Annotated in this window: 55 protein-coding genes and 1 tRNA gene (1 of these 56 running past the window's edge); 30 read left to right on the forward strand and 26 right to left on the reverse strand. The window is 50.6% G+C overall.

From position 1 onward, the window contains the following. The 4 genes from TDIS_RS00005 to TDIS_RS00020 all read left to right on the forward strand — a co-directional run. A partial coding sequence (locus TDIS_RS00005) for a 23S rRNA (pseudouridine(1915)-N(3))-methyltransferase RlmH (RefSeq protein WP_068668019.1) occupies positions 1-474 on the forward strand: 474 nt, incomplete at its 5' end. A 67-nt stretch (positions 475-541) separates the two neighbouring features. After that, positions 542-1,006 (forward strand): hypothetical protein, encoded by a 465-nt coding sequence (locus tag TDIS_RS00010; protein ID WP_068668021.1) that lies wholly within the window; start codon positions 542-544, stop codon positions 1,004-1,006. Further along, positions 1,006-2,202: a bifunctional phosphopantothenoylcysteine decarboxylase/phosphopantothenate--cysteine ligase CoaBC gene (coaBC, locus tag TDIS_RS00015; RefSeq protein ID WP_068668023.1), complete on the forward strand. Its 1,197-nt coding sequence runs from the start codon at positions 1,006-1,008 to the stop codon at positions 2,200-2,202. Before TDIS_RS00010 ends, coaBC begins: the two co-directional genes overlap by 1 nt. Then, a complete protein-coding gene (locus TDIS_RS00020) occupies positions 2,180-3,214 on the forward strand; it encodes a M24 family metallopeptidase (protein ID WP_161939441.1) in 1,035 nt (344 codons plus the stop codon). Before coaBC ends, TDIS_RS00020 begins: the two co-directional genes overlap by 23 nt. Here the strand turns inward: TDIS_RS00020 and TDIS_RS00025 are convergent. Then, on the reverse strand, positions 3,204-4,124 hold the full coding sequence (locus tag TDIS_RS00025) for an HDOD domain-containing protein (protein ID WP_068668027.1): 921 nt from the start codon (positions 4,122-4,124) through the stop codon (positions 3,204-3,206). The two genes, TDIS_RS00020 and TDIS_RS00025, sit on opposite strands and share 11 nt — an antisense overlap. Before the next feature lie 76 nt (positions 4,125-4,200). On the opposite strand from TDIS_RS00025, the gene TDIS_RS00030 reads away from it, so the two are divergent. Beyond that, positions 4,201-4,884, forward strand: a complete 684-nt coding sequence (locus TDIS_RS00030) for an HPP family protein (RefSeq protein ID WP_068668029.1) — start codon at positions 4,201-4,203, stop codon at positions 4,882-4,884. Between the two features lie 5 nt (positions 4,885-4,889). On the opposite strand, the gene dnaK is transcribed toward TDIS_RS00030, so the two are convergent. Genes dnaK through hrcA form a run of 3 tightly spaced genes read right to left on the reverse strand, consistent with a single transcriptional unit; the run spans position 4,890 to position 8,571 of the window. Beyond that, a complete protein-coding gene (gene dnaK, locus TDIS_RS00035) occupies positions 4,890-6,830 on the reverse strand; it encodes a molecular chaperone DnaK (RefSeq protein ID WP_068668031.1) in 1,941 nt (646 codons plus the stop codon). 22 nt (positions 6,831-6,852) lie between these two features. Continuing rightward, positions 6,853-7,446 (reverse strand): nucleotide exchange factor GrpE, encoded by a 594-nt coding sequence (gene grpE / locus TDIS_RS00040; protein ID WP_068668033.1) that lies wholly within the window; start codon positions 7,444-7,446, stop codon positions 6,853-6,855. A gap of 45 nt (positions 7,447-7,491) precedes the next feature. Continuing rightward, positions 7,492-8,571, reverse strand: coding sequence for a heat-inducible transcriptional repressor HrcA (gene hrcA, locus TDIS_RS00045; RefSeq protein ID WP_084270861.1), 1,080 nt, complete (start codon positions 8,569-8,571; stop codon positions 7,492-7,494). 86 nt (positions 8,572-8,657) lie between these two features. Between hrcA and htpX the strand changes: the two genes are divergently transcribed. From htpX to TDIS_RS00060, 3 genes are read left to right on the forward strand one after another with little or no spacing between them, the layout of a single operon-like run. After that, positions 8,658-9,527, forward strand: a complete 870-nt coding sequence (htpX, locus tag TDIS_RS00050; RefSeq protein ID WP_068668037.1) for a zinc metalloprotease HtpX — start codon at positions 8,658-8,660, stop codon at positions 9,525-9,527. Continuing rightward, positions 9,524-10,522 carry a M48 family metallopeptidase gene (locus TDIS_RS00055; protein WP_068668039.1) on the forward strand — a complete coding sequence of 333 codons (999 nt, stop codon included), beginning with the start codon at positions 9,524-9,526 and terminating at the stop codon, positions 10,520-10,522. Before htpX ends, TDIS_RS00055 begins: the two co-directional genes overlap by 4 nt. Beyond that, complete coding sequence (locus TDIS_RS00060; protein WP_068668041.1) at positions 10,519-12,252, forward strand: ABC transporter ATP-binding protein; 1,734 nt, start codon at positions 10,519-10,521, stop codon at positions 12,250-12,252. Before TDIS_RS00055 ends, TDIS_RS00060 begins: the two co-directional genes overlap by 4 nt. Here the strand turns inward: TDIS_RS00060 and TDIS_RS00065 are convergent. From TDIS_RS00065 to TDIS_RS00125, 13 genes are all read right to left on the reverse strand, one after another. Further along, positions 12,225-12,974, reverse strand: coding sequence for an RsmE family RNA methyltransferase (locus tag TDIS_RS00065; RefSeq protein ID WP_068668043.1), 750 nt, complete (start codon positions 12,972-12,974; stop codon positions 12,225-12,227). The two genes, TDIS_RS00060 and TDIS_RS00065, sit on opposite strands and share 28 nt — an antisense overlap. Beyond that, positions 12,971-13,711: a DUF364 domain-containing protein gene (locus TDIS_RS00070; RefSeq protein ID WP_068668046.1), complete on the reverse strand. Its 741-nt coding sequence runs from the start codon at positions 13,709-13,711 to the stop codon at positions 12,971-12,973. The genes TDIS_RS00065 and TDIS_RS00070 overlap by 4 nt, the downstream gene beginning before the upstream one ends. Then, a complete protein-coding gene (locus TDIS_RS00075) occupies positions 13,708-14,754 on the reverse strand; it encodes an Mrp/NBP35 family ATP-binding protein (RefSeq protein WP_068668049.1) in 1,047 nt (348 codons plus the stop codon). The genes TDIS_RS00070 and TDIS_RS00075 overlap by 4 nt, the downstream gene beginning before the upstream one ends. Positions 14,755-14,756: 2 nt before the next feature. Continuing rightward, the gene (gene dapB, locus TDIS_RS00080) at positions 14,757-15,569 is read right to left on the reverse strand and encodes a 4-hydroxy-tetrahydrodipicolinate reductase (protein ID WP_068668051.1); all 813 of its coding nucleotides are present in this window, start codon (positions 15,567-15,569) and stop codon (positions 14,757-14,759) included. Continuing rightward, positions 15,563-16,339: a DUF4412 domain-containing protein gene (locus TDIS_RS00085; RefSeq protein WP_068668054.1), complete on the reverse strand. Its 777-nt coding sequence runs from the start codon at positions 16,337-16,339 to the stop codon at positions 15,563-15,565. Before TDIS_RS00085 ends, dapB begins: the two co-directional genes overlap by 7 nt. Positions 16,340-16,374: 35 nt before the next feature. Next, positions 16,375-17,307 (reverse strand): 4-hydroxy-tetrahydrodipicolinate synthase, encoded by a 933-nt coding sequence (gene dapA, locus TDIS_RS00090; protein WP_084270862.1) that lies wholly within the window; start codon positions 17,305-17,307, stop codon positions 16,375-16,377. A gap of 62 nt (positions 17,308-17,369) precedes the next feature. Continuing rightward, positions 17,370-18,194, reverse strand: coding sequence for a diaminopimelate epimerase (gene dapF, locus TDIS_RS00095; RefSeq protein WP_068668056.1), 825 nt, complete (start codon positions 18,192-18,194; stop codon positions 17,370-17,372). Continuing rightward, a complete protein-coding gene (aroB, locus tag TDIS_RS00100; protein ID WP_068668058.1) occupies positions 18,191-19,267 on the reverse strand; it encodes a 3-dehydroquinate synthase in 1,077 nt (358 codons plus the stop codon). The genes dapF and aroB overlap by 4 nt, the downstream gene beginning before the upstream one ends. Continuing rightward, complete coding sequence (gene trpA, locus TDIS_RS00105) at positions 19,264-20,079, reverse strand: tryptophan synthase subunit alpha (protein WP_068668060.1); 816 nt, start codon at positions 20,077-20,079, stop codon at positions 19,264-19,266. Before trpA ends, aroB begins: the two co-directional genes overlap by 4 nt. Further along, the gene (trpB, locus tag TDIS_RS00110; RefSeq protein WP_068668061.1) at positions 20,076-21,272 is read right to left on the reverse strand and encodes a tryptophan synthase subunit beta; all 1,197 of its coding nucleotides are present in this window, start codon (positions 21,270-21,272) and stop codon (positions 20,076-20,078) included. Before trpB ends, trpA begins: the two co-directional genes overlap by 4 nt. A 42-nt stretch (positions 21,273-21,314) precedes the next feature. Further along, a complete protein-coding gene (locus TDIS_RS00115; protein WP_068668063.1) occupies positions 21,315-21,989 on the reverse strand; it encodes a DUF1614 domain-containing protein in 675 nt (224 codons plus the stop codon). Next, positions 21,989-22,309 (reverse strand): hypothetical protein, encoded by a 321-nt coding sequence (locus TDIS_RS00120; RefSeq protein WP_068668065.1) that lies wholly within the window; start codon positions 22,307-22,309, stop codon positions 21,989-21,991. The genes TDIS_RS00115 and TDIS_RS00120 overlap by 1 nt, the downstream gene beginning before the upstream one ends. Next, positions 22,306-24,000, reverse strand: coding sequence for a proline--tRNA ligase (locus TDIS_RS00125; protein ID WP_068668067.1), 1,695 nt, complete (start codon positions 23,998-24,000; stop codon positions 22,306-22,308). The genes TDIS_RS00120 and TDIS_RS00125 overlap by 4 nt, the downstream gene beginning before the upstream one ends. 63 nt (positions 24,001-24,063) lie before the next feature. On the opposite strand from TDIS_RS00125, the gene pdxA reads away from it, so the two are divergent. Next, positions 24,064-25,080: a 4-hydroxythreonine-4-phosphate dehydrogenase PdxA gene (pdxA, locus tag TDIS_RS00130; protein WP_068668069.1), complete on the forward strand. Its 1,017-nt coding sequence runs from the start codon at positions 24,064-24,066 to the stop codon at positions 25,078-25,080. Here the strand turns inward: pdxA and TDIS_RS00135 are convergent. From TDIS_RS00135 to aspS, 4 genes are read right to left on the reverse strand one after another with little or no spacing between them, the layout of a single operon-like run. Continuing rightward, positions 24,989-26,290, reverse strand: coding sequence for a glycosyltransferase (locus TDIS_RS00135; RefSeq protein WP_068668071.1), 1,302 nt, complete (start codon positions 26,288-26,290; stop codon positions 24,989-24,991). The two genes, pdxA and TDIS_RS00135, sit on opposite strands and share 92 nt — an antisense overlap. After that, complete coding sequence (locus TDIS_RS00140) at positions 26,262-26,945, reverse strand: DUF5752 family protein (RefSeq protein WP_208595652.1); 684 nt, start codon at positions 26,943-26,945, stop codon at positions 26,262-26,264. Before TDIS_RS00140 ends, TDIS_RS00135 begins: the two co-directional genes overlap by 29 nt. Before the next feature lie 17 nt (positions 26,946-26,962). Continuing rightward, entirely contained in the window at positions 26,963-29,140 is a 2,178-nt protein-coding gene (locus TDIS_RS00145) for a bifunctional alpha,alpha-trehalose-phosphate synthase (UDP-forming)/trehalose-phosphatase (protein WP_068668074.1), read from the reverse strand. Then, the gene (aspS, locus tag TDIS_RS00150) at positions 29,141-30,907 is read right to left on the reverse strand and encodes an aspartate--tRNA ligase (protein ID WP_068668076.1); all 1,767 of its coding nucleotides are present in this window, start codon (positions 30,905-30,907) and stop codon (positions 29,141-29,143) included. 114 nt (positions 30,908-31,021) lie between these two features. Between aspS and pyrR the strand changes: the two genes are divergently transcribed. The 8 genes from pyrR to TDIS_RS00190 all read left to right on the forward strand — a co-directional run bounded on the left by pyrR (position 31,022) and on the right by TDIS_RS00190 (position 36,649). Next, the gene (gene pyrR / locus TDIS_RS00155; RefSeq protein WP_068668079.1) at positions 31,022-31,555 is read left to right on the forward strand and encodes a bifunctional pyr operon transcriptional regulator/uracil phosphoribosyltransferase PyrR; all 534 of its coding nucleotides are present in this window, start codon (positions 31,022-31,024) and stop codon (positions 31,553-31,555) included. A gap of 100 nt (positions 31,556-31,655) precedes the next feature. Next, a complete protein-coding gene (gene thiC, locus TDIS_RS00160) occupies positions 31,656-32,957 on the forward strand; it encodes a phosphomethylpyrimidine synthase ThiC (protein WP_153303722.1) in 1,302 nt (433 codons plus the stop codon). 89 nt (positions 32,958-33,046) lie between these two features. Beyond that, positions 33,047-33,637: a TetR/AcrR family transcriptional regulator gene (locus TDIS_RS00165; protein ID WP_068668084.1), complete on the forward strand. Its 591-nt coding sequence runs from the start codon at positions 33,047-33,049 to the stop codon at positions 33,635-33,637. Continuing rightward, positions 33,634-34,008: a hypothetical protein gene (locus TDIS_RS00170; protein WP_068668086.1), complete on the forward strand. Its 375-nt coding sequence runs from the start codon at positions 33,634-33,636 to the stop codon at positions 34,006-34,008. The genes TDIS_RS00165 and TDIS_RS00170 overlap by 4 nt, the downstream gene beginning before the upstream one ends. Positions 34,009-34,020: 12 nt before the next feature. Further along, positions 34,021-34,404 carry a hypothetical protein gene (locus TDIS_RS00175; RefSeq protein ID WP_068668088.1) on the forward strand — a complete coding sequence of 128 codons (384 nt, stop codon included), beginning with the start codon at positions 34,021-34,023 and terminating at the stop codon, positions 34,402-34,404. A gap of 100 nt (positions 34,405-34,504) precedes the next feature. After that, positions 34,505-35,293 carry an inositol monophosphatase family protein gene (locus tag TDIS_RS00180; RefSeq protein WP_068668090.1) on the forward strand — a complete coding sequence of 263 codons (789 nt, stop codon included), beginning with the start codon at positions 34,505-34,507 and terminating at the stop codon, positions 35,291-35,293. Continuing rightward, complete coding sequence (locus TDIS_RS00185) at positions 35,290-35,784, forward strand: NUDIX domain-containing protein (RefSeq protein ID WP_068668092.1); 495 nt, start codon at positions 35,290-35,292, stop codon at positions 35,782-35,784. Before TDIS_RS00180 ends, TDIS_RS00185 begins: the two co-directional genes overlap by 4 nt. Continuing rightward, positions 35,726-36,649 carry a GGDEF domain-containing response regulator gene (locus TDIS_RS00190; RefSeq protein WP_068668094.1) on the forward strand — a complete coding sequence of 308 codons (924 nt, stop codon included), beginning with the start codon at positions 35,726-35,728 and terminating at the stop codon, positions 36,647-36,649. Before TDIS_RS00185 ends, TDIS_RS00190 begins: the two co-directional genes overlap by 59 nt. Here TDIS_RS00190 and TDIS_RS00195 read toward each other — a convergent pair. Genes TDIS_RS00195 through hisB form a run of 4 tightly spaced genes read right to left on the reverse strand, consistent with a single transcriptional unit; the run spans position 36,646 to position 40,603 of the window. Continuing rightward, positions 36,646-38,637, reverse strand: coding sequence for a ribonuclease catalytic domain-containing protein (locus tag TDIS_RS00195; RefSeq protein WP_068668097.1), 1,992 nt, complete (start codon positions 38,635-38,637; stop codon positions 36,646-36,648). The two genes, TDIS_RS00190 and TDIS_RS00195, sit on opposite strands and share 4 nt — an antisense overlap. Positions 38,638-38,643: 6 nt before the next feature. Beyond that, on the reverse strand, positions 38,644-39,369 hold the full coding sequence (gene hisA / locus TDIS_RS00200; protein ID WP_068668099.1) for a 1-(5-phosphoribosyl)-5-[(5-phosphoribosylamino)methylideneamino]imidazole-4-carboxamide isomerase: 726 nt from the start codon (positions 39,367-39,369) through the stop codon (positions 38,644-38,646). Continuing rightward, positions 39,369-40,016, reverse strand: a complete 648-nt coding sequence (locus tag TDIS_RS00205) for a hypothetical protein (RefSeq protein WP_068668101.1) — start codon at positions 40,014-40,016, stop codon at positions 39,369-39,371. Before TDIS_RS00205 ends, hisA begins: the two co-directional genes overlap by 1 nt. 11 nt (positions 40,017-40,027) lie before the next feature. Then, positions 40,028-40,603: an imidazoleglycerol-phosphate dehydratase HisB gene (gene hisB / locus TDIS_RS00210; RefSeq protein ID WP_068668103.1), complete on the reverse strand. Its 576-nt coding sequence runs from the start codon at positions 40,601-40,603 to the stop codon at positions 40,028-40,030. Between the two features lie 112 nt (positions 40,604-40,715). Here hisB and TDIS_RS00215 point away from each other — a divergent pair. Further along, positions 40,716-40,802 (forward strand) — tRNA-Leu (locus tag TDIS_RS00215). Positions 40,803-40,960: 158 nt separating this feature from the next. Here the strand turns inward: TDIS_RS00215 and TDIS_RS00220 are convergent. Continuing rightward, entirely contained in the window at positions 40,961-42,289 is a 1,329-nt protein-coding gene (locus tag TDIS_RS00220; protein WP_084270863.1) for a tyrosine-type recombinase/integrase, read from the reverse strand. A 204-nt stretch (positions 42,290-42,493) separates the two neighbouring features. Between TDIS_RS00220 and TDIS_RS00230 the strand changes: the two genes are divergently transcribed. The 12 genes from TDIS_RS00230 to TDIS_RS00285 all read left to right on the forward strand — a co-directional run. Next, positions 42,494-43,576 carry a DNA adenine methylase gene (locus tag TDIS_RS00230; RefSeq protein WP_161939442.1) on the forward strand — a complete coding sequence of 361 codons (1,083 nt, stop codon included), beginning with the start codon at positions 42,494-42,496 and terminating at the stop codon, positions 43,574-43,576. A 712-nt stretch (positions 43,577-44,288) separates the two neighbouring features. Next, entirely contained in the window at positions 44,289-45,368 is a 1,080-nt protein-coding gene (locus TDIS_RS00235) for an AAA family ATPase (RefSeq protein WP_161939443.1), read from the forward strand. 422 nt (positions 45,369-45,790) lie between these two features. After that, the gene (locus TDIS_RS00240) at positions 45,791-46,234 is read left to right on the forward strand and encodes an ATP-binding protein (protein WP_161939444.1); all 444 of its coding nucleotides are present in this window, start codon (positions 45,791-45,793) and stop codon (positions 46,232-46,234) included. Between the two features lie 122 nt (positions 46,235-46,356). Beyond that, a complete protein-coding gene (locus tag TDIS_RS11510) occupies positions 46,357-46,572 on the forward strand; it encodes a nucleotidyltransferase family protein (RefSeq protein ID WP_425263974.1) in 216 nt (71 codons plus the stop codon). 142 nt (positions 46,573-46,714) lie between these two features. After that, positions 46,715-49,393, forward strand: a complete 2,679-nt coding sequence (gene hsdR / locus TDIS_RS00250; RefSeq protein WP_068668114.1) for an EcoAI/FtnUII family type I restriction enzme subunit R — start codon at positions 46,715-46,717, stop codon at positions 49,391-49,393. Beyond that, positions 49,390-50,877, forward strand: a complete 1,488-nt coding sequence (locus TDIS_RS00255) for a type I restriction-modification system subunit M (protein ID WP_068668116.1) — start codon at positions 49,390-49,392, stop codon at positions 50,875-50,877. The genes hsdR and TDIS_RS00255 overlap by 4 nt, the downstream gene beginning before the upstream one ends. A 14-nt stretch (positions 50,878-50,891) precedes the next feature. After that, a complete protein-coding gene (locus TDIS_RS00260) occupies positions 50,892-51,131 on the forward strand; it encodes a type II toxin-antitoxin system HicB family antitoxin (protein ID WP_068668119.1) in 240 nt (79 codons plus the stop codon). Then, positions 51,128-51,364: a type II toxin-antitoxin system HicA family toxin gene (locus TDIS_RS11515; protein WP_068668121.1), complete on the forward strand. Its 237-nt coding sequence runs from the start codon at positions 51,128-51,130 to the stop codon at positions 51,362-51,364. The genes TDIS_RS00260 and TDIS_RS11515 overlap by 4 nt, the downstream gene beginning before the upstream one ends. Positions 51,365-51,378: 14 nt before the next feature. Beyond that, positions 51,379-52,224 (forward strand): hypothetical protein, encoded by an 846-nt coding sequence (locus tag TDIS_RS00270; protein WP_068668123.1) that lies wholly within the window; start codon positions 51,379-51,381, stop codon positions 52,222-52,224. Between the two features lie 53 nt (positions 52,225-52,277). Then, entirely contained in the window at positions 52,278-53,390 is a 1,113-nt protein-coding gene (locus tag TDIS_RS00275) for a restriction endonuclease subunit S (RefSeq protein WP_161939445.1), read from the forward strand. Further along, positions 53,390-54,052 (forward strand): hypothetical protein, encoded by a 663-nt coding sequence (locus tag TDIS_RS00280; RefSeq protein ID WP_068668127.1) that lies wholly within the window; start codon positions 53,390-53,392, stop codon positions 54,050-54,052. Before TDIS_RS00275 ends, TDIS_RS00280 begins: the two co-directional genes overlap by 1 nt. Then, positions 54,039-56,468 carry the 5' portion of a hypothetical protein gene (locus TDIS_RS00285; protein WP_068668129.1) on the forward strand. It continues 387 nt past the right edge of the window, so 2,430 of the gene's 2,817 nt are visible here — the first part of the coding sequence; the start codon lies at positions 54,039-54,041; its stop codon lies off the right edge, out of view. The genes TDIS_RS00280 and TDIS_RS00285 overlap by 14 nt, the downstream gene beginning before the upstream one ends.

The following is a 56,468-nucleotide window of genomic DNA, read 5'->3' on the forward strand; positions in this document are numbered from 1 at the left end:
ATGCGTTTCCCGGTTCGTCTCCTACTTATGGCCCCTGGGCCCCTTAAATTCCCTTTCGTATCTCAGGGTATAGACTTTTACCGAGTCCGTGTCAAACCTTTCCTACAATTCGAGACCCTCTTTCCCAAAGTAAAGGCCACCGGTTCTCCGGAAGCTCGAAAACAAAAAGAAGCCGAGACCTTGATGAAGCATATTCCCTCCGGGAGCTACGTCATAACCCTCGATGAAAAGGGCCAGATCTTGAACTCTCCTCAGCTTTCTGAATTTTTAGGGCAACTATTTACACAAAGGAGAGAAATCGTAGTCGTTGCCGGAGGCCCGGATGGTCTGGCCGATAAAATTCTCAGGGGAGCCGACTTCCGACTCTCCCTCTCCGCCCTCACCCTCAATCACGAGATAGCCCTGTTAGTCTTCTGCGAGGCCCTCTACCGCAGCCTCACTATTCTCTCTGGCAGTCCCTATCACCGACCTTAAAAAGGATTGCAGAAAGCTCCAATTGAGGCTAAGAAAGAAATAGAGTCTGTTTTTGCGGGAGGTAAATATGCTAAAAAAGACCCTTGGAAGTGTCCTTTTAGGTCTCGTCCTTATACTTTCTGGTTGTGCCGCTCAGAGTCAGGGGTCCGGGGGCAAAGTTTCGTCACTCCCTAAGCCCCGTCCCATTTTAAAACATACTGATTTTCCAAATCTGGTCCTCCCAAGCGGCCTGGAAATCGTAAAAGAGAAGACCCTAGTGGTCAAAACCGCTACCTTTGTGGGTGGGGTCATCACGCTCAGAGGACGGGTAACCCAAGAGTCCGTGGTAACCTTTTTTGAAAAGCAGCTCATAGCCCGAGGTTGGGAGGAAGTCGGAAGCATCCGGTATAAAAACACCCTTCTAGCCTTTCGCAGACCTAACGGAAGTTGTTTCGTCTACATTCGAGAAACCGGGCTGGGTAACACCGAGGTCAAGATCTGGGCTAGTGAGGTCCTGTCTCCCACGTCTTCTCCAGAAACGGTCTATCCCTAATGTTTTCTGGACGCAGGGTACTCCTCGGGGTTTGTGGGGGTATCGCGGCCTATAAGGCCGCGGAGCTGGCAAGACTCTTTAAGAAAAAAGGCGCTCAGGTCAAAACCGTACTTACCACTGGAGCCGAGGCCTTTGTAACGCCCTTGCTTTTTGAAGCCCTGACTCGGGACCGGACCTTCACCCAAGCCGATTTTCTATCCCCTCAAGGGGGGTTCATCCCTCATACGGATCTCGCTACCTGGGCGGAAGTCATCGTAGTAGCTCCAGCCACAGCTTCCTTCCTCTCCAAGCTCTCGCGGGGGGAACCATCCGATCTCCTTACGGCCATCATCATGGCCTCCCAGGCTCCCGTGCTCCTGGCCCCAGCCATGAACACCAACATGTGGCTCCACCCGGCCACGCAGGAAAACGTAAGGCGCCTACGTGAGTTCGGTTACCGAATAGTGGCCCCCGAAACCGGTGAGCTGGCCTGCGGTCTACAAGGACCGGGGAGATTACCTTCTCCAGAAGAATTACTGTTGGAAGTGGGTTATCTTCTTTGTGAAAAACCCCTTGCCGACCGAAAGGTACTCATCACCGGAGGGCCTACCCGAGAGTACATGGATGCCGTACGCTTTATCTCTAACCCCTCCTCTGGTCGAATGAGCGTGGCCTTAGCCCAGACCGCCTATCTTCTAGGAGCCGAAGTTCACCTTGTTCATGGACCGCTGGCAGTACGCCCACCAAAGCCCGTAAAGACCTATCCGATAGTCTCCGCGGAGGAGATGCTCGCGGCGGCTGAAAGGATCTTCCCAGAGGTAGATCTAGCCATCTTTTGCGCAGCGGTCTGTGACTTTAAACCGGAAAAGTCCTTGCCTGGAAAGGTCAAAAAAGAGACCTTCCCGCAAGAGATAAAGTTGGTCCCTACCCCGGACATAGCCACCATTCTTTCGGCCCAAAAGAGATCCGGTCAGATCACGGTTGGTTTTGCCCTAGAGGAAAGGGAGAGACTCATGGAGTCCGCCCGCAGGAAGCTCGAGACCAAAAATCTGGACTTTCTCATAGCCAACGACCTTTCGGCCTTCGAGGCCGAAGAATCGGAAATCTTTCTCTTCTCTAGAGAGCGAAAGGAGCCCCTTGTCTTTAAGGCCTCCAAAGAAACTCTCGCCCTAAAGATCTTTGCAGAGGTCTGTGGTGTACGAGATCAGACTAAATAAAATCAAGCAATGGCTCAAGCGTCACAAATTCGATGGCATACTCATATCCTCTCCTGAAAACCGTCGTTATCTTTCCGGTTATACGCCTCAAGATGTAAGCATTACGGAATCCGCGGGCTTTTTACTTATCACCACTTCCGAGGCCTTTATCCTCACCGACCCGAGGTACCAGGAAGAGGCCCAAAATCTTTCCCTCTTTGAACCGGTGATCTACCGAAAGGGACTGGCCAGAGCCCTTTCCAGTCTAGCCGAAAGATTGAAAATTAAAGGCCTACTTTATGAAGAAAACTACCTTTCTTGCGGAAGACTCAAGGCTCTGAAGAAGGTTTTGCCCAAGGTAGAGTTTTCTGGAGTCTCGGGAGTAATTGAGAAATGGCGCGAGGTCAAAGATCAGGAAGAAATGAGACTCCTAGAAAAAGCGCGAGAGTTAGCCCTTGAGATCTTTCGTATCCTTTCTAAGGAAATTCAACCGGGGCGGACGGAAAAGGAAATTGCTTGGCGTATCACGGAACTCTCTCATCGCTTGGGAGAAGGGCCGTCCTTTCCTCCCATTGTGGCCAGCGGACCAAACGCCGCCCGCCCCCATGCGGAACCGGAAGACAAGCCCTTACGCTCTGGGGAGGTAGTGATCGTAGACTTGGGAGTGAAGTATCGTGGCTATTGTTCAGACCTTACCCGGACCTTTTTCCTAGGCCGAGTACCAGAGAGGCTTCGGGAGGCCCATCATCTAGTAAAGGAGGCCCAGAGACTGGCTCAGCCCCACATGAAACCCGGTCTCAAAATAAGGGAGGCCGATCGCAAGGTAAGGGCCTTTTTCCAAAAAGCCGGCGTTCTCCAAAACTACCTCCACTCCTTAGGACACGGCTTAGGACTGGCAGTCCACGAAGCCCCGGCAGTCTCCTTCCGCAGCCGCCGAAAATTCAAGGTCGGACAGGTGGTCACCCTTGAGCCCGGGCTGTATTTTCCCGGACTCGGGGGGGTGCGGGAGGAGGAAATGGTCTTCATCCGTTGAGGTTTCTCACCACTTCTACCGGGGGTTTGATATCCAAACCCAAACAGGCCGCGAACTCCTCGAAGGACTCAAGAACCTCTTCCGCAATGGCGGCCACCTCCTCGAGAGAAAGACCTAGCAAGGGAGCGTTTTCCATTATAGGCTTCACGTTTTCTGGACGCGATACTGAAGGCAAAAGCGAAGCCAGAGCCACAACTCCCACTGGGCTTTTGAGAAAACCTACCTCGGAGATCTCCACCAAAGGTTTTACGTGCAGACCTACGCAGCAGACCAGAACATCAGGTAACTTCCAATTCTTTAACACCCAGGCCCCGGCCTGTGCGTGATTCCAGGAAAGTACTTCTTTTTCGACCTCGTGGAGGGCCAGACTGCGATCCGACTGCCACCTCTCGTAAACCTTGCGATAGCCTTCGTACCAGTTGGTAAGGAGAACCGGCAGGGCCACATCCTCAAGTAGGGCCCCGGCAAAGGCTTCCTCGGCCTCAAGCGATAGTCTTTGAGCTACCTCACGGGCGAAAAGGGCCCGGAAGAGGGAATCTTCCCAGAAGATCTTCAGATCAAAGCCCTCCACTTCGGGGTCCTCTAAGGCCCGAACCACCCCGTAAGAAAGGACCAGCGTCTCGATTTCCTTGAGTCCCAGCAGGGATGCGGCTTCACTTATACGACTAATCTTACGCTGCAAGCCGTAATAAGCCGAATTTGCTAGCTTTAGGACCTGACTCGAAAGAGCCGGATCCTTTTCGATCAGAGGGGCTATCTCTATAGGGGAGACTTCCGGATCGGAGAGTTTCTCAAGGATGCGCGTGATAATTTGGGGCAAAGGAGGCGGAGAAAAGTCTTTAAAAATCTTCTCAAAATCTCCGGTAAGGAGGACAGCATACTGCTGCACTTTCTTAAACCAACCGAGCATTCTTCCCCTCTAATAGAGCTTTTGCTAAGATAATTGCTAAGATAATAGCAAATTTCCTAAATTCTGCACCAGCAAAATGCGAGATTTTCTTTGGGAAATAAGCAAGATCTTCCGACTACGTTTCTTTTATTTGGTTACCAGAGGACATATCAAACGACTCACAGCCATTTACGTCCTGATCACCAGTTTTCTGAGCCTAATGATTCTGGGAGGCATAGCCTTCTTTTTATCCTGGCCTTTGATCTTTCCTTCCCTAGGACCAACTGCTTTTTTGATCTTCTATGCCCCGGCCCGGGCCATGTCCTGGCCCAGGAATTGCCTCCTAGGGCATCTTACGGGTATGCTCTGTGGTTTTTTGATCTACTTTATTTTCTACTGTTTTTCTCCAGAAGAAGCCGTGCAATCGGAGTTCGGTTTAACCAAAACCCTCTTTGTGAGCGGAGCCGTCGGGATAACCGCCCTCGCCATGGTGCTTGCCGACATCCTACATCCCCCAGCGGCTTCCACGGCCATGCTCTCGGCTGGAGGTTATTTCAAGGATCCCATCGAAGTCCTCGGCTTCGTTCTGGCTTTAGTCTTCATCGTTATGGAAGGTATAGTAATACATCGGCTTTCTGGAATCATTTATCCTCTTTGGAAGGGAGAAAAGTCAGAGGAACAACCTTTTATCCGCACCAAAATAGGCGAGGTGGGCGAGGCCCCGCCTTCAGATGATCCTTATACCAACCTCGCCCACCGACTGGTCAACAGACGGGAATAATAGAACTACTTCATCTCTTCAAAATCGGCATCGATAATGTCGTCGCCTTCCTTCTTTTCAGACCCGCTTCCAGCAGCACCGGTCCCACCTGAGGCCTGAGCCCCTCCGGTGCCCTGAGCCCCAGCCTGTTTGTAAACCATCTCCGCCAGCCGATAGGAGACCCGGGTGAGTTCGTCGCTGGCCCGTCTTATAGCCTCCACGTCCGTACCCTCTAAGGCCTTGCGAAGCTCGGAAATCTTCTCTTCCACCTCCTTCCGCAGATCTTCGGGGACCTTGTCGCCCAAGTCCTTCAGAGATTTCTCGGTAGAGTAGATCAAGCTGTCGGCCTGATTGCGCACCTCGGCGAGTTCCTTCCGCTTCCGATCCTCTTCGGCGTGAGCTTCGGCCTCCTTGATCATGCGCTGGATCTCTTCTTCGCTGAGACCAGAAGAGGGCTTGACTACCACGGATTGTTCTTTTCCGGTTCCCAGATCCTTGGCAGTCACATGGAGGATACCGTCGGCATCAATGTCGAAGGTAACTTCGATTTGGGGCACACCGCGCGGAGCCGGAGGAATACCTACCAGCTCAAAACGGGCGATACTTTTGTTGTCCGCCGCCATGGGACGTTCACCCTGAAGGACGTGAATGGTCACCGAGGTCTGGTTGTCGGCCGCGGTGGTAAAGATCTGACTCTTGCGAGTAGGAATGGTCGTACCGCGGGGAATGATCACCGTAAAGACCCCACCCAAGGTCTCGATCCCGAGAGAAAGCGGGGTCACGTCAAGCAGCAGGATATCTTTGACCTCACCCTTGAGCACGCCAGCCTGAATGGCCGCCCCCATAGCCACAACTTCATCCGGGTTTACCCCCTTCACCGGATCCTTTCCAAAGATCTCCTTGACCTTCTCCTGAACCTTGGGCATCCTGGTCATCCCGCCCACCAGGATGACCTCGTCTATCTCCTGAGGGGTGATACCCGCGTCTTTCATGGCGATGCGACAAGGTTCCTCCAGACGATTGATGAGATCCTCCACCAAGGCTTCAAGCTTAGCCCGGGTAAGCTTCATTACTAAGTGTTTAGGCCCGGAAGCGTCAGCGGTAATAAAGGGGAGGTTAATCTCAGTCTCCGTCACAGTGGACAGTTCAATTTTAGCCTTCTCTGCGGCCTCTTTAAGACGCTGAAGGGCCATCCGATCCTCACGTAGGTCTATGCCATGCTCCTTCTTGAACTCCTCGGCGATGTAGTCCACTATCCGCATATCAAAGTCTTCTCCACCAAGGAAGGTGTCACCAGAAGTGGCCTTGACCTCGAAAACACCTTCGCCGATTTCAAGGATAGAGATATCAAAAGTTCCGCCTCCCAGGTCGAAGACCGCCACTGTACCCTCTTTCTTTTTGTCCAGCCCGTAAGCCAGACAAGCCGCCGTAGGCTCGTTTATGATCCGAAGCACGTTGAGACCGGCGATGCGACCGGCGTCCTTAGTGGCCTGACGTTGGGTATCGTCAAAATAAGCGGGCACCGTAATGACCACATCCTTGACGGGCTGTCCCAGATATTCTTCGAGGTCCTCCTTGATCTTCCGCAGGATCATGGCCGAGACTTCCGGCGGACTATAACGCTTGCCGCGGATCTCCACATGGGCGTCCCCGTTAGGGGCCTTCACGATCTTGTAGGGAACCTTTTTCATCCACTCCTGCACCACGGAATCCTCGTATTTGCGCCCCATAAGGCGCTTGATACCGAAGATGGTGTTTTCGGCATTGGTGATGGCCTGTCTTTTGGCCACCATACCCACCAAAATCTCTCCGTTCTCCTGAAAGGCCACCACCGAAGGGGTTACCCGGCTGCCTTCCCGGTTGGGAATAACCTCAGGTTCACCACCTTTGAGGATGGCTACACAGGAATTGGTAGTTCCAAGGTCGATCCCCACTATAGGACCGGTAGCTTTTTCCTTCTCTGCCATCTTCCTTTACCTCCTCCTGGATTTATTCTTTACCTTCGTCCTGTTTCTTGTTTTTGGCCACCGCCACCAAGGCCGGCCTTATAATCCGGTCGTGGAGGCGGTAGCCCTTCTGATAAACCCTCACCACAGTACCTTCTGGATGTTCTTCCGTCTCTTCCACGTGCAAGGCCTCATGGTGATGAGGGTTAAAAGGCTCTCCAAGAGCGGTCTCAAATTGCGAGAGGCCAAACTTTTCCATGGCATTGAGGAGTCCCTTCAAAGTCAGGGCCACGCCTTCAATGAGGCCCTTAGGATCCTGCGACTTCTCGGCGGCCTCAAGGGCTCGTTCGAGGTTGTCTATTGAGGGCAAAAGCTCTTTGAAGAGCTGTTCCAAGGCATATTTTGAAAACTCTTCTTTTTCCCGCTTAAAAGACTTCTTGAGATTCTCCACCTCGGCCGCATAACGCAGAGCCCTTTCCTGCCAAAGTTTACATTCTTCTTTGAGTTGTTGATATTCTTCTTCAGTAATGGTTACCCTTTTAGGTTCTTCTTTTGCCCTTTCTCCTTCTTGCGCTTCAAGATTTTCCTGAGATTTCTCAGGCTCCTTTTCTTCAGAAAGCTCACGCACCTCTACCATTTAAGCCTCTCCTTTTGCCAGAATTAATCTTTCCTCGCCAAGAATTTAAGTCCGGGGGGAAAGCTTGTCCAGGGTCCGGGAAAGATGTTGGGTGGTATACTCTACCAGGGGAATGAGACGGGCATAGGCCATTCGCATTGGACCTATAATAGCCACCCCACCCACGGGAGTATCTCGCCAACTGTAAGAAGCCACGATGGCCCCACATTGTTTGAAGGGACATTGAGGGCTGGGCGCACCGATCAGAACCTGCGGGGTTCGGGCCTCAAGACAACGATCTATCAATTGGAGAAGAAGACTCTTTTCCTCGAAGGTTTTAAGTATCTCCTTAAGTCTTTCCAAATCTTGAAATTCTGGAAGATCAAGAAGTCTGTTAATACCCTCTACAAAGGGCTCCTCCGGACTTTCGCAGAGGGCCAGCAGGAGATCCTCAAGAAGGGCCTTTTCATTTTGTAGTTCGGAAAACAAGACCTCCCTTACTTCCTTCAAGGTAAGCCCAGGAAGCCTATCGTTCAGCAGGGCCGAAAGCCTTTCCAGTGTTTCTATCGAAAAATCCCGAAGAGTCTTTATGAGGCGATGAATGACCATTCCCGAAGCACTGACCGCCACCGTGAGGATCAGGCGCTCCGAAAGACGTACGAAATCGATCTTTATAAGCTTTTCATACTCCAGTTTGGGAGCAGTAACGATAACTGGAAACCCAGAAAGGTCAGACAATAGATGACTGACGCTTTTGAGCAAGGTCTCCCAGCTTTCAGCAATCTCTTCTTGGGAGAGATTCCTCTCAATGGTCTCAAGGGTCTCTTCCGGCAAAGGTTCTGGATCCAAAAGGTGCTCCACATAATAACGAAAGCCTTCCTCTGTAGGGATACGACCAGCGGAGGTATGAGGTTGACTAAGAAGCCCAAGTTCTTCGAGATCTGCCATCACGTTACGTATGGTGGCTGGCGAAAGAGGGGGAAGAAACTTTTTGGCCACTGTCCGTGAGCCTACCGGAGCCGCAGTCTCAATATACTTCTCCGTAACCAGGGCCAGAACTCGCTCATGCCGCTCCGAAAGGCTATAAGCCTCCTTCATGGTATATAAAAGTAGCTTCCTGCCAGGTTTCCTGTCAAGCGTCGCCATCAGTTCCTAGGACTCTGGTAGCCGGGCCAAAAGACCTTATAATTATGTGTTGAAAAATTTCTGAAAGAAGGGAGGTGTTCTCTCCTATGTTGAACAACACCTTGCGAACCTTTGTTTTACTAGCGGCGTTAACCGTTCTTTTCATCATCGTAGGCGACCTTATAGGAGGGAAATCCGGAGCTACTTTGGCCTTGGTGATAGCCCTTTTTATGAACCTCTCGGCCTATTGGTTTTCGGACAAGCTGGCCTTGGCCATGAGTGGGGCTCGTCCGGTCTCGGAACACGAAGACCCGGAGCTCCACGCCCTGGTGGCAAAGCTCGCCCGCAAGGCCGGCCTACCCAAACCCCGCGTCTATATCATTCCCGCGGAAACCCCCAACGCCTTTGCCACCGGGCGTAATCCCCAGAATGCCGCCGTAGCGGTTACGGCTGGTATCCGGAGGCTCCTGACCAGAGAGGAGCTTGAGGGCGTTCTGGCGCATGAGCTGGCCCACATTAAAAACCGGGACATTTTGATCTCTTCCATCGCGGCGGTAATTGCAGGGGCCATCTCTTATTTGGCCTATATGGGACAGTGGACCCTATTTTTCGGGGGTCTCGGAGAAGATGATGAAGATCGTAGCCATCCCTTGGGCTTGCTGGCGGCCCTAGTAGCCATTATTTTAGCCCCTATCGCGGCCTCTCTTATTCAGCTTGCCATCAGTCGCAGCCGAGAATATCTCGCAGATGCCACCGGGGCCCGGATTTGCCGATGCCCGCTTTCTCTTGCTCGGGCTCTTGAAAAACTCGAGGCCTGGAACCGACAGCTCCCCCTTAACGTTAATCCCGCTCAAGCCCAAATGTTCATCGTCAATCCGCTTTCCGGTGAAACCCTCATGAGATTGTTTTCCACTCACCCCCCTATCGAAGATCGTATTGCCAAATTAATCGAAATGGCTGAAAGGGAAAGATTTTGAGCCGTTTAAAACTACTACTTCTAGTTCTGGGGCTCTTTTTAATCACTTCCTGCGCCGTCCAAACCGGCCCTCCGGTAAGTCCGGAGGAGATCCGTCGATCTCAGGCCGAAATCTGGGAAATTAAACTTCAGGAATATTTCACCTGTGAGGAACGTGTAGGCCGACTCCTAATCCGTATCCTCCCACAAACCGAGCAGGAAAAACCTTATCCCTGGTTCCTAGTAAAGGGGGTAGACCTCGCGAGGACGCCGGAAGAAGTAGATCAGGCCCTTTCGGAAATCTTCAACGAAAACCTTCCGGAAAAAGGAATCCTGGTAACCTTTGTACACCCCTATTACCAGAACCAAGGTCTTCAACGAGGGATGCTTATCCGCAAGCTACTCTCCCAGGAAATAAGTCTAGAGCATCCCATAAAACTAGAGCTTACCACAGGGCAAAGATTGAATTTAAAATCCCTGGTCATCCAGACCCGGCCCGTAGACTTCCGCATTGTGGACAGCCCTCAGCCCAACGCTTGGGTTACACCCGACTACCGCCTGCACGTCACCACGGCCCTATGTCGGGTACTTACGAACGACAACGAACTGGCGGCGGTGGTAGGCCACGAGCTGGCGCATCTCAAACGAGGGCACCTTAAAAAGCAGATGGCCCTTATGACCTTGAGGGATCTATTGGGAATAGGTATTTATGCCCTCGCCGGTCAGACTGCAAGAGATGTCTATCAGTTAGGCACCAACTTCGCCCTTCTCAAATTTTCTCGGGATCAGGAAAGGGAAGCCGACTTCTATGGCCTTTGGTATATCTATCGGGCAGGTTTCAATCTCGAACAAGCGGCCCAGGTCTGGATTCATTTGGCCGCTGTCCTCCCCCCTGGACCGCCGAACATACTTTCCACCCATCCCTCAAGCGCAGAACGCCTGGCCCGTATCCGAAAGATCGTAAAAGCCATCCAAGCCGGCCAAAGCTTTGAAGCCATAAAGGATAAAATCCAGTGAAAAAAAACAAAAGTTCTTTTTTAGTAAAAACTATTTTATTCTTTAGGCCTTACTGGTATTACGTATTGCTTTCCCTTATCTTTGCCTTTTTGGCCTCTCTCACTTCGGGAGGCATTGCTTGGATGGTAAAACCTGTCATGGATCAAGTCTTCATCCAGAAAAACTATCTATATTTAAAACTGTTACCCGTGGGGGTGTTCTTCTTTTTCTCGTTGCGAGGGGTAGCTTCTTTACTTCAGGCCTATTTCATGCGGACGGCTTCTTTGAAAATGGTAAATGATATGAGAGTAAACCTCTATCGTAAGATCCTTCATCTTCCTCTGGCGTTGGTAAGCCGCGAAGGCACAGGTCAACACCTCTCCAGGGTCTTAAATGACACTCTGGTGTTGGAACCCATTTTAAGTAACGTCTTAACGGTTTTTTTGCTCGAAGGATTCAGCATAATCATCCTCATAGGGGTAGCCTTTTCCCGCAGTATTAAGCTCACCGTTTTTTCGTTAATTTTAATGCCTTTTATTGCTTACGGAGCTCGCAAACTGGGAAGTCGCGTTCGTAGTGCCCGTAAAAAAGCCCAGAGAACTATAGGAGAGCTCTCGCATCGATTAACCGAAACTTTTACCGGCATTCGAGAAGTAAAAATATTTGGCCGCGAAACCGGAGTCCTTCGATTATTCCGAAGAGAAATTGACCGGTATGCCCGTTTTTTACTCAAAATCACCAAGTACCGAGAAGGTTCAAAGAGCTTGGTGGACCTTATGACGGGGCTTGGAGGGGCGATGATTATTGCCTACGGGGGCTCCCTTATCATGAAAGGTGAACTTACACCGGGGGCCTTCTTTTCGGTATTGACTGCCATTCTCATGCTCTTCACCCCGATACGCAAAATGGCCCGGGCTTACACCGGACTCTCAGATGCTCAAGCCGCCTGGGAAAGAATTGAAGAGATACTTACCCTCCCCGAAGAAAAAGGAGGAACACTTAAAGCCCATCCTCCTAAAAGGCATATCTTTCTCGAAAGCGTCTCTTTTCGTTACCCTGAAGCCGAAAGTTTGGCCCTCAAAGATATCTCCCTTGAGATTCCAGTAGGACGGGTCACGGCCCTAGTAGGACCAAGCGGAGCGGGAAAATCCACCTTGGCCGCTCTTATCCCCCGCTTTTATGATCCCACTGAAGGTCGCGTCCTACTTGACGGAACGGACTTGAGAGAATTCGATCTCGAATCCCTGAGGGCCCTCATCGGTATCGTTTCCCAAGAGATAGTCATCTTTAACGCCACTGTGGCCGAAAATATCGCCTTCGGCGATCCGGAAGCCTCACCAGAAGCTATCCAAGAAGCTGCCAGGCTCGCCAATGCCCACGAATTCATAGAAAAACTGCCTCAGGGCTATCACACCCTCCTTGGCGAAGGCGGCGTTTCCCTCTCTGGAGGCCAGAAACAACGTTTGGCTATCGCCCGGGCTATTCTGCGTAACCCTCCTATCCTGATCCTGGACGAAGCCACCAGCCATCTGGACCCCCTTTCCGAAAAACTGATCCAAGATGCCCTTTACCGCCTGATGCAAGGGAGAACCACCATTGTCATCGCCCACAGGTTATCCACCATAAAGGGGGCCCATAAGATCGTAGTACTAGACAAAGGCCAGATCGTAGCCGAAGGGCCGCACGATAAACTCATTGAAGAATGCAAGCTCTACCGAGAGCTTTATAGCGTATTTGAGGGGCGGCCTTGAACTCTTAGGACCTGGTAACGCCACACGGAAAGCAAAAAAAGGACCGCGGTCTCGGCACGCAGGATGTAAGGTCCGAGATCTAAAGCCTCAAAATCAAATTTCTCAAATAGCCTCACCTCTTCTTCAGAAAATCCACCTTCCGGCCCCACGGCCAGTGCAAGTCTTTCCGGAAAAATCTCAAAAGATTCGAAAACCTCAGCTAAAGGTATTCCCCCTCTCTCATAAGCAAAATATCGGTAAGAGGCCTCTAATCGAACAAGGCTTTCCTGAAGTTTCCGTGGCGCTTCGATTTCCGGAAGCCATAGACGTCCGCTTTGTTTGAGGGCCTGGATGGCTCGCTTTTGAAGACGTGTTTTTATTTTTTCAACGGGCTTGACCACCGTATAGCGGCTTAAAACGGGTATAATCCTAGTGGCTGCAAGTTCGGTAGCCTTTTCCACCAAGAACTCCGAGCGACCTCCCTTAAGAAGGGGCATCAGGAGCTCAAGGCGAAAATCTGGCTTTGGTTCCGCACGATGAAGATTCTCCGGGAACACCCAAACCTGTGTTTTTGCAACCTCCAGCACCCTGGCCTCCCATTCCTGGCCCTGACCGTTCAAAAGGAAGATCCTTTTTTCGGGCCCTAGGCGTAGTACATCCCGCAAATGGTGGCCTTCTTCGGAAGAAAGAAGACAAGGCTCGCCTGGCACAATTTCAGGTGCAAAGAACCTGGGGAGGCTCATACCCGGAGATTGACCTTCTCAAGCCCCTCTTTCAAGGCCGGGAATCCTTTAGCCTCAGCCACCAGGCGAAAGATCCTTTCTTTCTGACGAACCCTCACCCCGGAAAGGAGGGTCACCGGTGTGAACCTGAAAACTTCCGGAGCAAGCGGGGTACTGGCCCCAAGAAGCACGACCTCCCGGGCCCTTTTGATTTGACCCAAAATATCCTCTAAAGTACGGTTAATGAGGGTTACAGAGGTAATAAAAACCAAACTTGCCCGTGGTAGATATTCCGGCATTTCGGCCTCAGAAAGCAGTCCCGGCCCATGTCGTTCGCCCTTCTCAAATATCCATAGCGCCTTTACTCGCCCCGAAAGTTTCCGGGCCAAGGGCTCAAAGTAGCCTACCATGGCTACTTCGTCCTCGGGCTTAGGAGAAATCACCGAAAGGGTGTCCCCATAGAGAAAGGAAAGCTCGCGATTATTGAGAAGGGCATTGACCGTAGCCAAAGCAATAGTGGTCTCTAAGGAATGAGAAGAAAGAAGCCCCCTCAAGACCAAATCTGCCGGTTTTCCCCAAAAGGTAAGTTCCTTCGGGAGGATTTCACAGCAACCGGACTCAAAAAGGGTATAAGCCAGACCGACTTGACCTCCGGAGATCTCCACCGCAGTATAACCGAGACCGATGCAAAGCCTCTCAATAACCTTGCCCCTTGCAAGCGGCAGGGTCACCTCTAGTAGACGGTCATAAAGGGTCATTTCTTGAAAACGCTTTCTATAACCTTGTCGGCGAGCTCAAGAAACGCTTTTGCGGCTTCGGTCTCGGAATGGAGCACCACCGGCTCCTTTAAACGATTGACCTCCGGGGCAAGAGGAATGCGTATCAGAAGTGGCACTCGCAGTTCCCTTGATAGTCTCTCGCCTCCCCCCTCACCAAAAACCGAAACCTCCCGTCCCTCAAGCCGCAGGTAGGCCATGTTCTCCACCAAGCCCAGTACCGGCACCTTCAGGTCCTCAAACATCTTGGCACAACGTCTCACGTCCGCCACCGAGAGCTCCTGAGGCGTGGTGACCATGATTACCCCTTTGGGCTGATAAGTCTGACACACCGAAAGGGGGGCGTCTCCGGTGCCCGGGGGAAGGTCCACCAGCAGGAAATCAAGCGGCCCCCATTCCACCACCTCTGCGAGTTCGCGTAAGGCCTTTCCTACCAGCGGCCCTCGCCAGACAAAGGGCTGGCCCGGAGGAGCCAGAAAGGCGAAACTCATTACCTTGACCCCATGCCGCACAAGAGGCTGAATCTTCCCAGCCACGACCTCCGGGCGTTCTGCCTCATCAAATCCCATGAGAAGAGGAACGTTAGGACCGTAAAGATCGGCATCCATGATCCCGGTCTTAAACCCCTTGAGGTTCAGGGCCACCGCCAGGTTCACGCTCACGGTACTCTTGCCCACCCCGCCCTTGCCGCTGGCTACCGCCAGCACAAACCGCACGTCCCGGATACCAAGATGTTCCTTCTTGGGCTTGGCTCCGAAGATCCGGGCCCGTTCCTCCGGTGTCATGACCGAAAGTTCGACCTCTACTTCTGAAACCTCCGGAAGCGTGGAGACCGCCCTCTTCACCTCGTCGGCGATCTGTTTTTTAAGAGGACAACCTCCGGTGGTAAGGGCCACCTCTACCTTGACCAGCTCGCCTTCGACCTTTACCTCCCGGATCATCCCCAAGGAGACCAGATCCCGATTGAGTTCGGGATCCTTTACCGTCCGGAGGATTTCTAAGACTTTCTCTTTGGTGACCGCCATCTTTAGACCTCTTTCAGACCCAGGACGTCATGCATATCATAGACTCCGGGGGCCTTGTCCGCTACCCAGATGGCAGCCCTCACAGCTCCTCGGGCGAAGGTGTCGCGGCTGGCGGCCCGGTGGGTAAGCTCAATTCTTTCCCCCGGCCCGGCAAAAAGTACGGTGTGCTCCCCTACAATCTCTCCGGCCCGGATGGTCTGGATGCCGATCTCTTTCTTAGGACGTTCACCAATGATCCCCTCCCGGCAGAAACGGAAAGTAGAGTCGTCCCAGCCCAGAGTCTTAGCGATGACATTGGCCAAAGCGATGGCCGTACCGCTGGGAGCATCCTTCTTCATGCGATGGTGGGCCTCTACGATCTCGATATCAAAATCCTCTCCGAGAATGCGGGTGGCGACCTCTACCAGTTTGTAAAGCAGATTGATACCGAGGCTCATATTGTAGGCCTGCACCAAGGGGAAGTTTTTCCGGGCCAACTCATGAACCTCGGAAAGCTCCTCCTTGGCAAAACCCGTGGTCCCGATCACCATGGCCTTGCCGTAACGGGCATTTATACGCGCGTGCTCCAGAGAAGCGGTGTGAAAGGTGAAGTCGATGATTACGTCGCCCTTTTCGATCACCTTTTCCAGCCCGTCCTCCACCACCACGCCGGTCTTTTCGGAAAGTCCAAGGATTTCGGCCACATCTTTGCCCACCGCTGGACTCTTGGGATGCTCGAAGGCCCCTACCAACTCAATACCTTCGGTCTTTAAAATATTGCGTATGATGGTGGTCCCCATGCGTCCGGCTGCACCGGCCACAATGGCTCTTACCATGGCATACCTCCTCCCTGTGGTATATTTCCGGGATAGCCTCCGCCGTAAGAGGACATCTTCTTGAACCCCGCAGGCACGGAAAAATAACTCCGCGGGAGTTCCTTCTTTTCCACTTTGGTGACTTCCTGAACGCGTTGACCTTGGTAATAGATCTCTTTTAAAGGATACCCCAGTTCCTGCTCCTTGGTCAGCCAGCTCATAGACTCGGCCCCTTGCGGACTGAATCCCCCCTGCCATTCCGATGGGACCATGGCCTTGACCATTTCAGCAAACTTCTTGAGATCACAACTTTTGGCCATATCCTGGGCCAGTTTTTTGGAAACCCAGATTTCTCGCACAGGTCTTCCGTTCTCAAAAACGATGACCTGCTCAGCCAAATAACCTGCAATAGTCTGTTTCTGGCCCGTCTTCTTGTAAGTAACCTGGGGCCTGGCCGGCTCGGCCTCCGTGGCCGCCTGGCCACCACCGAAAAATTTTCCAAAACGTTTGGCAAAGGCTCCCATAGATTGCTGCATTTGTCTTAGACGTTCCCGGCTCTCGGCGGCTGTGGTCTCGTAATAGGTCTTTTCTGTCACCATAACGGTGTAGCTCACCTGCCGATTGGCATCCATGATGACGTAATAACGATCAGTTCCAGTCCGAGACCAACCATCCTGACAAACCCAATAATATGTATCCCCATCAGAGGTCCGACCCTGGATGACCATCCCGGCCATACCCGAAGCCGAAAAAACCATCAAAGCCCAAAATAAAATCACAATCCGTTTCATATTCCCCTCTTAATTGAGTGTCCCCCTTAGGGCTCTCAAACCAGGTTGTATTCCGCAAGCACCCCTTTGAGTTTTTCCACGTTGGCCTCGCTCATGGGAGCCAGAGGCAACCTCACTTCCGGGCTCTCTATCTTGCCCATAAGCCAGAGGGCGGTCTTGGCCGGTACGGGATTGGTCTCGATAAACATGGCCTTGAAAAGCGGATAAAGTTTGAAGTGCAGTTTCCGAGCCTTATCCCAGTTCCCTTTGAGACAAGCCTCCATGAGCTGGGCCATCTCCTTGGGCACCACATTGGCCGCTACCGAGATCACTCCATGTCCCCCGAGGGCCATGAGGCTGAAGGCCGTAAAGTCGTCCCCAGAAAAGACCCGGAAACGATTACCACAGAGGCGGAAGATCTCCGTGGCCTGTTTCATGCACCCTGTGGCCTCCTTGATCCCGATGATGTTTTTGATCTTGGAGAGTCGCGCCACAGTCTCCGGAGCCAAGCTCACGGAGGTTCGTCCCGGGACATTGTAAAGAATAATAGGAATTTTCACGGCCTTGGCCACGGCCTCATAGTGACGATAGAGGCCTTCCTGCGTGGGTTTATTATAGTATGGCGTTACCATAAGGACTGCATCCGCCCCCATCTCCTTGGCCATTTTAGTGAGCTCTATGGAGACCTCGGTGTTGTTGGTACCCGTTCCGGCTATGACCGGCACCTTACCTTTGGCCTCCTCAAGGGCGATCTCAAAAAGACGAGCCTTTTCCTCCTTGCTAAGGGTGGCGGACTCTCCCGTGGTACCCACCACCACCAACCCGTGGGTCTTTTCCTTAAGATGCCATTTTACAAGGGCCCGGAAACCGTCCTCGTCCACCTTGCCGTCCTTAAAGGGGGTGATGATAGCCACCAAGGAACCCTTGATATCCTGGGCATCAAAACCTTTAGTCTTAGTGGTTTTGCACCTTTTCGTTCCACACGGCATTGGAAAACCTCCTTTTTCACGGAAGTTTTAAGTTCTTAAATAACTTAAAATTTTTGAAAAAACTAGTCCAAAAGGGCCTCAGGATAAAGGTAGCCCCTGTAGATTTTCCGGGCCTCGCCTTCCAGGGAGACCCGCTCCCCCTCAAGATGGATTATGAGAACCTCTCCGCCCCGAGTCTTTACCGGCACCGGAGATCGAACCAATCCCAAACGTTCCGCAATCAAAGCGGCAGCCGAAGCCCCGGTACCACAGGCTAGGGTTTCATCCTCTACTCCTCGTTCGTAGGTCCGAATGGAAAGTCTTCCCTCCGGCTCGACCTTTACAAAGTTCACATTGGTCCCCGCGGGCAAAAACATTTCATGGTAACGAATTTTCCGCCCCAATTCTCTCACCGGGACACCTTCCAGGTCTTCTACCAAGATGACCGTATGTGGAACCCCGGTATTTACAAAATGGGCCTCCAGGCTCTTCTCCTCAAGGGGAAGCTCCAAACCAAGTTTCAAATCTTTAGGGGTGGTGAGCTCCACTTTGACCCGAGAGCCAGAAACCTCGGCCCGGATCTCACCGGCCAGGGTCTCAAAGACCAGAGGGCTCTTCGCCAGGCCTTCTTCTACTGCAAACCGGGCCGCACACCGCCCACCATTGCCACACATTTCGGCCTCGGAACCATCGGCGTTGTAAAAACGCCAGGCAAAGGCGTTACCAACCTTTTTGGGGGGTTCAATTAGAATCAGACCGTCGGCCCCCACCGAAAGCCGCCGCCGACAGAGCTTCCAGGCCAGCTCAGGGCCTTCATGAGCCGCTATCCGGCCTGCGAAATTGTTTATCAGGATGAAATCATTTCCCGAGGCCTGCATCTTGAGGAAGTATAAAACCTCCTCTCTCATAACTTCTCCAATACTTCCATAATCTTTTCAACCGGAGGATTCTCGTAAAAGGCGAACTCCCCAATCCGTTTGAGGAGCACCATTGTCAGGCGACCGTGCCAGACCTTTTTGTCGGAAGCAAGAAACCGAAGGAGCTTTTCGGCAGAGACCTCCTTCGGAAAACGCACCGGAAGACCAAGCCTTTCAAGCAAAGCCTCTATTCTTTCGGCTACCGGTTCTTCGGCCACGCCTAGGGCCTCGGAGAGTCTGGCCGCGGCCACCATGCCCACGGAAACGGCCTCTCCGTGCAGAATCTCATAGTCCAGCGCCGCCTCCAGGGCGTGCCCCAGGGTATGTCCAAAATTGAGCACCCGACGCAGACCCGCTTCCCGCTCGTCCTGTGAGACCACCTCGGCCTTGATACGGCAACTCTCACAAATGATATGTTCCAGGGTGTCGGGATCGTAAAGGAAAAGGAGCTGGCTTCGGTTTTCCAAAAACTCAAAGAGCCTGCGATCCCAGATACAGCCGTATTTAACCACCTCGGCCAGACCGTTTCGGAACTGTTCCCAGGGCAAACTGGCAAGAACGCCGTAATCAATATAAACCCGTTTGGGCTGGTAAAAGGTCCCGAGAAGGTTCTTCCCCTCAGGAAGATCCACCCCGGTCTTTCCGCCCACGGAACTGTCTACCTGGGCAAGGAGAGTGGTGGGCACCTGGATATAGGGCACCCCTCGCATGTAAATGGAAGCCAAGAACCCGGCCATATCCCCCACCACACCGCCACCCACCCCAAGCACCACACACTTACGGTCAAAACCGGCCCTTACCATGGAACGTGCAAGCTCCACCACCGTTTCCATCCGCTTGGAGGCCTCCCCGGCCGGAAAAGAGAAGACTTTCGTCTCGAAACCGGCTTCCTCTAAAATCCGGGCCAGGTCCTCGGTTATAAGTTCTTTTACGGTCTCATCCGTGATAAGGGCGAGTTTCCTAGTATTTATAACCCTAGGGAGATCTTCTGGGAGTTCGGTGAGAAGACCGCCTTCGATAAGGATCTCATAGGGCTCCGCGGTTTCAACCCGGAGAGTTTTCATCTTCTTTCAGCCGCCGAAACCAGGTTCTGCAGGAAGTTTTTTATGGTCCGTGGGGACTTCCGGCCCTCCTTCTCAACTATCTTTACCAGGGCGCTACCCACCACGATGGCCTCCGCGTGCGGGGCCAGCATCCGCACCTGTTCCGGTTTAGCGATCCCAAAGCCCACTGCCACCGGTACCGGCGAAACTTCTCTTGCCAGATCTAGCCTCAGGACCAGGTCCTCGGGAAGGCGATCCCGCGCTCCAGTGATCCCGGCTACCGAAACATAATAAAGAAACCCGGTTGAAGCCTCAGCAATCCTCCGAAGTCTCTCAGGAGGAGTGGTGGGTGCTGCGAGCATTATGCTGGCAAGGCCCCGTCTTTTGCTCTCCCTGAGCCAAGGACGGGCCTCCTCAAGCGGAAGATCCGGAATAATAGCCCCACAAAGTCCGGCAGCTTGGGCTTCCTCAACAAATCTTTTAAGGCCGTAACGGTAAAAGGGATTGTAATAGCCCATAATCACAATGGGCAGGGGGTAACCCTCATCGTAGAGGCTGGCCACAAATTCAAGATAGGCCTCAAGACTCGGCTGGTGGCGAAGAGCCCGTTGGGTGGCGGCCTGGATGGTAGGCCCATCGGCCAGAGGATCGGAAAAGGGAAAACCGAGTTCTACCACGCTAGCCCCAGCCTCGGCCAACGCCCACAAAAGGCCTCGGGTGGTTTCAATATCCGGATCCCAGGCACAGATATAGGGTATCAGAGCCGCCCGCCCCTCTTGGTTGGCCGTCTCAATGGCTTTCCTTACCTTTTGCGCCCCGGAAGTCTTATTCATTTCTCGGATCGGCTATCGAGATATTCCTTGACCGCGGCCACGTCCTTGTCCCCACGGCCGGAAAGGTTCACTACTACGATACTCCCTTTTGGAAGCCTATCAGCGATTTTCACAATATAGGCCACGGCATGAGCGCTCTCGAGGGCCGGGATGATGCCCTCGGTCTCCGAAAGGAGCCGGAAGGCTGAAAGGGCTTCCTCATCATCCACCGCTACATAATCCGCACGGCCAACCTCCTTGAGGAAGGCGTGCTCCGGCCCCACCCCAGGATAATCCAAGCCCGGGGCTATGGAATGCGCCCCCTTGATTTGGCCCACCTTATCCTGAAGGAGATAGGTCATCATGCCGTGAAGCACTCCGGGCTCTCCCACCGAGAGAGTGGCAGAATGTTTATCCGAATCAAGACCCTCTCCTGCGGCCTCCACACCCACCAGTTTCACTACTTGATCCCGCACAAAGGGATAAAACATACCCATGGCGTTAGAGCCCCCGCCCACACAGGCAATCACCATGTCGGGTAGCCGTCCTTCAAGTTTGAGGATCTGGCGCCGCGTCTCCCGTCCGATGACGCTTTGAAAATCCCGGACCATCATGGGGTAAGGATGCGGACCCACCACGGAACCGATGACGTAAAAAGTGGTCTCCACGTTGGTTACCCAGTCCCGGATGGCCTCGTTGATGGCATCCTTGAGGGTCTGGGTTCCGGAATACACCGGAACCACTTTGGCTCCTAAAAGTTCCATACGGAAGACGTTCATGGCCTGGCGCACGGTGTCCTTAGCCCCCATATAAACCACACACTCCAATCCTAAGAGGGCTGCGGCCGTGGCCGTGGCCACCCCGTGCTGACCGGCACCGGTCTCGGCGATAATACGGCGTTTGCCCATGCGTTTGGCGAGGAGTACCTGCCCTAAAGTGTTGTTTATCTTGTGGGCTCCGGTATGGAGGAGATCCTCGCGTTTGAGATAAATCTTGAGATGCCCGCCCAGGGCCTCAGAAAGTCTCTTAGCAGGATAAAGTGGCGTAGGCCGTCCGGCGTATTCCCGGAGATACCAGTTGAGCTCCTTACGGAAGGCAGAATCCCTCTTCAACCTGCGATAGGCCTCCTCAAGCTCGTGGAGAGCCGGCATGAGGGTCTCGGGGACGAAACGTCCACCGAAAGGCCCAAAATGTCCGCTGCGGTTCGGTAGCATGAGAAAACTTCTACCTTCTTTCTCGGGTTTTGGCAACCTGAATCACGCTAGAAGAACAGCCACTATCCCGGTAAGAAAGATGCCATCAAAGGTACCAGCGCCTCCGATGGAAACTACCGGGGCCCTTATCTTAGTGATGTCTTTCAAATGCAGCAAATCCGCCCCTATAAGGGTTCCCAGCGTTCCGGAAATATAGGCTACCGCCGGTGATTTTTCAGGTGCGAAAAGAAGGGCAAAAAAAGCGGCTACCAGTGGTGGAATGAGAAGTGGAATGGCTATCCCTACCCCCGGCACCGGACGGGCTAGGCGATAACACACAAAGGCCACCAGCCCTATTCCGAAGATCGGTGTAACCAAGAAACCTTGCTTAAACCAAAGATATAGTGAGATGAGGACCGGAAGGAGTCCACCACCAAGGTTCAAGGCCACTACGGTATAAGAGGCCCCTGCCAAGGGAGGCACCCGGTAGGGAATACCAAAAAATCTCACAATCTCTTCTTCCAGGGGATGCACCTGCCGACGGATGCGGGCCAAAGGTATATTGATATGACTGCCGATAAGAGAGGCCAGCAAGAACAAAAAGATCTGGTTTGGGGTAAGCCCAATCTTTCCAGCCGCTATAGTGATAAGTCCAATGTGGACAAGAAGAAAAATTAAAAAGAGCAACACCAATAAGGCCAAAACAAAAAGAAAGGTAAAGGGGCTGAAAAACAACATCAAAGCTCCTCCACTTCAAAGCCCTCTTCAGAAAGGTTCCGGAGCCACAGCTGTCCATCGGTCACCCTTTCAAAGAGATCCGGGGGCCGGTTCTCCGGAATTCCGAATGCCTTGAGCGATTTTCGACAAATGTAAGCCCTTCCTCCATCCAGCACGAACTGATGAAAATAGGGAAATAGAGTTGGTTCGCATCGGAGACAACGGGTAACCCCGGCCCCTTTTACGAGAAGCTTGTAAGAAGACTTGTCTTTAGGGAGAACCTGGACGATCTCTCTGAAACTCTCCCAGGACTCGGGTCGGGAAAGGACAAAGATCTTCACTTTTGATCCCTCATCCGGGAAACCACCTCCTCAGGCGCAAGTTCTTCCCGCTGACCGGTAGCCCTCTCCTTGAGCTCCACCTTCCCGGTCTCAAGAAACTTCTTACCCACAATCACTTGGTAAGGGATACCGATAAGATCGGCGTCCTTGAACTTGACTCCGGGCCTCTCGTCCCGGTCATCCCATAGGGTATCCACCCCCTCCGCCGAAAGTCTACGGTAAATGTTCTCCGAAGTCTCCATGAGCTGGGACTCGGGCCCCAGAGTAAGGACGATGGCCTTAAAAGGGGCAATCTCTTCAGGGAAGATGATCCCGTTCTGGTCGTGGTTCTGCTCGATGGCCGCGGCCACCGTCCGACCGACCCCGATTCCGTAGCAGCCCATCACAAAGGGACGTTCCTTCCCCTCTCGGTCCAGAAAGGTGGCCCGCATGGCGGCACTGTATTTGGTCCCGAGCTTAAAGATATGGCCGACCTCAATGCCCCGGGTAAGGGTAAGGGGCCGTCCGCAGCGGGGACAGGGGTCCCCTTCGACCACTTCCCTCAAATCGTAAAACTCTGGTTCGGGGAAATCCCGACCGTAGTTGACATTGACATAATGGGCGTCGGCCTCGTTGGCCCCGGTGACAAAGTTCTTAAGCCCGCGCACAGAAAAATCCGCGAGCAGCCTTCTCACTTTAAGGCCCACCGGCCCGGCAAAACCCACCGGGGCTCCGGAGACCCGCTCCACCGTCTCCGCATCCGCCATTTCAAGGCTATCCACTCCAAGCAGATTTTTGAGCTTGACCTCGTTCAGCTCGTAGTCTCCCCGAATAAGAACCGCCACCACTTCCCCGTCGGCCACGTAAAGGAGCGTCTTCACCAGCCTTGCGGGGGAAACCCCAAGAAACTCAGCAACCTCTTCCACCGTGCGCACGGCGGGGGTAGAGACTTTTTCTAGAGGCCTTTCCGGCTCCTCCTCATACCGGTAGGCGGTTTTGACTTCGGCGAGCTCTACATTGGCCGCGTATCCACAGGCCTCACAGATGGCCAGCGTATCCTCCCCGGTCTCGGCGAGTACCATAAACTCGTGAGATTCGTTTCCGCCGATAGCACCGGTATCGGCCAGTACGGCCCGAAACCGAAGCCCACAACGGGAAAAGATACGATTGTAGGCCTCATACACCCTTTCGTAGGTGCGATTCAAGCCTTTCTCGTCAGCGTCAAAACTGTAGGCGTCCTTCATGATGAACTCTCGGGCCCGCATGATCCCAAAACGAGGCCGAATCTCGTCCCGAAACTTGGTAGCGATCTGGTAAAGGATCAAGGGGAGATCCCGATAGGAACGGACCTCCTTTCGCACGAGATCTGTGATAACCTCCTCGTGGGTAGGCCCTAGGCAGAAGTCGTGCTCCTTGCGGTCTTTGAAGCGCAAGAGTTCCTTACCATATTTCTCCCAACGCTCGGTCTCCTGCCAGAGCTCCGCCGGCTGAACCAGAGGCAGGAGCACTTCCTGAGCCCCAATCCGGTTCATCTCCTCCCGTACGATCCTTTCAACCTTGCGGAGGGCTCTAAGGCCAAAGGGAAGATAGGTATAGATCCCAGAGGCCAGCTTTCGGATCATGCCCGCCCGCAGCATAAGCTTGTGGCTTACCACCTCGGCCTCAGCCGGCTCTTGCCTCAGGGTGGGCAAAAAATATTGCGAAAGTCGCATATTACGCCTCCTTGATCTCCAAGTTAAACTAACTCCTAACCCGGAGAGGAGGGCTTGACAAGTATGATTAGGCTCGGAATCACCATGGGTTGTCCGGCAGGTATCGGGCCAGATGTCATCGTGAAGGCCGCCAAAGAACTGCGGGAATTAAGTTCGCCCGTAATTGTCTTGGGAGATCCGCAAGTACTTTATGAGAGGGCTAAAAAGATGGGTCTATCCTTTCCATTTCGCAAAGTTTCTTCTCCTTTAGAGGCCCGTGCCGGAGAAATCAGTATCCTCCCACTTTCTAATCTAGACATAGAGCCCGGAAGACCTTCTTTGGATGGTTTCCGGGCCATGGTACGTTACATCAAAGAAGGCGTAAGTCTCTGTCTTGAAGGCCAACTTTCTGGACTCGTGACCGCACCCATCTCTAAAGAGGGCCTTCAGGCCGTTGGCGAACCCTATCCCGGACATACAGAAATGCTAGCCGAACTTACCCGAACCCGAGAGTACGCCATGGCCTTTTACGGCGAGAGACTCGCCGTAGCCTTGGTTACCATCCACCTTTCTTTAAAAGCGGCCTTGACTAGTCTTTCCATCGAAAAGATTCTGCGGGTGACCCGTCTAGCTTACCATTTCCTCAAGAAAGATCTAGGTCTGGAAGAACCGAGATTGGCCCTTTCGGCTTTAAATCCTCATGCCGGGGAGGGCGGACTCTTCGGGAACGAGGAAAAGGAGATCCTTGAACCGGCGGTAGAAAGAGCTCGTAAGGAAGGCCTTCCGCTCTCCGGGCCCTATCCCGCGGACAGCCTCTTTTTCAGGGCCGCAACTGGAGAGTTCGATATGGTTATCGCCCTTTATCACGATCAAGGTCTCATTCCCTTCAAATTGCTTCACTTCCAGGACGGAGTAAACCTCACCCTAGGACTTCCCATTATTCGGACCTCCGTTGATCACGGCACAGCCTATGATATCGCGGGTACCGGAAAGGCCAGCCCCCAGAGCCTTATAGCGGCGGTCCGGCTTGCTTACCGGATGGCCAAGCACAGGCACTTACGGTCTCAAGCTCCAAGCGATCCGGAGCCCCCATACAAATAGAAAGCATAAGGGAAAGGTAATCCCTCACATGCCGGGTAATGAGGAAGTTCTGACGCACGAATTCTCGAGCCTTGTGGCCCATCTCTCGCCGTTTTTCCTCATAAAATAGTAGATAGCGAATTCTTAAGGCCGCTCCCTCAGGAGTATTCACCAGAAAACCTGTATGGTGGTTGACTACCTGTAGCCTGATCCCTCCAGTAGCCCCCCCAATCACCGGTTTGCCCTTCCACATGGCTTCGGTCACCGTAAGACCGAAACCCTCTCGCAAAGACTTCTGTAAGACGACATCTGCGGCTCGCTGAAGGGCGTTTATAGTTTGATGAGCTGTAGGAGGAAGCTTAAAGACATAGATATCTTCTTTACCTTCGGCGGCTTTAAGGACCTGTTGATAAACCCTTTCTCCCTCGGGATCGTCGGCGGCTCCTCCTCCGGCCAGAACCAACTGAAAGGAAACATATTTTCGGGCCATCTCTGCGGCCTTAATCACCCCTAACGGATCCTTAAAGGGATCAAAACGAGAAATCTGAACCACCAGAGGCTTCGAGGGATCTAGTCCAAACTGCTGATAAACCTTAAAGATCTCCTCGGCTGTCAAATCCCTGTTCTTCTCGGAAAGAGGATCAATACTAGGGGGAATGATATACTGAGGATGGGGTAGTGGTTGACTGAACTCTGGCATGGAAAAGATACTGGCATCATAGCGTACGATTACCTTTTCCAGAAAGCGCCAGACCGGATAAAAGGGTCGAGACAAATCGATATGGCAACGCCAAATCCAATAGCCTTTGCGATTAGGAAAATATTTAATGAGATAGGCTGGTTGGGGATCGTGAATGATCACAAAGTCAGCATCTCGAAGCTTCTCCTCTAATCTTTCAGCCTCTCGGCGGTTGATTTCTTCATAAAGCGCCAAGTCCTTTTCGGAAAGATCTACCCGATGTCCTTGGAGGGCATGGTGAAAGGCCTTGGTGACCTCAAAAAACTCAGGAGTTCCTTGAATAACCTCCCAGGAGGCCTCAAGCCCCAAGGCCTGCATAAGAGGAATCATACAATGCAGGATCTCAGCTACTCCTCCCCCGTAGGCCGTAGAGTTTACATGTACTACTCGGGATCCCTTAAGGCGGGCCCCGAGTTCCTTAAGCTGGGCGATGACCTCGGAACCAGCTACTTTGGCGTAACGTTCAAGAAGATCCTCGAATTTTTCGCTCATAAAACTCCCTTTTGGCTTGCATCTTGGCACAAAAAGCCCGAATATGTCGAACTAGAAAATCTCGGATTTCGTAAAGCGAGAGGAAGAAAGGATCTACACGAGCTATGAGATCCTCAAGAGGTTTGTATTCTGAGGGAAATTTACTTATCCAATCTCTGAAGTCGTCAAGACCTTGAGGATGTCGTCTGCGGGCATCAATAAAATGAAAAAAAATGGAGCCCGGGGAAAAGGATTCTAGGGCATCCGCTATCTGATAAGGCCACTCAATCCTCAAGCCGGTATCGAAGATTACCAGCTGACTCTTCACGAAATAAAAGGGATTGTCGGCCTTGCGCCAGCCGAGGTATTCATCCTCAAAGATCCTTTCTTGGATATAAACCAGCAAGGTTTCCCGTAAAACCTCTATATCCCGGTATTCGTTGGGGGCTATAAGGTTGAGTCTTTCTGCCAGGACCCGATCCCGAATTTCTTGGTGCACCCAGGCCGCAAAGTCATTGTGAAATTCGGGATGATCGAAAGAAGGCCTGAGATGCCTAGACCAGAAATGATGATAGATACAGGCTGGATCAGCCTTCTTGAGTCTTTCAGCCAATTCCGCCAGGGTGTAAGCCTTTTCCCCGGTAGAGATGGAGACCAGGGCACAATCTTTAACCACAAAAGGGTCGGGAAGGCTCAGCTTTTGGCCTTTATCATTTCTTCCAGAAATTGTCGGGCCCCCTTTACATTTTCCAATCGATAACGAGCCTTAGTTAAGCCGTAGCCGATTTTTACCGTAAAACTATCCGAAGGCAAGGCCTCAAAGAGATATTCATCTGTCCAGTCATCTCCCATAGCCAGAATAAAATCGTAAGTCCCACGTTCAAGGAAATAGCGTGCCGCTTCCCCCTTATTAATCTCTCGCGGTTTCACCTCCAGGACCTTGTTTCCCTCAAGCACCATCAAGCCTAGCGGATGCACCAGATCCAAGAGGGCCTCCTTTAGTTCATGGGCCCGCATGTCTCCAAGTTCAGATTCCGCTAGCCGGTAATGCCAAACCAAACTGTATCGTTTTTCCTCTATAAAGGAACCAGGGGTACGATCCGTGTAAAGCTCAAGGACGGGACGGACGGTTTCCTTCCAGTCCTCAGTAAAATCCCCGGTAACAAACCATTTACCATCCTCCCAGATAAAGACTCCATGTTCGGCCACCAAAGAAATAGGTAGATCTCCGAACCAATTCGAAAGGGTTTCTTGGTCCCGTCCACTGATTAAAACCACCCGGGCCACTTTTGAAAGCCCTCGCAGGAGGTCTTTCAACTCGGGATCGGGGAAGGCCTTCTCTGGTCGCCCCACAAAGGAGACCAACGTTCCATCATAATCAAGAAAAAAGATGGGATTCTCGGATCTCTTAAAGGCCGAAATCACCTTTTGCCTCTCGGATCCCGTTAAAAGGAACGATACAAAGTTTTCTTGCGTCTTCTTGACCTCGCCTAAGGCCTGCACAAACTCCTTGGCCCAGCGATGAATGTCGTAACGCCTCAACCTCTCCTTCATTCGACGATTCCTAACCAGCCGTTCGTCTCTAGGAAGGCTCAAGGCCTCTTTTAAGGCTCCCACGAGGTCTTCAAGACTGAAGGGATTCACCAAGATGGCCTCTGAGAGTTCGGCCGCGGCTCCGGCCATTTCACTCAAAATTAAAGTCCCTTTTTCTTCCGGCACAGTGGCCACATATTCTTTGGCGATAAGATTCATGCCGTCTCTCAATGGGGTAACCATGGCCACATCTGCAAGATAATAAAGGGCCGCGAGCTCTTTGAAATGGAGGACTCTAGAAAGGTACCAGATAGGCGTCCAGCCCAGGGTCCCGAAACGCCCGTTTATCCGTCCGATGAGCTCATCCACTTCGCTTTTCAATTCCTGATAGTGCTCCACCTCCGTGCGAGAGGGTACTCCCACCAGGATGAGGATAACCTTTTCCCTAAACTCCGGATAGCGCTCAAGAAAGGCTTCGAAAGCCAAAAGGCGTTGAGGAATACCTTTCGTATAATCCAAACGATCCACCGAAAGGACGATTCGGCGATCTCCTAGCTCTTTTCGGATCTTCTCAATCCGGTCCCGAACCTCCTGATCAGCCGGGGCCTCGGAAAACTTGCGATAATCGATACTTATGGGAAAGACTTCCACCTTGACGGCCCGGGTTCCGGTAACAATAAGTCCTAACTCGTGTTCATAGCCCAGAAGCCGACGAACACTACTCAAGAAATGTCGGGCATAATCAAAGGTGTGAAAACCGATAAGATCTGCTCCCAAGAGGCCTTCCAGTATTTCCCGACGCCAGGGTAGAACCCGGAAGACCTCGTAGGACGGGAAAGGAATGTGTAAAAAGAAGCCGATGGTAGCCCGGGGGAGGACCTCTCTCAAGAGTCCGGGAAGGAGCAATAACTGGTAATCATGAATCCAGATGATCGCTTCCTCATCGGCTATCGAAAGAATGGCTTCCGCATACTTTTCGTTTACCGATCGGTATCCCTCCCAGAAACGGTGATCGAAGATCGTGTACTGCAGGAAGTAGTGGAAAAGGGGCCAGAGGGTACGGTTAGAAAAACCGTAGTAAAACGTCTCCAGTTCTTCTTGGGAAAGACACACCGGAAAGCACCTAAGCTCTAATAAAGAGGCCTTAACCTCTTCTTTTTGACCGGAAAAGTCCTCCTCAGGGAGGCCGGGCCAGCCGAGCCAGAGGGCAGATTCGTTCGTCACCACCGAAGAGAGGGCCGTCGCCAACCCCCCCACACTGGGCTCGAAACGAAATTGATCTTCCACCTGCGTGATAGTTACCGGAAGCCGATTGGAGACCACAATAAATCGGCTCAATTATTCCTCCTCCCAGCCCGGAAGGAGATGAACCTCCATGAGTTGCTCCATGGTGACCGGTGCCGGAGCCCCGGTAAGCAAACACTGAGCCCTCTGTGTTTTAGGAAAGGCGATCACTTCCCGGATACTGTTTCTGCCGGCCATGAGCATCACCAAGCGATCGAAGCCAAAAGCCAGCCCCCCATGGGGCGGAGCTCCGTATTCCAGGGCCTCAAGCAGGAAGCCAAATTTCTCTTGGGCTTCTTCCTCCGAGATTTTAAGAAGTTTGAAAACCCTATCTTGAACCTCTTTGCGATGAATACGGATGCTACCCCCTCCGATTTCAATGCCGTTTAAGACCAGATCATAAGCCCGGGAGCGCACCCTCTCGGGATTTTCTTCTAGAAAAGGCATATCCTCCTCTTTGGGAGAGGTAAAAGGATGGTGCACGGCCACATACCGCCCCTCATCTTCATCCCATTCTACCAAGGGAAAATCCACAATCCAACAAAATTTGAAGTCCTTTTCCGGAATTAAATCCAGGCGCTCGGCAAGGTGTTTGCGAAGCTCAGAAAGGGCTTCGTTTACCACCGAGGGATCGTCGGCCACAAAAAAGAGAGTAGAACCAGGTTTAGGATTAAAAATCTCACGAAGTTTTTGTAAGCTCTCCTCCGAGAAAAACTTGACTATGGGGGACTGAAAGCCGTCTTCCCGCACCTTGATCCAGGCCAAGCCCTTGGCCCCGAATTCCCCCACAAAGGCCGTAAGCTCATCAAGTTCTTTTCGCGAGAAATCCGAAGGCGCACAGAGGCCCTTGATCATCCCGCCCCGTTCTAGGACTTGCGCGAAGACCTTAAAAGAGGTTCCCCGAAAAATGTCTGAAACCTCTACAAGTTCCAGACCAAAACGTAGATCCGGACGATCAGTCCCATAACGGGAAAGGGCCTCCTCATAGGTGATTCTCGGAAAGGGTCTTTTCAGTTCTACTCCCAAGGTTTCCCGAAAGATATAAACCATGAGCTCTTCCATTAGGCCCATCACGTCTTCCTCATCCACAAAGGACATCTCGAGATCAAGCTGGGTGAACTCCGGTTGGCGATCGGCCCGCAGATCCTCGTCCCGGAAACAGCGCACGATCTGATAATATCTTTCCACTCCGGCTACCATGAGGATCTGTTTAAATAGCTGAGGTGACTGAGGAAGGGCATAGAACTTACCGGGATAGAGTCGGGAGGGCACTAGATAGTCCCTAGCCCCCTCCGGAGTGCTCTTGGTAAGGAAAGGGGTCTCGATCTCGAGAAAACCCTGTTCGTTCAAGAACTGCCGAGCCAACTGGGCTACTCGATGACGAAAGATCAGGGGCTCGAGCCCTCCAGGGCGTCGAAGGTCAAGATAGCGGTACTTGAGTCTCAAGGCCTCTGAGACCGGAACCTCCTCATCCAGAGGAAAAGGTGGGGTCTTAGAGGTATTGAGGACTTCAAGTTCATGGGCCTCGACTTCGATCTCCCCGGTGGGGAGCTTAGGATTTTCCATGCCCTCCGGACGCCTTCTCACCCGACCTCTCACGGAGAGAACATATTCCGGCTTCAAACTATGAGCCAATTCATGGGCCTCTGGGGCGGTCTTGGGTTCAAAGACCACCTGGACCACTCCGGATCGATCTCTGAGATCGATAAAGATCACTCCTCCATGATCCCTGCGTCTCAAGACCCAACCAGAAAGTATCACTTCCTCGCCAAGGTGATCTGTACACAAAATACCGCAAGGATGCGTGCGTTTGAGCCCCATTTTTCACCTCCCGTAAGTTCTTGCCAAGTAAACTCCACCCCTTCCCCTTCGTCAATCATCTATCGCAGGCCTTTCCCCTTGTCAAAGTTTATTAAGAAGGGTTTATTATCTTTTATGAAAGAAAGACTTCTGGCCGGGGCGGAGGAGATAGAACGTACCCTCACCCGCCTTACCCATGAAATCATCGAAAAGAATCGAGGCTGTCAAAACCTCATTCTGGTAGGTATCCGCACCGGTGGAGTCCCCATAGCCCGGAGAATTCAAAAAAAGATTGCCGAGATCGAAGGGATAAAGCTTCCCGTAGGAACTCTTGACATCAGTCTCTACCGGGATGACTGGAGCCGGATCTCCTTCCATCCGGAAGTCAAGAGCACCGAGATTCCGGTACCCATTGATGACATGGTAGTCATTCTAGTGGACGACGTTATTTTTACCGGTAGAACGGCTCGCGCAGCCCTGGATGCCCTCATGGACTTCGGTCGACCGCGACGGGTGGAACTGGCCGTCCTGGTAGATCGAGGTCACCGAGAACTACCCATCGAACCTAACTACGTGGGCTTCCGCATTCCCACACATCCCGAAGAACATGTAAACGTGAGGTTGAAAGAGCTTGAAGGCCAAGACCTCATCGTTCTCGAAACCCCCTAGATATTTGCTACTTTTTTCACAAATAAAAGTTTCACTTGTCGACTTCCGGAAAAATGGAGTAAAATTAAAGTCTAATTCGTGAAAAGGAGAACAAGGAATGATGACCCTTAAAGAAAAGGCCGCGCATGGGGAAATTTCGGAAGAAGTGCGGTTTTGTGCCGAACGAGAGGGGGTGTCTGCCGAAAGACTTTCGGAGGGGGTGGCCTCGGGACGGGTAGTCATACCGTGGAATCGAAAAAACCGACTGGAAAAACCCTGCGCCATTGGTGAGGGCTTGAAAACCAAGATCAACGCCAATCTAGGGACCTCCAAGGATGCTCCGGATCCCGAAAAGGAGCTCGAGAAGCTTCGGGTGGCCTTAGAGGCCGGAGCGGACACCATTATGGACCTTTCCACCGGGGGTCCCATAGACGAGGTAAGAAAACTCATCCGAGAACACTGTCCGGTGCCTCTAGGGACAGTGCCCATCTATCAAGCGGCCGTGGAGGCCGTAGAGGTCAAACACAAGGCCATTGTGGAGATGACGGTGGACGAGATCTTTTCAGCCATCCTGAAACACGCTGAAGACGGCGTGGATTTCATGACCGTTCACTGCGGCATTACCCGTGAGGTCCTTACCCGGCTGGAAAACAAGGAACGGGTCCTGGGAGTGGTCTCCCGGGGCGGTTCCTTCATCATTGAATGGATGATCTATAATAACAAGGAAAATCCTCTTTACGAAAACTTCGATCGTCTGCTTGAGATCGCTCGCGAATACGAAGTGACCCTTTCCCTAGGGGATGGTATTCGACCAGGGTGTCTCGCGGACGCCACCGACGGCCCTCAGATTCAGGAACTCATCATCTTGGGGGAACTTACCCAACGGGCCTGGGAGGCTGGCGTCCAGGTGATGATCGAAGGGCCGGGGCATGTACCTCTTAACCAAATCGAGGCCAACATTAAGCTTGAAAAGCGCCTTTGTCACGGAGCCCCTTTTTATGTCTTAGGGCCCCTTCCCACGGATATTGCCCCGGGATATGACCACATCGTGGGGGCCATCGGAGGGGCCATAGCCGCAGCCGCAGGAGCCGACTTCCTCTGCTATGTTACTCCAGCCGAACACTTGCGATTGCCATCGGTAGAAGACGTCAAGGAAGGGGTAATCGCCTCGAAGATTGCGGCTCATGTAGCCGACATCGCCAAGGGAATTCCTGGGGCCTTCGAAAAGGATCTGGCCATGGCTCGAGCCCGGGCGGCCCTCGACTGGGAGGCCCAGATAAAACTATCGCTCGATCCCGAGAAGGCTAGACGTTATCGCATAGAAGGCGGAGCTTCGAAAAGTAAGGCCTGTACCATGTGTGGTGAATACTGTGCCATAAAAGTCTTTTCAAGAGCTCAAAAAATCTTAAAAGGACGCTCCTAAAAGGCCTTTTCCTGGCAAGATCTTAACAACCTTGACTTATCAGGAAAGATTGTTTTTAATTAAAATATACCGAACGGTCGGTTTAGAAAATGCGAGGCCAAGCCACCCGAAAAAAGATCCTTGAAAAAACTCTCAAGCTCTTTCAAGAAAAGGGTATTCTTGAGACTAGCATTTCGGACATCGAAAAACAGGTCGGGATAAGCAAAGGCAGCCTCTACTTCCACTTCCCTAGCAAAGAGGCCTTGGCTCTGGAAACCCTCAAAAAAGCCCGACAAGATTTCCGACTATTTCTTTCTACGGCCTTTTCTGAGGGCTTACCCCGAGAGGCCCTCAAACGGTTTCTTGAAATGGTCTACCAGAAGCTTAAGACCGAAGGCTTTCGCACAGGATGTCTTTTTGGAAACACGGCCCTTGAGATGGCCAATCGCGAGGGCCCCCTTCGGGACTTGATCGCGGAAACCTTTGAAGAATGGCAAGAGGAACTCGCCAAAGTGCTTTCAAAAGCCCAAAAGAAAGGCTGTTTGTGTGAGGAGATAAAAGCCGAAGATCTGGCCCTTTTCATCATAGCCGTCCTTGAAGGGGCCATCCTCCTTTCCAAACTCCAAAAAAGTGGCCAGCCTTTAATTCGGACCTTCGAAATTTTAGAAAAACTCATACCTTTCAAGGAGAACAAATCATGAAAAAACTTCTAGTTTGGGGGCTTCTGATGTTTGGTCTTACGGCTTGTAGTGGCAAGGGAGTTTATCTTTACGACAACAAAGACTGCCCTTACGGAGGTCCAGATCGTCCCTGGCTGATTATCGGAGCCAAGGGAGCAGGGTCTAAGGAACTAGAGAGGAAGTTATGCACGGAAGGCGAACTCAGGATCATGCTCAGAGAAGCTCGTCTACCGGCCAAGGAAAGCGAAGGCCTTTTCTCGGCCGCCTGTGGAAAGGAGGCCTCGGCCGAAAAATTCCTTGAGATCTACTACCAGCTTTCGAATGATTCCCGCGAACGCCTGAAGAAAGCCTTTGAAAGACACGGCTACAGTCTAAATGACTACGGATGCTGAAGGAGGCTTACCATGAAAAGACTTTTGGTGCTTTTAGGAGGGATCTTCATTCTGGCCCTAGCCTGTGCTCCCAAGGCCCTCTACCTTCTCGATGTCACCGAGCCTATCATCCCACCGGATTCTCCCCAGCGCCCCTGGATCATGATCGGAAGCCGTAACTGGGGGTCTAGTAAGCTCTATCGCAAGCTCTGTATTAAAGGCGAATTCAGACAAATTTTGGCCAAGACCCACCTCCCGAAAAAGGATCAAAAGACTCTTTGGGAGGCTGCCTGCGGTAAAGAGAGCTCTAGTGCAGACTTTGTGAAGGCCTATTATTCTCTGGACGAAGGACTTCGCATAAATCTCCGCGAAACCCTCGAAAACCACGGCTATATTTTGAACGAATTCCCTTGCTGAGGATAGCCCTCTGGCCCGCCGTGAGCGGGTCTCTTGAAAAATTCCAAAGGTTATTTATATTGGCCGCCCAAAGACTTCCCAAAAAAAGGAAAAATTTGTTATGGATTTGGAGTTTCTCAGGGGGGCGGCGGAAAAGGCAGCTCGAAGGGCCGGGGAATTCCTAAGAGAAAACCTTTTCCGACCCCATAGGATCTCTCACAAGGGAAAGATCGACCTAGTTACCGAAGCCGATCCCGAAGCTGAAAGGCTTATCCTTGGGGTCTTAAAGGAGGAAACCCCGGAAATTCCTGTACTCGGGGAAGAACTCTCCAAAATCGAACCTCAGGGGCTCTACTGGCTGGTAGATCCTCTGGATGGCACCACCAATTACGCCCACGGTTTCCCTTGGTTCGGGGTCTCGGTGGCCTTGATGAAAGATGATCTGCCCCTTGTCGGAGTCATTTACCATCCCATGCAGGAGGAAATGTTTTCCGCATCTAGGGGTAAAGGAGCTTTCCTAAACGGCACTCCTATTAGGGTCTCTGAAACCGAAGATCCGGAGAAAGCCCTCTTGGCTACGGGTTTCCCTTACAACATTCATGAAAAGCCGGAAAAAGTGACCTCCGCTTTCAAGGAATTCCTTACCAAAGTTCAAGGGATCCGACGGGCCGGAGCAGCTTCTCTCGATCTAGCCTATGTGGCCTGCGGTCGTTTTGATGGCTTCTGGGAAGCCCTACTCAAACCTTGGGACACCGCCGCCGGTATACTTTTAGTAGAAGAAGCCGGAGGACAAGTGACCAATTATCTAGGAGAGGCTTATACCCCCTTTCAGAAACACCTCGTAGCCACTAATGGGAAAATTCACGAATTTATGCTTAAAATAACTTTCAAGTATCTACCAGAAGAATGAAAAGTCATTTTATTTGTCCTTACTGTGGAAAAGAAATTGAAAAGTACCGTAATCCTTTCCTCACGGTAGACATTATTATTGAGACCCCAGGCGGGATTATACTCATAAAGCGCAAAAATCCTCCTTACGGCTGGGCCCTTCCCGGGGGCTTTGTGGACTACGGAGAAAGTTTGGAGGAAGCCGCCGTGAGAGAAGCCAAAGAAGAAACCGGGCTTGAGGTGGAACTTCTCTGTCAGCTCTATACCTATTCTCGCCCCGGACGAGACCCCCGGTTTCATACCATCACCACGGTATATGTAGCTCGAGCCGAAGGCCATCCTAAGGGAGGAGACGACGCCGCAGAGGCCAAGGTTTTTTCTGAGAAAGAGATCCCCTGGGGAGAATTGGCCTTTGATCATGCGGAAATCCTAAAGGATTATTTTGAGGTGAAAAATGTTAAAGAATCTCATTCAGGAACTACCCACCAAACCAAACTTCCTCGTTGTAGATGATGAAGAAGAACTGCGATATCTCTTAAAAGAGTTCCTTAAGACCTACAATCTCCAAGTAGAAGAGGCCGATTCTGGAAAGAAAGCCCTTGAGATCTTTGAAGAAAAAGGACCTTTTACCATTCTTATTACGGACATAGTAATGCCAGGGGGAGACGGGTTAACTCTTATTCGCAAAATCAAGGAGATCTCTCCTGAGACCATGATTCTTGCCATGACTGGTTATGCCCGCAATTATGGGTATGTGGACGTCGTAGCCGCCGGAGCCGATGACCTCATCCAAAAACCATTCTCACTTGAAGAATTTGAAGCCCGCCTAGCCAGAATTATAAAAGAATGGATCTTAAAGGAAAAGCTCAAGGCCCTTTCAATTCGAGACGCCTTAACAGAAATCTTCAATCGTCGACATTTCGAGGAACGCCTCCAGGAAGAAACCCATCGGGCCCTTAGGCAAGGCTATCCCCTTTGTCTTTTCATGATAGACGTAGATCACTTTAAGCTCTATAACGATACTCGGGGACACCGGGAAGGAGACATCCTTTTAAAGTCTCTCGCAGACATCCTTTGCCGCTGCACTCGAGAGAAGGTGGACCAACCATTCCGTTACGGAGGGGACGAATTCGTTGTCCTCCTCCCTCATACGGATCTTGAAGGGGCCTTAAAGGTAGCTCAGCGGATCCTCAATACTTACAGGGAACGAGGCTTTAATCCGACAACCTTATCTATAGGCATCGCCAAGCTCATTCCTCGAGAATCTGCCCGTAAGAGCGCAGACGATCTGGTTAGGCGGGCGGATGAAGCCATGTATCGGGCCAAAAATAGCGGCGGAAATCAGATTGAGATAGACCCCGAAAGCAAGAAAGTTTAAGCTAGAGCCAGTTTAAGAACATCCAGACGAGGATTGACCCTCTGTACTAGGACTTTTATCTCTTCTCCGGTCCGTATGGTTCTACCGGGTGGTAGTTGTAATTCCACGGGCAACATAAAATCCGGAAGGAGTACCCGGGCTCGTCTCTCGCCGGACTCGAGCACCAAGGCGGCAATCCTTCGTCCTTGGTAGTGATGTTTAATATACTTCAAGAGCCAGTACCGATGTGTACGAACTTTGACCTGATTGGTGGCCGCTTGTCTCTCTTCGATCTCGGGCAGGAGCTGTTCCAGCTCTTCGGTGGTGAAAGGAGTTTCTTGGCCTGAAAGATACGCTACCAGCTGGTGCTGCACTAGGAGGTCCGTAAATCGCCTTATAGGAGAGGTCACGGTAGTATAGGCCGGAAGCCCGACGCCATGATGAAACTCAGGCGTTAACCCTTGTTCCCCTCGTACAAGATAACGGAGCTGGAGGAAGGCTTTGACCAAATCCTCCTCACCAGGTTCAATGATCCTTTCAAGGGGTTCCTTCTGAAAACGATAAATAGCGGGGATGCGGTGTTCTTTCAAAAATTCGGCTGCTACGAAATTGGCGGCTATCATGAATTCGGCCACCATCAACCTTGCCGGAGTAAACTCAAGCCTTTCAAGTTCGACCTCTCCTGAACTCTTCACCTTGAGGACTATCTCCGGAAGGGTCACTGCAAGGGCTCCTCTCTGCCACCGACCTTTTTGAAATTTCTGGGCCAGCCGGAAAAGGGCCGTAAAAAAGGGGTCTCCTTCCACTAGGAAACGATCCACTTCTTCATAGGTGAGACGTCTAGCCACTTTTATCCGCGAAAGCGTAATACGAGACTCAAGGATCTCTCCTTCAGGAGAAAAGGTTATAAGAAAAGAGACCGCAGGCCGCACTTCCCCGGCCCGAAGACTTAACCTCTCTTCCGAAAGAGCCGGAGGAAGCATAGGGATGATTCTCTCAGGGAGATATAGAGTAACTATTCTCCTCAAGGCTTCCCGAAAGGCTTCGGAATCATGAGGTACCACCGAGGAGACATCCGTAATGTGTACCCCTACTAGATAACGATCACCGAGGTCTTCAAAATGCAGGGCGTCATCAAAGTCTCGAGTCTCGGCCGCATCAATCGTGAAGGTCTCAAGTGAAGTGAAATCTTCTCTTTCAACCGGTCTTTCTTCAAGTTGTTCAATCTCTTGGAGTACCTTCTCTGGAAATTCAATCGGAATCCGAAAACGTAGAAGTTCTAAATTCTCATCTTCGTGGAAGACTCCGGCCTTGACGAGCAACCGAAAGGGGGTCTCCGGTCCTGTGGCCCTAAGCCTGGAGAGCACCTCTTTGACCTCTTTAACCCGGGGGGTTTCGTTGCCGAAAAGACAAAGATCCTTCAGCGCAGAAAGAAAGTGTTCCCGGATCTCTTCCGGAATATCCTCGGTCTTTTCTCCTTGCATGAGTTTAGAAATAAAAATCTCGCCTTGAGAAAGGCGCCTTAACCTCTCCTCCTCCCGCTGCTTGGCCAGCCGAAGCTTTTCCACCTCCTCTCGGCTGTGGACGACAATCCGATCTTCTCGCAGACGAAAATAGAGACGGTCCTCAAGCACGGCCCTTATCAGGGCCGCAGCCTCATCATCCGCTGCCGAACTTCCGAAGTAGATCTCCGAGAGTTCGTAGGGGTCAAAACTCTCGGCCTCGTCCACCACCAGTTCCCATAGTTCGGGAAGATCGACCTCACCCTTTAAGGCCTCGCGCCGGGCCTCTTTTTCGGAAAGAAGCTCAAGCATTTCGTTTCGAGAAAGCCCACGGTAAACCTTACGTGAAATAAGTAAGGTCTGACCAGAGGATACGGTGGTCTCCTTACCGGTGGGTATAATAACTCTTAGACGCTTACCCTTAGTCCCCAGAACGTAAGCCGTATAAGGGCGCCGGTGCTCCACGATTTCGGCCAGACGCCCCGAAACCTCATTTTCCTTCTCCATGGTCTCTTATCCGCGGGCGATTCTCAGGGCTTCACGCAAATCAAGGGTCCCTTCGTACAGGGCTCGGCCCACGATGACCCCAAAAAGTCCCATTTCTTCAAGGGGCTTGAGCCTCCGGATGTCCTCGATAGTAGCGACCCCACCGGCCAATACCACCGGGAGACTAACTACCGAAAGGAGTTTTTCGAGTCTTTCTGTGTACACTCCTTCCTGGGTGCCATCGCGTTCGATCTCGGTAAAGATCAAGCCTGCCACCCCACTGTCCTCGAGCTTTTGGGCCAGTTCGAGATAGTGTAGATCTTCGGCCTCGGTCCATCCGGAAACCGCCACCCTTTCTCCCCGCACGTCCAGGCTCACCAGGATCCCCCCCGGAAAGCGGCTTGCGGCCTCACGGACGAGCTCCGGATTCCGGCAGGCGACGGTACCTAGGATCACCTGATGGACTCCGCAGGAAAGGTATCGCTCGATGGTCTCCAAATCCCGGATACCTCCTCCGACCTCCACCGGAATATTTACAGCCTTAGCTATCTCGACTACTAGATCGAAGTGGACGGCTCGTCCTTCCTTAGCTCCAGAAAGATCCACCACATGGAGTTTTTCCGCACCTTCAGCCACAAAACGGCGGGCCTGACTAACAGGGTCATCGCCATAGATCGTAACTCGGCCGTAATCTCCTTGATAGAGCCGCACGCATTTACCATCTTTGAGATCAATGGCCGGAATAACAAGCATCATTCACCCTCCGGATAGGGAAAATCGGAAAGAACCCTCTCAAGTCCTTTTTCGGCCAGTTGCTGAGCCGTAAGCCACCTCACTCCACCGTAAAGCCTGATTTTAAAAAGATTCTCACTCAAAGGCTTCTGGGTCTCATCGAACCAGCCCTTCCAAAGGATACGCCCATCGCTACTTCTAAAAAGCACCAAGGCAAAAGCCACGGAAGCGGGCTCCTTGACTGCATAGCCTCGCCCTTCCCTCTCTCGGAAACGAAATACCTTCCCATATAGAATAGCCTCCGTCCCCAGGGCCTGGCCCAGGGCTTTCACGATCTCGGTTCGAGAAGGTGCGACAGCCTCGGCCAAGACTTCTCCCCAAAGGGCCTCGAATTCATCCCGAGAGACAAAGCGAAAACCGGGTTTTCCGGCGAGTTTTTCCCGCAGGAGGGTGTCCATCCATTCCGAGGCTCCGGGAACGATCTCTCCCTTGATAATCGATTGGACTGGACAGGTGAAATAACCGGTTTCACCTCCAGGACAGGCGGCCTCAAAGGGAAGAACCGCTATGGTCTTGGGACGAGGATAAACCTCGGAGTTACGAGGAGCATGAGTGCAGGCCAGCGGCAGCCATACTAGAAAAGTCAACAGCCAAAACTTTTTCCGCATTTCTGTCCTCCCTAAAGGAGCCCCTTAGTAGAACGGGGGCCACCTTCTGCCGTCCTAAGGGCCCTTCTCAAGGCGTAAGCCAAGGCCTTGAACACGGCTTCGGCCATATGATGAGCATTTTCGCCATAAAGCAGCCTGACATGCAATGTAAATCGGCCGTTCATGGCCAAGGCTTTGAGGAACTCTGGGATCAACTCCAAATCAAAGTCCCCTACCCGTTCCCGCGGAAAGGTTCCCTCGAATCGGAAATAAGGCCGCACCGCAAGATCTAGTGCTACCTGAGCCAAGGCCTCTTCCATAGGAATGGTGGCCTCACCGTAACGGGCAAGGCCCTCGCGCTTCCCCAAGGCCTCGGAAAAGGCCTCCCCCAGTACAATACCCACATCCTCCACCGTGTGGTGGGCATCCACGTGAAGGTCGCCACTGGCCTGAATCTCAAGACCAAAGCCGGCATGATAGGCCAAAAGTTCAAGCATATGATCCAGAAAGCCCACTCCGGTTCCGATCTCGATCGGCCCTCCCGAAAGATCCAGCTTGAGCTTGATCTCCGTCTCCCGAGTCTTTCTAAATTTTTCCACTTTCGACATAAGGGCCTCCAGCGAGCCGATTCTTCCTCAAGCTTAAAGGTTTATAAAAAATTTTGCAATCACACTCCCAAGGATTGACAGAAAAATCTTTCCGAATTATCCCTTAATACAAGCCGAGGTGGCGGAATTGGTAGACGCGCTGGATTCAGGATCCAGTGGGGATACCCCCGTGCGGGTTCGAGTCCCGCCCTCGGCACCATCTTTCCCTTGATTATCAAGGCTTTCAGAAACCACTCATCCCTCCGGGGGACAGTCTGGGGACAAATGGCGGGAAACCTTTGATACGCAAGGGATAGAGACCTGAGACTCTTTCTCAATAAGAGGGGTTTTAGGAATTTGACTTCCGATTTTGGCTGATTATTCCCGATTAGAGGAAGCTTTCTTTTCCCGTTTCTCGAGCCAGTCCCCAAGAGAAACTAGCTTGCGGGACCGGTCTTCGACTTCGGCCAGGGTTATGAGTTTCGGATTAAGGCGGGCATACTTCCGGGTGGTTCTCACGTCCGAATGCCCCATGTAAGCCCCGATCTCCTCATAGGAAAGTCCCTGTTTGAGCAGCTGATAGGCGAAAGAGTGCCTCACGCCCTCATAAAGACTAACTCCTTCAAGACCTATCTCCGCGCAAGCCTTCCTCCAGAGCTTTGAAAGCAGGGTCTCCCCGTAGTGGTCCGCCCTCGAATGCGAGAACACAAAAAGGGACCTTTTGCGCCGGGCAAGCTCTCTCAGGATCTCCTCTATCCCGGAGTGCATAGGCAAAACCTTCCATTTTCCCTCTTTGGGAAGCTCCACGAGCTTCCGGTAGCTAAAGGTCCGTTTGATGAGTATCTCTTTGGAGGAAAAGTTAACGCAATCCCACATCAAGGCCCTTGCCTCACCGGGACGACAACCGTAGGTCATCATGAACTGAAAGATGGGGCGGTGTTCTACCGGAATGCGCTTCAAGATCTCAAGCTGAACCTCAAGATCCAAGCCCGCCGGTATGCGTTCGGGGAGCTTTATCTCCGGAAACTGCGGCACCTTTTCCAAATCTTCCCGCCGGTGGGCGTAGTTCAGAAGCGCCTTTAACTCGGCCACGATGTTGTAAATCGTCTTGGGAGCTTTCCCTCTTTTCCGCAGATGATCCACGAATTCCTCGATGTGTTTCTTCCGAATGTCTCGAATGTCGTTTATCCCCAAAGACATGAAAAACCCCAAAACATGGGTCCTCAGGATTCTCTTGCGATCTTTCAAGGCACTGGGTTTAAGACCTTTTCTTTCGGAGTGCTCTATAAACCTTTCAATGTAGGTCGGGAGCAAAAATTCCTTCTGGTCCCGAAGGACATACCTTGAGGGATCAAAGGTGCGGTTTTCTATCTCAAAGGCGATGACCTGCTGGAGCTGTTTGGCCTGCTCGAAGCTACTCAAAGGGTTTCCCTGTTTGTCGGAATAGAGCCGGATGCGTCTTCCCTGCCAGGAAAGGTCTATGAAGTAGCGTCTCGGTGTGGTGAAGCACTTGGGGCAGATGAGACCCACCGGGGTTTCCTGAAAGTTCCTTTTGCACCGGGGGCACTTCTCTTTGGTACGAATGTGCACTCGGCCCCTCCGCAGCTCCCCGGACTCGAGGAACTTTTCCAGGATGATCAACCACGCGGCCCTTCTTCTGTCAAGAAGTTCCCCGCCCCCGATCAATCTCCGCCCCCAAATTTCCATTTCTTTCTTTTTTTGTGGCCATACGGCGTATGCTGGCTCTTTTTCAATTTTTTTGATCTTTCCTTTTTTCGGAGAAAAAACTTTAGGGGGAGGGGGAGATCTTCCTGGTCTGGAGGAACAGCCTAACCAAATTTTTTCTCGCCTCTTCTTTTCTTTAAAAGGACCAAAAGCACCTAAGCAGAGGTTCTTATCGTGAGAGGAGGCTTGAAGCCTTTTCTTAGGTGGGTGGGAGGCAAGAGGTGGCTTACCGCAAGGTATGGGGACATATTTCCCAGGGAGTTCAACCGCTACATCGAGCCCTTTCTCGGCTCCGGAGCGGTCTTCTTCTATCTTCTTCCCGAAAAGGCCATTCTCGGAGACATAAACGAAGATCTGATCCTTACCTATGAGGCGCTGCGGGAAGACTGGCGCCGTGTCTACGACCTTCTCAAGGTCCACCACGGAAGGCACTCGAGGGATTATTACATTCGGATTAGGAGAGAGCGGCCTGAAGGGCTCTTCGAACGGGCCGCATGGTTTCTTTACTTGAACAGTGCCTGTTTCAACGGGCTTTGTCGGTACAACCTGCGGGGCGAGTTCAACGCCCCCATCGGAAAGGAGATCAAACCTCTTCCGCCCCCGGAATTCTGGGAGGAGGTTTCCCGGGCCCTTCAAGCTGCGGATCTCCGCGTGAGCGATTTCGAGGCCTTGGTAGATCTAGCAGGTGAGGGTGACTTTCTCTTTATAGATCCTCCGTATGCGCTTCCCGAAAAAGGAGGGTTCAAGGACTATGTGCTCAAGGCCTTCGGCTGGGAGGATCAGGAGAGGCTCCTCAAGGCTCTATCGCGGGCGCTTGAGCGGGGAGCCGTGATCCTGGGAACGAATGTTTTTCACGAGGGGCTTGTTGAGATGTACCGGGAGGTTTTCGGGGAAAACCTGGCCCTAGTGGAGAGGGTAAGCTCTCTGGCTGCTAAAAGGGAAGGGCGAGGGAGGTATCGGGAGTTCATCTTCTGGGGGAACCTTGAGATCCCGGCTGAGCTGAGGCCCGGGGTACCTCTTGAGGATCTTCCTCGGAATTGCGTTTCGCTTTCGATCTCGGAGGGCGATTTTTCGAAGGACGGTCTTCAAAACACTTTTTCTGGGGCAGGGATAGGTTGGATGGCGACGGAGGTTGCTGTCTGGTGGCGGCCGTATGTCTCCGAAGTACGCCACCCTGCCGAAGGGTTGGTAGCCGTAATCGAACCCGTTTTTAAAAAATGGCTTCGAGTGAGGGACGGTCCTTTCGTAGAGGATCAAGGCTTTACCTGAGAAATGGCCCGACTCGGGAGCCTTCAAGTTGCAGTAATGTAGGCCTCTTTTTCTCAAAGGCCAGCCGAAAGAGGGATATTGCGAGAAAAATCGCCTGCCAGAGGCCTCTCTGGATCGGACCCTTTTCTTCTGCGGACTCCCTCAGCCCCTTCCCTACAGGGAAAGTGATCGAAAATGACGACCTCGGAAATAACGACCGTTCTACGAATTTTTGGCATGCTGAATTTTTTCGAAAATCGTTTTGCAGCTTGAGAAGGCGGCATTTTTCGACAACCGTTGGGCAATTTGGGATTTAGCCCCGCCGAAAACCTGCTGGCCACATCAGCAAAGGGAGAGCTTAGATTCGAGGTGGCAAAAGATCTCCTCTTTGGTGGGAAGGACCGGCTCCGCAAGGAAGAAAGATACTAATCATTACTGGATCTATATATTCTTCCCCGAGACCCCCCCTTTGAGGCCCTTCTGAGAGCTTCCCGCGTTCCGCCGGAAAGATCTTTTCCTCGGATCTTTCTTTAGGTGAGGACGCCGAAGGGGAGGACGAAAGAAAATGGATCTGGATCTGGATCTCGTGGCGATCTTGGTTGCGCTGGTTTCCCTGGCTCTCCTCCTTGTGCGTGGTTTCCGGGGATTCGGGCCCGCGGCATCCGCTCCCTCGGGGGTGCTCTTTTTCTTCTTTTTAGACAGGGGTGAAAACTCAAAAAGGAGGAGGAGGACCATGAGGAAGTGTCATTGCACGAAGCAAAAACTTATGAAGCTAAAGGAAGAGCTTCTTGCCAAACATCTCTACGGTCTCAAAGAGGAGCTTTTGGAGGAGCTAGAGAAAGGGTGCTTCAAAGGGGATGACGAAGTGGTGGAAAGAGCAAAATCCTTGGTGGCTAGTCTTGACGAATTTCGGCTTTTCTACCCCCAGCTTCAGCACCCGATCTTAGAAAACCTCTCCGATAAAAAGGTCTTTGAGCTTTTCGAGCACATGAAAAGGGAGCTTCCTTTAAGGGAAGAGGTGGTTAAGAGGATTTTGGTGCAGTTTCTTTTAAAGTTTTTGATGGGTTCTCGGTGTGCGCGGGCGCCTTTCCTGGTGGGACCTCCGGGGACGGGAAAGAGCCAGGCGGTCGAGGCGCTTCGGTATGCGCTTGATAGGATTGGAGTTTCGGCAAGCGTCATAAGGGTGGTCTGCACCTCGGGAAAGCTACCCGAGGAACAGATGGACATGAAACTTTTCGGGACCGAGGTTCACTATTCCAACGCCCATCCTTCGGAGATCTTGAAGCTTGTAGCGCAGAAGAAACACCGGGTGGTGATCGTCTTTCTGGATGAAGTGGACAAGGCCGGGGTAGAGATCGTGCCCATCCTGGTGAAACTGCTTGATCCAGCCCAACCTTTGGAGGACAACTTTGTTTCCGGGATGTTTCCTGGTCGCAGGCATGATATGAGGTACAAGGTTTTTGTGATGCTTGCGGGGAATAGGACCGGGGAGTTCGAAGGGCTACCGGAGCTTTGCGATCGGGTGGAGTTCATCGAGTTTCCGCCTTACAGCTCGGAGGAGAAGGTGAAGGTTCTCCTGAACCTTTCTTACAGGCACCTTTCGAATGTCTTGAAGAGGTATTCTGCTGAGACTGTCCGCAAGGTGGCCCGAAAGGTTTTGGCGGCGCATAAAAGTCTCGAAGTGACTTTTCGGTATCTGGTAAACCGGGTGGAGGTGGAGCTTCTTGAGAGACGGTATCGATTCTTGAGGGTCGGTGGTAAGAAGGTCCAGAGGCCCGCAGATAGGACCAGGATCGGGTTTTGCGTCTTCTAGAAGCAGGGAGACCGCTAAATGGACGGCCCCGGGGAGGGCCCGGTTAATCCGCCTTCCTTGGGGTTCCAAAGGTAAAGTGTGCTCTTTGATTGTCTGTTTTACGTTCGGATTAACAAAACAGGAGGGGATGAGAAGGGAACATAATTTTTGCTGTAAGCCGGACTGAGAGTTTTAGCTCCCTCTACTTCAACCTTCCCGTTTATCTGGTTGATCCTGATCTCATAGACCGGATCTATCCCCCGAAAGACGCAAATTTTTGGACCCAAGGTGTACCAGACATGTCCTCAGGGAAATTAGAACCGGATTTTAAAGGAAAAAATAGTGAAAAGAGAAGAAAAAAGCTAACCCAAAAAGAGCCGGATAAAAAAGAGTTAGACGACCTACTCTCCCGGAAAAGGGAGCTTGAGGAGAAGCTCCGGCGCATGCTAAATATGGAAGGAGTCCTCAGGTATGGGCTTTGCGTGCTTACAGAGTTGAGGGGAGAGATCAATCGTCGGTATTTAGGAGAGTTCGAATCCAGCGTAAGCGACCTCTTCTCCCGCATTACCCACGGAAATTACACTGGCGTAAGATTCGAGACCGAAAGCCTCTTTTTCGACGGCGACACTTTTAAAACCAGATGGCAAGCCATCCGTAAGGATGGAAGATCTTTTCCCATTAACGAGCTTTCGGACGGGACTTCTTCTCAGCTCCTTCTCTCCGCCCGATTGGCCCTGATTCGCCTCTTTTTCGACCGTAAGGCCTTTTTGCTGCTTGACGAACCCTTCGCCTATTTTGACCATGACCGCACCCAAAAGACCATGAACATATTGCATTCCCTTACCAAGGAGGGCTGGCAGGTAATCGTGATGAGTGCGAAGGGATAGAAAAAGGAGCTCGGGCGTTATGGGAACGAAAACTTTAGACGACATAAAACGCATTCTTCAAGAGCACAAATCAATATTAGCTAAAGAATTTCGGGTTAAAGAATTTAATCTTTTTAGTTCTTATGTGTGGGGAGAGGAAATCGTGGATAAGTGATATTGATATTTTAGTGGAATTTGAAAGGCTAATCGGCTTAAAGATTGTTGGCCTCAAAGATTATTTAGAACGCATTTTAGGAGTAAAGGTTGATGTAGTTTCTAAAAAGGCTGTTATCAGGAAACCCAGGTTTTCCGCCTTCACATCTTATCTCACTTTGGCTTGTCAAGAAAATTTAAGTTAGGTAGAAAAACCTTTTAAAGGAGGGAAAGAAATACTTGCAGGGTGGCTTAGGAAAAACCACGAATATCCCGAAATTGAGATGACCGAGGAGCGCGAAATCATTGGCGTCGTGAGTCAGAAGATCAAGAAGTATTGAAATTTCTATGGGACTAAACGAAGCCGATACCCGGGCTCGGCTAGTGGAACCGAAGCTAAAAGCTTCGGGTTGGACGGATCAAATTGTTACACGGGAATTCTATTATTCACGTGACCATCAATATACCCCTGGCAAAATCATTTTGGTAGGAGACCAGGTACGTCGCGGAAAGGGAAAACGGGTGGATTATCTCCTCCGTTACACTGACAGTTTCCCTATTGCGGTAGTGGAAGCCGAACCCGAGAATGAACCGCCGGAAAAGGGTCTCGAACAAGCAAAGGGATACGCGAAAGATCTGGGTTTAGCCTTTGCATACGGCACAAACGGCCATCGCATTCTCGAGTACGACTTTTTCACTCATTCCACTCGCGAAATAGATCGTTTCCCTACTCCTCAAGAATTATGGGAAAGGTGGAAACAAAATACTGGCCTTGAAGTTCCTCAACCTGGGCGCGTTGCTGAGGCTCCGGCGGTTTACGGCTTTGGAGAGCATACCACCAATCCTCTACTTTTCCCTTACTGTCCCGAATCACTGTGCGGCAAGCGTCCCCATTACTTTCAAGAACGGGCTATACGAGAGGTTATTCTTCGTCTTATGCGTGGTCAAAAGCGCGTGCTTCTTACAATGGCAACTGGTACAGGAAAGACTTTTGTCGCCTTTCAAATCGCTTGGAAACTAATCAAATCCGGTTGGTTAAAACAGCGTCATCCTGACCGTCCAGCACGAATTCTTTTTTTGGCGGATCGGGTAGTCCTCCGGAATCAAGCTTATAACGCTTTCTCTCCTTTTGCCGATGGCACCAGCGATCCCCGATACTTAATCGAAGGGCATCCTCCCAACCTAAACCGCGACCTCTATTTCGGTATTTACCAGACCCTTTGGAGTCCAGACGAGGAAGGACGACGTCTTTTTGAAAAGTTCCCTCCAGACTTTTTTGATCTGGTTATCATTGACGAATGCCATCGCTCCGGTTGGGGTACCTGGCGCGAGATCCTTGACCACTTTGGCCAGGCCATTCACTTGGGTATGACGGCCACGCCGAAACAGGACGATAATATAGACACCTATGCCTACTTCTGTGCCGAGGAGCAGGAGGTAGCCATAGATCCGGAACACCCGGAGAGAGGAAGGTGGCGCCCGCCGGCCTATCAATACAGTCTGGGACAAGGGATCGAGGACGGCTTCCTGGCCACCTATAAAGTGCACCGAGTGCGTACCACGGTGGACAAAACCGGCCTTCGGTTAGAGGATGCTCTCGAACAAGGAGCCGAAGTTTTTATCCCCGAAGATGTGGAACCCCGCGAAATCTACACCACCCCGCAGTTTGAACGGGAAATCACTCTCCCGGATCGTACCCGGGCCATGGTACAACATCTGGCTAAACTTCTCCGGCGGTTCGGCATCTGGGACAAAACTATGGTCTTCTGCGTGGACATGGATCATGCTCGTCTTGTGGCCAGGCTTCTTCAGGAAGAATTTGGTCCGGAAACAGGACTAGATAACTATGCGGTTCCCATTATTTCGGAAGAAGGGGAAGAGGCCAGACGCTGGTTAGAGGACTTCGCTCAATCCGAGAAGAAAGCCCCGGTGGTAGCTACCACCGCCGAACTGCTTTCCACCGGTGTGGATGTGCCTTCATGCAAGAACATCGTTTTCATGAAAACTATCTCTTCGCCGGTGCTCTTTAAACAGATCGTGGGCCGCGGCAGCCGCCTAGATCCTGCTACCGATAAATACTGGTTCCGTATCATTGACTTTACCGGCGCCACTCGGCTCTTCGACGAGTGGGATCGGCCGGCCGGGACGCCTCCGGAAGTTCCTCGAGGTCCCTTTACCGCAATCATCAGAGGAACAGTCTTTCATGCCCAAACTGGCGATCGCATCGTGGGTGCTTCGGTTAGTGTCCGTACCGGTCCCAATATGCAGCAGGGTCCCATCCGAACGGATGAAAATGGCGCCTTTGTCTTCGAAGGTCTTCCGGCAGGGACGGTTACCTTGATCGTTAACGCTCCGGGATTTATACGACGGGAACTGCGCGTTGAGACCTTGGCCGATGAAATCCTTACCATTGAAGTACCCTTGAAACCCGAGCGGAAAGGAAGAGGAAAAATTCGGGTCGAGGGCCTGGAAGTAGACATCGCTGATGAGGCGATTTTTATCATCGAAGCCACGGGACAGCAGCTTTCTTTGCAGGAATATCGGAATTATACAGCTAGAAAGGTTTTGCAGGCGGCCCCCACACGCCAGACTTTGCGAGAAATTTGGATAAATCGCGAAAAGCGTCGAGCTTTCCTTGAAGATCTTCGTCGCTCAAGCATTTATCCTGAAGTCCTTGCAGAGGCGCTTGGGTTTTCTGAGGTTGATACTTATGATCTCTTAGCCCATATCGCTTTCGCTTCCCCTATTCGCACCCGGAGTGAACGTGCCACGGCCTTCTGCAATCGGGAACAGGCGTTCCTTAAGCGCTATGCCGAAAAGGCGCGGCAGGTCATACTGGAACTTTTGGAGAAATACCGCGTTGGAGGTATTGACCAGCTTGAGCCGGAAATCTTCAATGTTTCTCCCTTTCGGGAATGGGGCGGGGCCTTTCGAATCAGCAAATGGTTTGGCGGCGTAGAAGGGCTGGGAGACACACTACAAGAGATGCGCGAACGTCTTTATCCTGAATCGGAGGTGAAGCCTTGAAGAGTCCGCAAACTCGCGAAACCCTGGCCAACGAGATCTGGCGAGCCTGCGATATTCTCCGCCGAGATGATAACTGCACCGGTATCATGGAATATGTGGAGCACCTGGCCTGGCTCCTCTTCCTCCGTTTTCTAGATGCTCAGGAAGAAGAATGGGAAACTCAGGCCCGCCTGTCCGGTCGTCCTTATAGGCCTATCATCGAGCCGCCTTACCGCTGGCGAGATTGGGCTACCAAAGACTGGCCTGCTGACGAGCTTCTCGCTTTTGTTCACGGGAAGTTGATTCCCTACCTACAAAATCTGGGTGGAGATACTCTGCGTGAGACCATCCGCGGTGTCTTTTCCGAGCGCAACGTTATCGTTTGCGCCTCGGGTTACAACCTTAAGGATGTGCTCGAGATTATCAATGGTATAGACTTTCACAGCCAGGACGATATCTTTATCGTTTCTCAGGTCTATGAGGAACTGCTCCGGCGCCTCGGTAATGAAAACCGGATGGCCGGCGAGTTTTATACCCCTCGTCCGGTAGTGCGCTTCATCGTGGAAGTAGTAGATCCAAAAATCGGAGAAACCGTCTATGACCCTGCCTGCGGCACCTGCGGGTTTCTGATTCAGGCCTACCTTCACATGAAAAAACAGGAGCAAACCCTTGAAGATCACCGTCTCCTGCAAGAGCAGACTTTTTACGGTCAGGAGAAAAAGCCCATTCCGGCCCTTCTGGGCCTGATGAATATGGTGCTCCACGGTGTCTCTGCACCGCGTATCTACCGTCGTAACACTCTTGAGGAAAACATCCGGCAGGTGACCGAACGTTTCGACATTATTATGACTAATCCGCCCTTCGGCGGCATTGAAGGGCGGCATATTCGACAAAACTTTCCGGTATCCTCTAGCGCTACGGAACTCCTCTTTCTTCAGCACATCATGGCGAAACTCAAGCCCCGGGACGGTGCCCGTTGTGGTATGGTAGTGCCCGAAGGGACCCTCTTCCGCAGTGGGGCCTTCGCCGAGGTCAAGCGGGATCTTCTGGAACGGTTCAACCTGCATACCATCGTAAGTCTTCCGCCCGGTACTTTTGCGCCTTATTCCGATGTGAAAACCGCCCTCATTTTCTTTGAACGCCCGGGCCCCACAAAAGAGATCTGGTATTACGAATTACCGTTACCTGAGGGACTTAAGAAGTTCAGCAAAGGAAGCCCTATACAGGACGAACACTTTAACGAAGTGCGCGGGTTATGGAAGGCTTGGGATGCCTACCGTAAAGGGCAAGGGCCTCGCGAGGCCTGTCTTTCCGAGCATTCTTGGATTGTCCCGGCAGAAGAGATCAAAGCGCGGGGTTATGACCTTTCTCCTCGCAATCCCAACCAGCGGGAAGAAAGTCAGTTACCTTCTCCATCCGAGATAACCGCAAGCCTCCTTGAAAAAGAGAAAGCTATTCTGGGTATAATTGAAGAGATTAAAGATTTATTGAATAACTCCAAATAACCAGGGGGAAAATTATGAGACGTTTTAAATTTTTAGCCGTTATCTGGAAAGAGGAAGCGGGTTACGTCTCTTATTGTCCTGAATTAGAAGTTTCTTCCTGTGGCGATTCCCCGGAAGAAGCTCTGCATAATCTTAAGGAAGCAGTGGAGTTGTATTTAGAAAATGCTAAAGAGCTTGGGATGCTTGAAGATGTGGAAAGGGTAGCTCAAACATCAGAAAAATTTACTTCTTCTCTGGAAATTGAATTACAATGAAGCTTCCTATTCTTTCTTCGTCCGAAGTCGAAAGAGTTCTGTGTCGGGCCGGCTTTGAACCTGCTCCCAAAAGAGGTAAGGGTAGTCACAAGGCTTTTATTAAACAGACAAAAGACAGAAAATTTTTAGTAATAGTTCCTCAAAAGAGAATTATTCCCAGGGGAACGCTTCTTGCAATTATTAAGCAAGCCGGTCTTACCAAAGAAGAATTTATGCGTCTTTTGAGAGAATAAATCGTGTTCGAATTATGAGATCTTTAGATTATAAAACACTCGAAGCACTCGCTGAACTCATTTGCGGAGATAACGGTCCTTGGTATAGAAAAGGTTGGGAAATACCTATCTTTTTCAGGAATGCAGGCTTATCTTGTCCTGAACATGACGGTTCTACTCGAAAATGGTGGACATTAGCAAGACTTCAAGAATACAATCAAGATCCATCTAATATAGCTAAGATTATAAAACGCCTTGCTGATCCTCGCGAATATCAAGGAAATGCTGAGGTAGTCAATGAAGTAATAAGACATTTGAATAAACTACTGGCCGTTGAGGGACTAAAAGTAAAGTTGAAGGGAATTCAACCAGTAATAGAAGAAATAACGCCTACTGTGGTGAACAAGGATATCGAAACTAGAGAAGCTTTTCCGAAGCCAGATTTTGCAAAAATCATTGAAGAACCAATTTTAATGAAAATTATAGAACAACGATGGGAAGAAGTTATTAAGTGCATAGATGGTGAAGCTTATTTAGCCGCTATTATTATGATGGGAAGTATTTTAGAAGGTGTGCTTTTAGCAATTATCCATAGGTTTCCAGAAAAAGCTAACCGGTCTCCGGCTGCTCCCAAAAATAGAGACGGCAAAGTAAAAAGATTCTGGGAATGGAATTTAAGCGAAATGATTGATGTGGCTCATCAAGTTGGATGGCTTCAAGGAGATGTTAAGAAATTCGCGCATATTCTCAGAGACTATAGAAATTTAGTTCATCCTTGGCACCAAATGAATACAAAGGAACAACCAGACGAAGACACTTGTAAAATAGCGTGGCAGGTTGTTCAAGCAGCTATTAATGATTTGATCAGATTAGTAAAATGATTAAAGGACCCTACAAGCTCCCCAAAGGCTGGCGCTGGGTGAGGTTGGGAGAGGTGTGTGAAATTTGGGACAAATATAGAATTCCGGTTAAAAAGAAAGAACGTAAGCCGGGCAACATACCATATTGTGGTGCAAACGGTATTATTGATTACGTGGAAGGATGGACTCATAAAGGAGAATTTGTGTTATTAGCCGAAGACGGAGGTTTTTATAAAGCTGGAGAAAAAAGTGCCTACATAATGAGAGGACGATTTTGGGCAAATAATCATGTGCATATTTTGAAAGGGAAAACTAGTATCTTGGAAAACTTATTTCTGATGCATTATTTAAATGCAATTGATTTAACGCCGTGGTTGACAGGAGCGACCAGGCCTAAACTAAACCAAAATTCAATGAAAAAAATTCCAATCCCCCTCCCGCCCCTTGAGGAGCAGCGGCGGATCGTGGCACGGATTGAGGAGTTGATGGCGCGGGTGCGGGAGGCCCGCCGCCTGCGGGAGGAAGCCCTAAAGGACACCGACCGCCTCTGGCAATCCACCCTCGCCGAGGTCTTCCCCCGCCCCGGCCAGGACCTCCCTTCCGGCTGGCGCTGGGTGCGGTTGGGGGAGGTGTGCGAGACTACAAGCGGGGGTACTCCTAGCAGGAAAAAACGAGAATACTTTGGAGGAAATATTCCTTGGGTAAAATCAGGAGAACTAAATGATTCCATAATTTTTGATACGGAAGAAAAAATCACAGAATTAGGTCTTCGAAATTCAAATGCCAAATTGTTTCCAAAAGGAACTTTACTCATTGCAATGTATGGAGCTACGGTTGGAAAATTAGGCATTTTAGGATGTACTGCAGCAACAAATCAAGCAATTTGTGCCTTATTTCCTGATAAATCTATCTTAGATAAAATGTTTTTATTTTATTTTTTTCTATTCAAACGCAAAGAACTTGTAGCTCAAAGTTTTGGAGGAGCTCAACCAAATATAAGTCAAACAGTAATTCGCAAAATCGAAATCCCCCTCCCCACCCTTGAAGAACAACGGCGCATTGTGGCCTACTTGGAAGCCGTCCAAGAAAAGATCAGAGCCTTTAAGGAAGTCCAAACCAAAACCGAGGCCGAACTCAAACGCTTAGAGCAATCAATTTTAGACAAAGCGTTTAGGGGTAAATTATAGTGGAAAATATTTTACTAAAATTATCCGAGCATCAAAGAATTTTATACAAAGCGTTATATGAAAAAAATGAAAAGTTGGCTAGCATATATCTTGGAGCATTACTTGTACTTCGACAAAACAATCCTGATAGAATAGCCTTAGCTGCTCATGGTTTAAGAGAGCTTATGGAAAAAATCCCTCAGTATCTTGATCTGCCTGTAAGGGTTAAGCCAAAAAACCTTCGTAGTGAGGTGCAAAATTTAAGTGAAGAATGGAAAAAAACATGCGAGCGCTCCGAGTGCTTTGAAGAGGGGAGTTGGCATGGAGAAATTGACGGTTCTCTTCGCAAGCTACTTCAAAAATTAGGAAAATTTTTTGATTGGTTTTCTGAGCATTATCCCACGAGAAGCAAACAAACTAAGAGTATGTTATCTTATCTGGATCCTTTTGTTTCAAAATTGCCAGAGCCTATAATGGAATTACGAGCGAAAGAATGGAAGGAAATACATGATTATTTTAATGATGTAAGCCATCACAGGTTTGACTCCGATTTTGATACTTTTTCTAAATGGTTGGAAGCTCTAGAATACTTTTTGTTAGATCGCTTTGTCCCGAAAACTTTTGATGACCATAAGATAATTGATGACATAATTAGAGAAGGTGAAGAAAATGCCAAGGCGTGAAACAGTGAAAAAAGCATTAAAGGCAATAAAAAGAGGAGCAGATTATAAGTATTTTTTCGATCATCTCAAATCACCTGAGTGGATAAAACCCCTTTGGAAGGAAGGTTTTTTCCGGGATCCACCAAAACCAATAAAAGAAGGAGAATACATTTCTTTTCCATCTTGGCCAGAGTCTATTTATCTTGCCCGAATGGCACCACTTAATCCAAAACTGGTACTAGAAGTTATATTACAAATTCCAGATGTGGGAAATGCTCGTATTTATCAAGATTTGATTGATGCAGCACTTAAAATGCCTCCAGAACTTGCTGCATGTCTTGTGGAAAAAACTAAAAAGTGGGCAAAGTCACTATATTTATCGGTGCCAGAAAAATTAGGCCAACTTATCTCCCATCTTGCAGAAGGAGGAAAAACAGAAGAAGCTTTGGAGATTGCTGAAGTTTTGTTAGACATCATACCAGATTCCAGTTCTATAAAGGATATATTTCCGCCAGAGCCGCGGCCTCGTTTTGATATATGGTCTTATGAACAAATTTTAAAAGAAAATTATCCCCAATTGATTAAAGAATCAGGGCTACCTGCTTTCAAATTGCTTTGTGATTTATTAGAAAAAGCTGTACACCTTTCGCAAAGAGAGAAATATGAAAAGCCTGTAGACCTTTCTTATATCTGGCGACCAGCTATTGAGGATCATCTGCAAAATACAAGGGAAGACGTCAAAAATGTTCTAGTTAACGCTGTTAGAGATGCTGCAGATCTTTTGATAAAAGAAGGATTACTATCAATAGAAGAAACAATCCATCACCTCGAAAAATATTCCTACCCAATCTTTAAGCGCATTATTCTTTACTTACTATGGCGTTTTCCAGAAAAAGCCGGCAGATTCATTCCTCAATATCTAATAAACAATACCCTCTTTAATGATCCTCATTTTAGACATGAATATAATATTTTGTTGCGAAAGTACTTTAAGAACTTAGATAATAGAGAAAAAAAGCAAATTATTAGATGGCTAGAACAAGGACCTGATCCTGAACTTTTAAAAGATAAAAGCCCTGGAGAAAAAGAACAACTAAGGAAGCTTTGGTTACGAAACCAACTTGCCCGATTTAACTTGGAAGATTTGCCCCGGGAATGGCAGAAAGTTTACAAAGAACTGGTTGAAAAATTTGGTGAACCGGAGCACCCAGACTTTGTATTTACTACCAGTACATGGATCGGTCCAACGAGTCCCTTAACAAAAGAGGCTATTCTTCAAAAAAGCATAGATGAATTGATTGAATTTCTTAAATCCTGGTCTCCTCCAGAAATTCCTTTTGGAGAACCTTCTCCAGAAGGATTGGGTCGGGAATTGGCAAGTGCAGTGGCTGAACAACCAGAGAGATTTGCCATCGAGGCTAAAAAATTTAAGGGAACGGGTCCCACCTATGTTAGGCATTTAATCTCAGGGTTTACAGAAGCCTTAAAAGAGGGAAAGTCTTTTCCGTGGGAACAGATTTTAAACCTCTGTGAATGGGCAATTAGTCAACCAAGAGAGATTTCAAAAAAAAGAAAAATTCCTTTTGGCTTTGATCCTGACTGGGGTTGGACTCGAAAAGAAATAGCTTCTCTATTAGAAACAGGTCTTGAAAAGTATGCCTTCCCGTTCAAATTAAGGGAACGTATATGGAAAATTCTCGAACCTCTCACCGAAGATCCGGAGCCGACAAGGGAGGAAGAAGAAAAAAGATTTGATTTGCATGAGTTGGAATGGCCGACCCTGGCAATAAACAGTGTCCGAGGTCGAGCATTCCACGCGATAATAAAATATGCCATCTGGGTTCGTCAGAATTTAAAGAAACAAAAAGTGAAGTACCAAGGCTTTTCTTCTATTCCAGAGGTTAAAGAAGTTTTAGAAAAGCACCTGGACCCTTCTCATGATCCATCGCTTGCTATCCGCTCTATTTACGGTCAATGGCTTCCCTGGCTTATACACTTAGACTCCGATTGGATTAAAGAAAACCTTTCAAAAATTTTTCCCGAAGATAATCCCAAGTTACGGAAGGTTGCCTGGGAAAGTTATCTCGTATTCAATAGAGCTTCCAAATATCTCGTATTCAATAAAGCTTCCAAAGAAGTTTATGAACTCTTAAAAGATCAATATGCTCAAGCCGTAAATACACTCTCTCTTGATCTCAAGGATAAAGATTTGAAAGAAACTCAAAAAAGCTTAGCTAATCACCTAATGATTTTTTATGCTTTGGGTTCTATAGAGTGGGATGATCCTATTTTCCAAAGTTTTTGGGAAAATGCTGGCCCCCTCAGAAAGGAGGCTTTGGAGTTTATTGGAAGACTTCTTTATCAAAGTAAAATTTCTCAAGAATTTATAAAACGTTTTCAAAAGTTGTGGGAAAGCTATTGGTATAAGTTTCAAGAT

Origin of the sequence: Thermosulfurimonas dismutans (assembly GCF_001652585.1) — a bacterium.
Taxonomy (GTDB): domain Bacteria; phylum Desulfobacterota; class Thermodesulfobacteria; order Thermodesulfobacteriales; family Thermodesulfobacteriaceae; genus Thermosulfurimonas; species Thermosulfurimonas dismutans.

Excerpts from the sequence above, each read along its gene's own strand:
- TDIS_RS00010 (WP_068668021.1), top strand. The coding sequence starts at position 542 with ATGCTAAAAAAGACCCTTGGAAGTGTCCTTTTAGGTCTCGTCCTTATA.
- coaBC (WP_068668023.1), top strand. The coding sequence starts at position 1,006 with ATGTTTTCTGGACGCAGGGTACTCCTCGGGGTTTGTGGGGGTATCGCG.
- TDIS_RS00025 (WP_068668027.1), bottom strand. The coding sequence starts at position 4,124 with ATGCTCGGTTGGTTTAAGAAAGTGCAGCAGTATGCTGTCCTCCTTACC.
- TDIS_RS00030 (WP_068668029.1), top strand. The coding sequence starts at position 4,201 with ATGCGAGATTTTCTTTGGGAAATAAGCAAGATCTTCCGACTACGTTTC.
- dnaK (WP_068668031.1), bottom strand. The coding sequence starts at position 6,830 with ATGGCAGAGAAGGAAAAAGCTACCGGTCCTATAGTGGGGATCGACCTT.
- grpE (WP_068668033.1), bottom strand. The coding sequence starts at position 7,446 with ATGGTAGAGGTGCGTGAGCTTTCTGAAGAAAAGGAGCCTGAGAAATCT.
- hrcA (WP_084270861.1), bottom strand. The coding sequence starts at position 8,571 with ATGGCGACGCTTGACAGGAAACCTGGCAGGAAGCTACTTTTATATACC.
- htpX (WP_068668037.1), top strand. The coding sequence starts at position 8,658 with ATGTTGAACAACACCTTGCGAACCTTTGTTTTACTAGCGGCGTTAACC.
- TDIS_RS00065 (WP_068668043.1), bottom strand. The coding sequence starts at position 12,974 with ATGAGCCTCCCCAGGTTCTTTGCACCTGAAATTGTGCCAGGCGAGCCT.
- TDIS_RS00070 (WP_068668046.1), bottom strand. The coding sequence starts at position 13,711 with ATGACCCTTTATGACCGTCTACTAGAGGTGACCCTGCCGCTTGCAAGG.
- TDIS_RS00075 (WP_068668049.1), bottom strand. The coding sequence starts at position 14,754 with ATGGCGGTCACCAAAGAGAAAGTCTTAGAAATCCTCCGGACGGTAAAG.
- dapB (WP_068668051.1), bottom strand. The coding sequence starts at position 15,569 with ATGGTAAGAGCCATTGTGGCCGGTGCAGCCGGACGCATGGGGACCACC.
- TDIS_RS00085 (WP_068668054.1), bottom strand. The coding sequence starts at position 16,339 with ATGAAACGGATTGTGATTTTATTTTGGGCTTTGATGGTTTTTTCGGCT.
- dapA (WP_084270862.1), bottom strand. The coding sequence starts at position 17,307 with ATGCCGTGTGGAACGAAAAGGTGCAAAACCACTAAGACTAAAGGTTTT.
- dapF (WP_068668056.1), bottom strand. The coding sequence starts at position 18,194 with ATGAGAGAGGAGGTTTTATACTTCCTCAAGATGCAGGCCTCGGGAAAT.
- aroB (WP_068668058.1), bottom strand. The coding sequence starts at position 19,267 with ATGAAAACTCTCCGGGTTGAAACCGCGGAGCCCTATGAGATCCTTATC.
- trpA (WP_068668060.1), bottom strand. The coding sequence starts at position 20,079 with ATGAATAAGACTTCCGGGGCGCAAAAGGTAAGGAAAGCCATTGAGACG.
- trpB (WP_068668061.1), bottom strand. The coding sequence starts at position 21,272 with ATGCTACCGAACCGCAGCGGACATTTTGGGCCTTTCGGTGGACGTTTC.
- TDIS_RS00115 (WP_068668063.1), bottom strand. The coding sequence starts at position 21,989 with ATGTTGTTTTTCAGCCCCTTTACCTTTCTTTTTGTTTTGGCCTTATTG.
- TDIS_RS00125 (WP_068668067.1), bottom strand. The coding sequence starts at position 24,000 with ATGCGACTTTCGCAATATTTTTTGCCCACCCTGAGGCAAGAGCCGGCT.
- pdxA (WP_068668069.1), top strand. The coding sequence starts at position 24,064 with ATGATTAGGCTCGGAATCACCATGGGTTGTCCGGCAGGTATCGGGCCA.
- TDIS_RS00135 (WP_068668071.1), bottom strand. The coding sequence starts at position 26,290 with ATGAGCGAAAAATTCGAGGATCTTCTTGAACGTTACGCCAAAGTAGCT.
- aspS (WP_068668076.1), bottom strand. The coding sequence starts at position 30,907 with ATGGGGCTCAAACGCACGCATCCTTGCGGTATTTTGTGTACAGATCAC.
- pyrR (WP_068668079.1), top strand. The coding sequence starts at position 31,022 with ATGAAAGAAAGACTTCTGGCCGGGGCGGAGGAGATAGAACGTACCCTC.
- thiC (WP_153303722.1), top strand. The coding sequence starts at position 31,656 with ATGACCCTTAAAGAAAAGGCCGCGCATGGGGAAATTTCGGAAGAAGTG.
- TDIS_RS00165 (WP_068668084.1), top strand. The coding sequence starts at position 33,047 with ATGCGAGGCCAAGCCACCCGAAAAAAGATCCTTGAAAAAACTCTCAAG.
- TDIS_RS00170 (WP_068668086.1), top strand. The coding sequence starts at position 33,634 with ATGAAAAAACTTCTAGTTTGGGGGCTTCTGATGTTTGGTCTTACGGCT.
- TDIS_RS00175 (WP_068668088.1), top strand. The coding sequence starts at position 34,021 with ATGAAAAGACTTTTGGTGCTTTTAGGAGGGATCTTCATTCTGGCCCTA.
- TDIS_RS00180 (WP_068668090.1), top strand. The coding sequence starts at position 34,505 with ATGGATTTGGAGTTTCTCAGGGGGGCGGCGGAAAAGGCAGCTCGAAGG.
- TDIS_RS00185 (WP_068668092.1), top strand. The coding sequence starts at position 35,290 with ATGAAAAGTCATTTTATTTGTCCTTACTGTGGAAAAGAAATTGAAAAG.
- TDIS_RS00190 (WP_068668094.1), top strand. The coding sequence starts at position 35,726 with ATGTTAAAGAATCTCATTCAGGAACTACCCACCAAACCAAACTTCCTC.
- TDIS_RS00195 (WP_068668097.1), bottom strand. The coding sequence starts at position 38,637 with ATGGAGAAGGAAAATGAGGTTTCGGGGCGTCTGGCCGAAATCGTGGAG.
- hisA (WP_068668099.1), bottom strand. The coding sequence starts at position 39,369 with ATGCTTGTTATTCCGGCCATTGATCTCAAAGATGGTAAATGCGTGCGG.
- TDIS_RS00205 (WP_068668101.1), bottom strand. The coding sequence starts at position 40,016 with ATGCGGAAAAAGTTTTGGCTGTTGACTTTTCTAGTATGGCTGCCGCTG.
- hisB (WP_068668103.1), bottom strand. The coding sequence starts at position 40,603 with ATGTCGAAAGTGGAAAAATTTAGAAAGACTCGGGAGACGGAGATCAAG.
- TDIS_RS00220 (WP_084270863.1), bottom strand. The coding sequence starts at position 42,289 with ATGGAAATTTGGGGGCGGAGATTGATCGGGGGCGGGGAACTTCTTGAC.
- TDIS_RS00235 (WP_161939443.1), top strand. The coding sequence starts at position 44,289 with ATGAGGAAGTGTCATTGCACGAAGCAAAAACTTATGAAGCTAAAGGAA.
- TDIS_RS00240 (WP_161939444.1), top strand. The coding sequence starts at position 45,791 with ATGCTAAATATGGAAGGAGTCCTCAGGTATGGGCTTTGCGTGCTTACA.
- TDIS_RS11510 (WP_425263974.1), top strand. The coding sequence starts at position 46,357 with ATGTGTGGGGAGAGGAAATCGTGGATAAGTGATATTGATATTTTAGTG.
- hsdR (WP_068668114.1), top strand. The coding sequence starts at position 46,715 with ATGGGACTAAACGAAGCCGATACCCGGGCTCGGCTAGTGGAACCGAAG.
- TDIS_RS00260 (WP_068668119.1), top strand. The coding sequence starts at position 50,892 with ATGAGACGTTTTAAATTTTTAGCCGTTATCTGGAAAGAGGAAGCGGGT.
- TDIS_RS11515 (WP_068668121.1), top strand. The coding sequence starts at position 51,128 with ATGAAGCTTCCTATTCTTTCTTCGTCCGAAGTCGAAAGAGTTCTGTGT.
- TDIS_RS00270 (WP_068668123.1), top strand. The coding sequence starts at position 51,379 with ATGAGATCTTTAGATTATAAAACACTCGAAGCACTCGCTGAACTCATT.